Here is a 47,817-nt window from a genome sequence, read left to right on the forward strand (position 1 = left end):
GGCTGGTAGCGGTAGCAGGTCTCACTGATGCTGAACATCCAGCACGCCAGACGAATGCTGATGCGCTTCTCATTGACGGCTTTCTGCGCCATCTCACGGCGACGAGACGGCTTTACCACTTTTTTTCGATAGCTTCCTTGAGGATGTCAGCCTTCAATCGTTCCTCGGCATACATCTTCTTGAGCCGGCGGTTTTCATCCTCCAGCTCTTTCAAACGAGCCATCATGGACGCGTCCATGCCACCGAACTTGGCCCGCCATTTATAAAAACTGGCGCTGCTCATGCCGTGCTCTCGGCACAGCTCCGGAACCGGCACGCCGTTCTCGGCTTGCTTGAGGATCGACAGGATCTGGCTGTCGGAAAAACGTGACTTCTTCATGCAGAATCTCCCTGCGTCTAGCTTACGGAAAATTCTACTTTTGACCACCGCTGTTTTTCGGGAGGATTACCGCTCCAGCAAAACTGGCGGAGTGTTTGGCGCGTTTGAGCACTTCCTCGGCTGGTAGACTCTGTCCAAGCCCTTCTTGAGCCGCTTTAATGGCAATAGTGGCCTGCTGGATGCCTGGAGTAATCCCGCAAATGACGACTTTGGCTGATTCATTGATGAACTCGAAAGGGGCGTAGTAGGTCGCGTACCGTCCGTTTTCGGATAGAAGCAGTTCCTTCGGGAGATCTGCTCCGGTGATTTCAACTTGTACCAGAGAATTAAGGTAGGAGTGTTCCATGATGTTGGGCTCCGTTCTTAGTGTTGTTGTTTGTATTTATGGCCAACCGTAATGACGCGACCGCTCTCGCCCACTACTGCAAACGGCGGGGCATCATTTGTTAGTGCCCGCAGGAGTTGCTTCAGGGATTTGATAAGCGCTTTTCGTTCCCTGCGGTCGAGCTCAATCAATGAAGTCCCGCCTTTTTGCTCCTCCATTTCGCCGCATTCCAACAGCACATCGAGCACGATGTCTGAGATTGCTCGTTGGGCAGCGCGTTTGCGTCCATGTTCCGTAAGTTGGTAACTGACGTTTGCCATGTTGAAGCCGCTCCTTGACCGTAGTGCGGGTAAACCCGGTGTTAGTGAGCCACCAAGAGATTCAGTATCTCGTTGAATGAGTCACTGTCTTTGACTTTGATCTTGTTGATACCAGCCCGACCGAGTTCGGGAAATTTCGCCAGGCCGCTGTGGCGGGTGGTTGGCTCATTAGAGCCTACTGCCGGGTAGTGTTTGACGATCGAGGTGTCTGGCACGGCGATCTCATCCGGCACCCAGAGAAATTGAGTTTTCCCTTCATGCTGGTGTGCGAACGCCATTCCTCCAATGACTCGGTAGCCGTCAATTTTTGCATTCGGTTTGCGCTGCGCAGGGTGCTTCTCAATCGACGGATGGTTTGTCAGAACGTCCCTCAAGGTCTCTTTATCAGCGACTACGCCAGAGGGGGCTTTTGGCGGGGATTTGCGCGCCATTTGCTCCGCGAGCTGACCGACCATATATCGGCGTCTGGCTTCTGATGCCCAGAAGTCCAGGCTTTCGAACAGCCAGCATGGGTCGATCATCAAAGCAGTGCCCAAGGTTTCGGCGTTATCGGCGGTTACCCATTGGAGGTTCTCGGGGTCAAACGCCTTGGATTTCAGGTAGGCTTCGAAGCCTGGCCGATGTTCTGGTGGCAGGATCGAGTACACCTCGCTGGTTTTACCCAACTGTCTCAGAGCTTGGTGATGGATGGTTTCAGCCAATTCCCGAGCAGAAGGTGAGGGGGCATCTGGTTTCAGAACGAAGGGAGGCAGCCATCTGAATTCACGGTATTTACCTTTGTGAAGAAGCCACCGCTGCACATCCGCTTTACGGGCGACTCCTGGACGCTCTTGCGGGAGTTTGTCTTGACCCTCGGCGAAGCCCGCCAGCCGCACCGTCTCCACCGCCAGCCCGCTCAAAAGGGCGATTTGCTCCCTGGTGAGAATGTCGTCTTCCTCCCCGTACTCAAAAGCCATCACCGCTTCATGTAGATCCAGGAGTAAACCGAGGGTTTCTTGGCGTTCTGTGAAGGTCGAATTGATGACAGTGTCACCGGCGTTGAACTCTACCAGTGACCGCAGTGAACCCTGGTCCGCCTGATCATCCCCGCCCTGACGACGTTCGACGGCAAAGTCGAAACAACGGTCAAGTAATAGTTCAATGTCGAACTGTTCCCTGGTACTACAAGAGAGATCTTGGGATTTATGATTCTCAAGGTCCAGCGCGAGCGCTGTCCGATCCTGGCCGAGGAACAGGTTGATGACATCACTGATCTCGTTGTTGATAAAGTCTTGAGCAATTTTCTGAACTTTTTCGCGACTCAGGTTTTCCATGTCGTGCCCTCGGCAAATAGTAAAAATGTGGCTGGCAGCCATCAACACTTTTAACTCTACTGGCGAATTGCTGTTTGTGCAAGAAAAAAGTTAATTGGCTGCCAAATATATTTTGGCTGGACTCATGGGTAGGTTGGCTTGGCCATAAGTTCGGTGCAGTGGTAAAGCGATTCGGAGGGTCTATTTGATGTAAGTCTTGGAGGGGGGGTGCCGTAGGGCTTTCCGGATTGTGCGAATTAGGGCCCATCCCCCTCATGGGTGTTGGAGGGTGGGCCGCTTCACTCAGTGGACGTTTCTGCCCGCACCAAGTTGAAGGTGCTGGCTGGAAGAGTAGTCAACGGTCGCGTAGAACTTATTCGGCTCCTCAGAATTCTGGAACAGATCGAGGGTAATCCAGTCTTCTCCCCGTCGCATCTGGACGGTGAGATTGATCTCTTCGCAATTGAATTCTTTGGTGAGCGTCGCGGCCAGGTTCTGAGTCTTTTTCATGAAATCCATGTTGAATCCCTCCGATCAGAACCAGACGTTCTTTTTGATGGTGCCCAGCTGGTCCGCCGCGCTGGCGGTAGCAGGTGTCAGGTGTGACAAGGAGCTGTCACCGGAGGTGCCATCGCTGTAGTTCTGGAGATTGTCGCCGATCACCAGGCGGGTGCCGTCCGTGCACGACACCCGCACTTCGGCTTTGCTCAGCTGGAAGTTGTCGAGAGTCTCCGCCAGAGCATTGGCCTGTTTGAGCAGGTCGGTAATCTGGTCAATCAAGTGTTTCATCATTTTGGAATATCCTCTGCTTGCCTGTTGAATTGGTCACGCCGTTCGAGACCTATTTCGACGTTACCCCATTTCGTCGTTCTAGCAAGCAAATAGATTTTGGCCGGACCGTGTGCTTGAATATTCGCCAAAACAGAGAGATATCGCCGGCATTGGAAAACGGCGGTCGCAATTCTAAGAAATTATGTGGCTGGGGAACGAAAGGTTATGGCTAAAAATTGATCGTTTTAGGGTTGAGGGGTAGGTTGGTGGGTTAGCTGATTTACTAATGCTAAATATATGATTTTATTGATGGGATGGTACCCCCGGCAGGACTCGAACCTGCTACCTTCCCCTTAGGAGGGGGACGCTCTATCCAGATGAGCTACGGGGGCATTATCGCGAGAAGGGCGGTATGATAGCGGGCTAAGACCTGAGGCTCAAGGTTCGGTCCGGTTTCAGAGAATGTCACGGAGTGTGTTTTGCCAGATCCTTTCTCGCTAAGCGTGATTGTTCCCGTGTGGATGGAAGCGGCAGGTGTAACCGACACCCTGCGCGCCCTGCAACCGATCCGTAACCGGGGGCATGAGGTGGTTGTCGTTGATGGTGGCAGTACCGATCGAACCGTTGAGCTGGCCCGGCCACTTTGCGACAGGGTGGTTGTGTCAGAGAAGGGCCGGGCGCTTCAGATGAACGCCGGCGCGGCAGTTGCAAAGGGCGATCTACTGTTGTTTCTGCACGCAGATACGCGCCTGCCGGAAGAAGCTCTGGAGCATCTCGCAAGTTTCGTCCATTCCCGTCGCGCCTGGGGGCGGTTCGATGTGCGGCTGAGTGGTGAGCGGCTGCTTTTCCGGGTTATTGCCTGGTTCATGAACCAGCGCTCGCGCCTGTCAGGCATCTGCACCGGTGATCAGGCAATTTTCGTACGGCGGGACGTTTTCGACGCCCTGGATGGTTTTCACCCGATGCCGCTCATGGAAGATGTCGAATTCTCACGCCGTCTTTGCCTGGTGTCCCATCCTTTCTGTATAAAAGAGCCAGTCGTTACCGATAGCCGCCGTTGGCAGAAATACGGTGCCTGGCGAACGATTTTTCTGATGTGGCAGCTGCGCTGGCGGTATTGGCGTGGTGAATCGCCGGAGTCCCTGGCCCAAATTTACCGATCGGATGTGCGCAATGCCTCAAAGTAATCCGCCTGCGGCGGTTTTTCTCCAGTTTGCCAAATGGCCGGAAGCCAGACGGGTTAAAACCCGGTTGATGCCCGAGTTGGGTGCGGTCGGGGCTCTCGAAGCCCATGTTCGGCTCACGCTGGCTGTGCTGGATAACCTGTGTGCGACCGGCTATCCGGTGGAATTCTGGTGGGATAGACCGGTGGATGACCGGCCCGGCGAGGCGGCCTCTATCATTGAAGAGCTTGATGCCGCCGGCCTGATGCAAGGCGTTCAGGAGGGGAGCACACTGGGCCAACGGATGTATCGAGCGTTGAGTCTGTCTCTTCAGGATTATGACCGGGCATTGGTGGTGGGCAGTGATTGCCCCTCGGTCGATCCGGATTACGCCCGTAACGCCGTCGCGCTCCTGAAAGACTACGACGTTGTGCTTGGGCCCTCAGACGATGGCGGCTATGTCCTGATTGGAGCCTCCCGAGTGGCTGAGGGAATGTTGGATGACATTGCCTGGGGCACGCCGGAGGTTCTGACCCAGACCTGTGAGCGCCTTAAAGCATCGGGGCTCAGCTATTGTTTGCTGGAGCCCCGCTGGGATGTCGACGAGCCCGAAGACTGGGCGCGCTTTCTGCGCACTCTTTGAGTACTCTAGCTGGCGGGCACCGGCGGCAGCTCGGTGAGCCTGCCAAGCGCCCGGTTTGCCTCCAGGCCATTCCCACCTGTAACCACTTCTAATGCCTGCTTGCGCTCCAGGACGGCCTTTTTGAAGGTTTCCAGCAATTGTGGTTTTCCGACCTGCTTGATCGCGTTGGCCAACTGCTGGCGGGAATCAAACGTGTCCATGCCCCGATCAATCTCACGCCAGTAGCGGCTGGAAATCTCGCCGAGTTGCCGGTCCCGCTCGAGTAGCTTGCTGATAACGGCCTGTTTCTCCCGATCAAGGCGTTCCGCTGTCAAAGCGGAGAGGGTTTCCTCAAAGCTGTTGGAGAATTCCTGAACAGCCTGGTCAATCTCTGCCGGGGAAGCGGAAGGTGACTGCACAACAAACCCCAGGGCCGGTGTTTCAAGCATTTCAAAAGGCGTTGCGTAAACGATGTAGCCCATCTGGCGGGTGGTTCGGATCTCTTCGTAGAACGGGCTGCTGATAATCTGGGCCAGCAGCCGGAATCGGGCCCGTTCCTCAAAGCTGGTGTTGTCTCCCTGCATGTAGAGGGTATAGCCCGTGTCTGGATGGTCCACGTCGATGGAGACGAGGGTTTCATTATCTGGCAGCTGGCGCACCTGGCTTCGTGCTACCCGGACCAGCTCGCTGTTGCCCAGAACAATGGCGTCAATTTGCCGCGCGAGGTTAAGAGTCGAGGCCTCGGTAAGGTTTCCGTGCGCCATCATAACCGGGTCAACCTGTGACAGCAGGGCTTCAGAGAAGGACTGCAGTTCCTCGAAGCTAACTTCCCGGGCGGCTCTCAGCTTGGCGTCGGTGGGCCAGGCGCCTTCGATGAGGGACGTCTGGATAAACTCAGAGGTCTGTTCGACGGGGCGATCCTTGGCCTTGTTCTGCAGGCCGTCAATCAGCTGCTGCCGGGCGATCTCGAAACGTTGTTCGGTCAGTTCCGGTGCAGCCACCTGGAGCAGAATCCGGTTCATCAGGGTATGGAGTTTGTCGTCGTAACCGCCGACCCGGACCGTGATACCCCTGAGATGCGGATAGACGCTGTAATCCAGGCCCGCAAGACTGGCGGAGTAAGCCCAGGCGTTCAGATTGGCATTGATAGCGTCCACCAGCAGCTGAGTGAGCACGTAGCTGCGTGCCGACGCTCGGGTGGCAGGCGTACGAAGGCCCACAAACACGTTGGCTTTCGGGGTATCAAACCGGGTATCCCGGGCAAACCAGACATCCATTCCCTCGATGGTTGCCAGTTGTGTCGGCTGCGCCATGGTTTTTCCGGGCACCATCGCCAGATCTTCCGGCACAAATGGATTCTCCGGCGGCAGGCGCAGCTGGGCAGCGAGTTCTGGCAGGAACTGGGTCCTCAGTGTTGCCGGGTCGAGTGGTTTTCGGGCCCACGCCGCTTCGTACCAGTCGGTTCGGTTCGGATTTTCAAGTTCAGGCTCCGGTGCCAGAACAAAAGTAAGGAGGTTGTCCGGCGTCAGCCTGTCCAGAATGTCGCGGTACTGTTCCGGCGCGAAGCGCTCAACCAGCCAGGGCGCCCGCAAAACGTCTTCGGCGGGATAGTCCTGGAGGTAACGAGAAAGGCGCATGGCTTCGTGCAGGGGGTTACCCTGTTCGCGGAATCGAAAATCGATGCGAGCCAGGTTCTGCATTTCCAGGAAACGCTGCTCGCTGATACCTTTCTGGCGAATCTTCTCGATGTAATCGAATACCAGCGGCAGGATGTCCTCATGGCGAGCCAGTCCTTCCGGTGTCAGGGAAATGCTGATTTCGAGGGTGGCGTTCTCGCCGGTATCCATGCCCAGACCTGCGGAAAGGCTTTCCGCCAGACCGGCCCGTTTCAGAACGTCGAACAGGCTGCCTGGGCCCTCGTGGCCGAGCAGGTTGGCCACGTAGCTGGCGGGTTTGGTGCGGTAGTTCGCTTCCTGGGACGGAATAGGGAACGTGAGCGACAGGCTTCGAACGTCCTTCAGTGCTTCTGCTGTGACCTTGGCTGGCAGCTCATCTGAGCGGTACAGGCTGGCGACGTGACGCTTGGTCTCAAGGTTGCGGTTTTCAATGGCATCGAACCGCCCTCGCACCATGGATTCCAGCTCGTCCAGGGTTTGGGGCCCGTAAACCGCCAGGCTCATGATGTTCGAGGAGTAATGCTGCTTCCAGAACTCGATCAGGTCCGGCCGAAGGGGATTTGCTTCCGTATTCTCAAGGGTGCTCAGGTTTCCGACGGCAAAGTGACTGAAGGCGTGATCCGGATTGCTAACGGCCTTCTTGACGGAATAGAAGCGTCGACCATCGTCTTTCTGTTTGGCGCTGAACTCCGAGTGCACAGCGTTGCGCTCACGATCCACCAGTTCTGCGGTAAATAAGGGCGCGGAAAATTGCTGGGCGAACCGATCCAGTGCCGGTTCCAGAAATTCGGCCTGAACATCGAAGAAGTAGTTCGTGTCCTGGAACGCGGTGAAGGCGTTGTGCTGGCCACCGTGGCTCTTGATGAACTGCTGGTACTCGCCAGGATCGGGGTATTTCTCGGTCCCAAGGAACAGCATGTGCTCGAGGAAGTGGGAGAGGCCTTCGCGCTCCGCCGGATCATCTCCGCTACCAACAGCAACGTTCATTGAGGCCGCTGCTTTGTCTGCATCCTCATCAGACACCAGAATGACCTTCAGGCCGTTGTCCAGTTCGATAAACCGGTATTGGTTGTCGTCATTGGGGCTCTTCTCCGGAATCTGCGCAGAAAGAGCAAGGGTACTGAACAGCAAAAGTATGAGCAGGGAAAACAGGCGTGAGATCGGGTTCTGCATGGAGTTCTTCCTGACGGTACGTGTGTTCATAGGCCCTCTGGGATCCGGAGAAGAGGTTTGCGAATCAGTGCATCAGCGCGTTGCGGGTGCTTTCAGGCTGCTGGTCAAGTGTTTTACGTGCCAGGTCTGCGGCTTTCTCACTGTCCAGCTGGCCCGAGGCAATACGCTCCAGAACCGTGGCCATGATGGCGACGGACTGGCGATAATCGGCGAACTCGGCCTGGAAGGCCTTGTCGATGGCCTCGTAGACCGCCTGAATTTTCTCTTCCCGTGAACCAGCGTTATCGGCTGTGTCGTTGATGGCCTTCAGGCAGGCCCGGGCAATCGAAATGTAGCGTTCCGCGTTGGGATTGTCTTTCTGCATAGTAGGGGTTCCGAAGGTCGGTGTTCCTGTGAAAACAAGAGATGCCAAAAGGCGCGATAAGTTCCCGATTATGTCATTGCTGGCGGGCGCTTTCATTGCATTGTGGTAATCCGGAAATTGAGCATGCACGGGGCAATTCCTGTGCTAGTCTCAAAAACATTGTGTCGACGAACCGGACGGGCATGTCCCGCTTGTCGGGTCAGAAATTTAGAGTAATAGCTCTATACAAAACAAAGGCTTACAGAGTAAAAGCTCTAAAAAAGTTCGATACATGAAGGTTGCAATTAAGTACAATGCCGGCGTTTCCGGAAAACTCTAAGACTTTAGTCGTATGGGTGCCGGCATGGATAGACAACAACAGAGCAACAGGCAGGGTGGAAGATTGATGAATTATTTCCTGACGGGTGGCACCGGATTTATTGGCCGTTTCCTGGTGGAGAAGCTTCTGGCACGTGGTGGCACTGTCCACGTACTGGTGCGTGAACAATCCCAGGACAAGCTGGACAAATTGCGTGAGCGCTGGGGCGCGGATGAAACCCAGGTGAAGGCCGTCATAGGCGACCTGACCAGCAAGAATCTGGGCATCGACGCCAAGACGATGAAAGCCCTGAAAGGGAAAATCGACCACTTCTTTCACCTCGCCGCCGTGTACGATATGGGCGCAGATGAAGAAGCCCAGCAGGCGACCAATATCGAGGGCACCCGCGCTGCGGTGAATGCTGCGGAAGCGATGGGCGCCAAGCACTTCCATCACGTTTCTTCCATTGCGGCTGCCGGTCTGTTCAAAGGAATCTTCCGCGAAGACATGTTCGAGGAAGCCGAGAAGCTGGATCATCCGTATCTGCGGACCAAGCACGAATCTGAAAAGGTCGTTCGTGAGGAATGCAAGGTTCCCTTCCGCATCTACCGCCCGGGCATGGTGATTGGGCATACCGCTACCGGTGAAATGGACAAGGTGGATGGCCCCTACTATTTCTTCAAAATGATTCAGAAAATCCGCCACGCGCTGCCCCAGTGGGTTCCGACCATTGGTGTCGAGGGTGGGCGTCTGAACATTGTGCCGGTGGATTTCGTGGTTAACGCCATGGATCACATTGCTCACCTCGAGGGTGAAGACGGCAAGTGCTTCCACCTGGTGGATACCGATCCGTACAAGGTTGGCGAAATTCTCAACATTTTCAGCGAGGCTGGTCACGCACCCCGGATGGGGATGCGGATCGATTCCCGCATGTTCGGCTTTATTCCGCCATTCATTCGCCAGAGCTTGAAGAACCTGCCACCGGTGAAGCGTCTGACGTCGGCCATTCTTGATGACATGGGCATTCCGCCATCCGTGATGTCGTTCATCAATTACCCGACCCGTTTTGACGCCCGCGAAACCGAGCGCGTTCTGAAAGGCACCGGCATTGAAGTGCCCCGCCTGCCGGACTACGCGCCGGTGATCTGGGATTACTGGGAGCGCAATCTGGATCCGGACCTGTTCAAGGACCGCACGCTCAAGGGCACGGTTGAAGGTCGCGTCTGTGTGGTGACCGGTGCTACGTCCGGTATTGGTCTTGCAACTGCCCAGAAACTGGCAGACGCCGGCGCGATCCTCGTGATCGGTGCCCGCAAACTCGAGCGCCTGAAGGAAGTGGCCGCAGAGCTGGAGTCCCGGGGCGCAAGCGTACACGCCTATCCCTGCGATTTTTCCGACATGGATGCCTGCGACGAGTTCGTGAAGACCGTGTTGGATAACCATGGCCAGGTCGACGTGCTGGTTAACAACGCCGGGCGCTCGATTCGCCGTTCACTGGATCTGTCGTTCGACCGCTTCCACGATTTCGAGCGCACCATGCAACTGAACTACTTTGGTTCCGTTCGTCTGATCATGGGCTTTGCGCCCAAGATGCTTGAGAATCGCCGCGGTCACGTGGTCAACATCTCGTCCATCGGTGTGTTGACCAACGCTCCCAGGTTCTCGGCTTACGTGGCTTCCAAATCCGCGCTGGATGCCTTCAGCCGCTGCGCCGCTTCGGAATGGTCGGATCGCAATGTCACGTTCACCACCATTAACATGCCGCTGGTGAAAACGCCGATGATTGCGCCAACCAAGATCTACGATTCTGTCCCCACGCTAACGCCGGACGAGGCTGCGACCATGGTTGCTGATGCCATCGTCTACCGGCCGAAGCGAATCGCTACCCGTTTGGGTATCTTTGCCCAGGTGCTTCATGCCCTGGCGCCCAAGATGGCCGAGATCGTCATGAACACCGGTTACCGGATGTTCCCGGATTCACCGGCCGCCGCTGGTAGCCGTTCCGGGGAGAAGCCGAAGGTGTCCAGCGAGCAGGTGGCTTTCGCCGCCATCATGCGGGGCATCTACTGGTAACGCAGTTGCCCCGAATCGAGTGGGAGGGGGAGTTATTTCCCCCCCCCCCCCCATATTAATGGGTTAAAAGAGATTCGCCTCTTTTATAAAGTGTTCTGGGCTAAAGAAAACCAGCCGATAGCCGATGGTTAACATAAGAACAATATAAAAGAAGGGCTATTGATGACTCTCAAGAAACGTCTTTTGCTGACTTTGCTGCTGGTTGGCCTGCTTCCCGTCATTGCCATCTCATTTTTTAACGCCGAAATTGCCCGACAGAGCCTGACGGAACAGGCGTTGCAACGACTCTCTATTGCGGCTACCAATAAGCAGCATAGTGTTGAAGATTATCTCAGCACTATTGCCCGGCAGCTGAAAGCCATGGCCAATAATCGCGGGACCCGAACGGCGGCCCAGGGGTTTGGTTTGGCATTCCAGAATTATGAAAAACTGGTACAAGAGGAGCAGTCGACCTTACGAGAAAACGTCGAGGCTTATTATCAGCAGAATTTTTTGCCACCCTTGCAGCAAAATGGTGGTGCTAACGGACGTTCAGCCTCGGACTTCGTTGCATCCCTCAGCAAAAACAGCCTGGCTCTGCAGATGGGTTACATCGTGGACAACCCGAATCCTGTGGGGCAGAAAGACGAATTGGTATCGGCTGACGTCCATATCGCGCAGTTTTATAACACGCTTCACAAACAGTGGCACACCTCGTTCAAGGAGTTTCAGGAGGCGTTCGGCTACTACGATATTTATCTGATTGATGCCGATACAGGCCATGTTATCTATTCCGTAGCCAAAGAGGTGGATTTTGCTACCTCCCTGAAAGACGGTCCTTACGCGGATTCTGGCCTGGCGGCAGCTTATCGTCAGGCGATGTCTGACGGACAGGATACTGCTCCGACTTTTGTTGATTTTACTCGGTATGTACCGTCCTACGGTGCGCCCGCCGGATTTGTGGCAACCCCCATATATTCCGAAAAAGATGAGCGGCTGGCCGTGCTGGCCTTCCAGTTCCCCATCGACAGCCTGAACAACATCATGATGGAACGAGATGGCATGGGCGAAACCGGGGATGCCTATCTGGTGGGGCCGGATAACCTGATGCGGTCAGACTCCTACCTGGATCCGGAAAACCGCAGTGTTGTCGCTTCCTTTGCCGACCCGGAGAATGGACGCATTAGTTCGACATCGGTGGATGAGGCCCTGGCCGGAAATTCCGGTGAAGGCGTGGTTACGTCCTACCGTGGCGAGCCAGTGTTTTCCGCCCACAGGCCAGTTACCGTAGGCGGGCTGAACTGGGCGCTGGTGGCGGAGATTAGCGAAGACGAGGCCTTGGCGCCGGTGCGTGAAATGTGGACGCTGGCGGCGATAGCCATTGCTATTGTGCTCCTGGCTGTGGCGGCCGTGGCGGTCTGGACCGCAGTGCGGATCATGAAACCCCTCGGCAAAGACCCGTCCGAATTGCAGGCACTGGCGGAACAGGTAGCTGCAGGTAACCTGGTCATTGATTCGTCCGACAGTGACAATGCCACGGGCGTATACGGCTCCATGCTCAAGATGGTGTCAGACCTGAAAGAAGTGATCTTCAAGGTTGAAGAAGCGTCCCAGCGCCAGGCCAGTGCATCTGAACAGTTGTCCGGTACCACCTCGCAGACCCTGGACAGTGTGAATCAGCAGGCAGAGCAGACTGAGCAGGTGGCGTCGGCCATTGAAGAAATGTCCTCTGCCATCAGCGAGGTGTCCCAGAATACCTCGGAATCGGCAGCCGCCGCCCGGCGCACTGATGAGGCGGTCAGCCGCAGCGCCACCGAGGTGGAATCCTCCGCTGAGGACACCCGTGCTATGGCCAGGGAACTGGAGGAAGCAGAAGCCGGCATAGAGGACTTGCGAAAGAATATGGAATCCATCACCAGGGTTCTGGATTCGATAAAGTCCATCGCCGACCAGACTAACTTGCTGGCTCTGAATGCCGCTATTGAAGCGGCCCGGGCCGGTGAACAGGGCAGGGGCTTCGCGGTGGTCGCGGATGAGGTGCGCAGCTTGGCCCAGAACAGCCAGAAGGCGACCGAGGAGATCAGTAGTTCCATCGAAACTCTGGTCAATTCGTCGGAGCGTGCTTCAAAGGTCGTTACCCGTTGCAGCACCCAGGCCAGAGGCATTTCTGAGCGGGCAGGAACCGTAGTATTGCAGCTTCGCGAGGCAGTGGAAGAGGTTGCCCGGATGTCCGGTATGGCGGAGCAGATTGCTACGGCTTCCGAAGAGCAATCAGCCACGGCCGAAGAAGTAACGCGCAACGTATCCACAATTGCTGAAAAGTCCTTGGAGACCAAACAGGCCATGGTCCAGATCTCCGAAGCCAGTGGTGACTTGGCGGAGTTGTCTCATCAGCTCAGGGATTCTCTGTCCCGCTTTAAAGTCAGCTGAGTATGAGGCGTGCCTTCAACACTTAGGCCTGGCACACAGAAAAAAACCCGCTGCGGCGGGTTTTTTTATGGCGGTTATTCGGTCTCTTCGGGGATCACCGGAGGCGGAAAGCCGCCCAGTTCTTTCCAGCGATTCACAATGCCACAGAACAGGTCTGCGGTTTTTTCCGCGTCATAGGCGGCGGAATGGGCTTCCTTGTTGCTGAACGGAATGCCCGCGAGTTTGCAGGCCTGGGCCAGAACCGTGTGGCCATAGGCCAGGCCGGCCAGCGTGGCGGTATCGAAGGTTGAGAAAGGATGGAACGGGTTACGACGGATGTCGGCCCGCAGCGCGGCTGCAAAGATGAAGTTATGGTCAAAGGTGGCATTGTGGCCCACCAGGACGGCTCGCTTGCAATCGTGGTTCTTCACCGCCTTGCGAATGGGGCTGAAGATCTCGCTGAGTCCTTCCCGCTCGGGTACCGCTTCTCGCTCCGGATTCCACGGATCAATACCCGTGAAATCAAGCGCGGACTGCTCCAGATTCGCGCCTTCGAAAGGATCGATCTGCTGAACGTGGGTTTCAGCGCGCCGCACCCAGCCATCGTCGTCCATGGTCAGTATCACTGCCGCCACTTCCAGCAGGGCGTCCCGCTCGGGATTGAAGCCAGCGGTTTCCACGTCGACTACAACAGGCAGAAACCCGCGAAAGCGGCGGGACATGGGATGCGGTGGTTTGTTTTCGTCAGTCACTCAAGCTCCGGTCTTGGCCGTGTGTGAGAAGGAATAAGTCAGGTTTACGCCAGTTTCCAGTGAACGGTTTCACCAGCCTTGAGGGGCACGATGGTTCCGTCAGCCAGCGGCAGCTCTGCCGGCATGGTCCAGGGGTCACGAATCAGGGTGATGGTATCGGTATTCCGCGGTAGGCCATAGAAATCCGGCCCGTTGAAACTGGCGAATGCTTCAAGTTTATCCAGGATGCCAAGCTCTTCGAAAATGTCCGCATACAGGCCGATTGCGCCGTAAGCCGAGTAACAGCCAGCGCAACCGCAGGCTGCCTCTTTGCGATCCTTCGAATGAGGGGCGGAATCCGTGCCCAGGAAAAAGCGTTTGTCGCCGCTGGCCACCGCGTCCCTGAGCGCCTGTTGATGGCGGTTACGCTTTAGGATTGGCAGGCAATAGAGATGCGGTCGAATGCCGCCTACCAGCATGTGGTTGCGGTTATACATCAGGTGCTGGGGCGTCAGAGTCGCACCGAGGTTGTCACCGGTGTGCTGCCGGACAAACTCTGCGGAATCGGCCGTGGTGATATGTTCCAGTACAACCTTCAGGTTCGGGAAAGCCTCGAGAGTGGGTGCCAGGACACGCTCCAGAAATACCTTTTCCCGGTCAAAAATGTCGATATCGGCATCGGTTACCTCGCCGTGTACCAGCAGCAGCATGCCACAATTGGCCATGGCTTCCAGAACCGGGTAGATGTTGCGGATATCCTTCACGCCGGAGTCGGAATTGGTCGTTGCTCCGGCCGGGTAAAGCTTGGCAGCCACAACGCCGGCAGCCCTGGCATCCCGGATGGTCTGCGCCGTCATGCTCTCGGTCAGATACAGCGTCATCAAAGGCTCGAACTCGGTGCCATTGGCAGCCGCCAGAATCCGCTCCCGGTAGGCTGTGGCATCGGCTGCGGTGGTGACTGGCGGTACCAGGTTGGGCATGATGATGGCGCGACCGAAGCAGGCGGCCGTAGCCGGTACCACGTCGTTGAGAATGTCGCCGTCCCGTACGTGAAGGTGCCAGTCGTCGGGGCGTGTGAGCGTGAGCTTGTCTGTCATGGCGTTTGTCCGAAATACCTTTGGCGGGGCGAGCTTGTGCCCGGTTCTCTGGGAGCCGAAAAAATTTGGCGAATTATACCAGAAGGCGCGGGTGATTGTTTTCCGGTTGGTGGCTAAAGAACTTCCGGCTCAGGCCGTTAAACAGTCTGACTCTGCTAACTCCGGACACTGATGGCTAGCTCTATGGGATTTCGCCCCGGACAACTCCTGAATACTCTGCTGGTTGCCATGTTGCCCGTGGTGCTTCTGCCGGCAACCGCGCAGGCTGCCAGCTATGGCGCCGGAATCGAGAACAGCCAGTGGTATCTCGCCGAGTCGGTATTTGAATGCCGGCTGGTGCACGAAGTTCCCGGCTACGGTCGGGCTGTGTTCAATCATCGCGCCGGTGAAAGTCTCAGCTTTTTCCTGGAGTCTGATTCCGCATTGATGCGACCAGGGCGCGGCAGCCTTGTGGTCGAGGCACCGGCCTGGCGTCCGGGTGTGGCGCCGAAGCCCCTGGGAACGGTCAATGTCTCGGATGATCGCCGTCAGGTCTCGCTGGATACCCGTCAGGCGTTCGTGGTCGCCCATGGACTTCTGGACGGGATGCGCCCGACGGTAACCAGGGAATCGTGGTTTGATGGCCGCCCGGTGCGGGTTCAGGTCTCCAACATCAACTTCGCCGGCGAGTACCAGCGTTATCAGCGCTGTACGTCCAATCTTCTGCCGGTAAACTTTGATCAGATCCAGCGCTCGAGGGTGCCCTTTGCCAGCGGCAGCACGCAATTGTCCGATGCCGACAGGCAACTACTGGATAACATCGTGGCCTATGTGAATGCAGATTCCACGGTCGAGCGGATTTTCGTGGATGGCCATAGTGACAGTATTGGAAGCCGGATCGACAACCGTGCGCTTTCCGAAGATCGCGCCAATGTAGTAGCCGACTACCTCAAGGCGAGCGGTATTGATGAAAACATGATTACCGTTCGGGCTCACGGCGACCAGTACCCGGTATCCAACCGGCCCGCCGATAACCGCCGCACCAATATCCGCCTGCAACGGGCCGGTGACCGCCCGGAACTGCAACAGGCCAACGGCTATGGCGGCGAACCCAGGGGCTGATTGGCGTCAGTAAACCGAATCCAGAACTTCCAGGTGGGCATTGACGCTTTCCGCCAGGGCCCGCAGGTGGTAACCGCCTTCCAGGGTTGAAATGATCCGGTCATTGCTGTGCTCACTGGCGACACTCACAATCATTTCTGTTAGCCAGCGATAATCTTCCGTATCCAGATTCAGTTCTGCCATCGGATCCAGCCGGTGGGCATCAAAACCCGCCGAAATCAGGATCAACTGCGGTTTGAATTCATTCAGGCGCTTCAGCCATCCCGCCTCCACCTGCTTCCGGTACTCTTCAGACGAACAGTTTGCCTCAATCGGAATATTCACGATGTTGTCGGCCTGCCGGTGCACGTGGGAGTGCGGATAGAAGGGATGCTGGAAGCTTGAGCACATCAGGATACGCTCGTCGCCACTGACAATGTCTACGGTGCCATTGCCCTGGTGCACGTCGAAATCGATGATCGCGACCCGCTCCAAATGATGAAAGGTGAGGGCGCGCATGGCGGCCAGGGCAACGTTGTTGTAAAAACAGAACCCCATGGATTTCGCCCGCTCGGCATGGTGCCCGGGCGGCCGGGCACACACAAACGCGTTAGTAACCTGGCTGCTCATGACCATATCCACGGCCTGGATATTGGCACCAGCTGCCAGACGAGCGGCTCGAAGGGTGTCGGGCATCATGGCCGTGTCCGGGTCGGTAAACACGCGGCCGCGGGTCGGTTGCATCAGGTCCAGTTGATGGAGATATTTTTCCGGATGCACCATCAGAAGCTGATCACGGGTGATTTCTTCCGGCCGCACCCAGTCCAGCTTCTGGTCCAGGCCAGTATCAGCAAGGTAGCTGATGATGGCCGCCAGCCGCTCAGGGCTTTCCGGATGTTCCGGCCCCATGTTGTGTTTCATGAAGTCATCGTGGGAAAAGAATGCCGTGGTCATACGTCTCGGACTGCCTTCGATATGCTTATATTTTCTTCAAGCTTATCAGGGAAAACTGCACGATGCCGTGTTTCTTTGGTCTTATAACGGCGATAGTCATTTCACATCGGGGTATCAAGGCCTAAGATAAGAGTTACACTCATAAGTAACCTGTTTTATTACATTTATTTCCCAACGGTCTGCCGGCCGCATACAAAGGAGAGTCAGCTTGAGCACCCGGTATCTGGAGAGCCTGTTTAATCCCGCGTCCATTGCGGTGATCGGTGCGTCGGAGCGGGCAGACAACCTTGGCGGTATGGTGTTGCGGAACCTGATGGGGGGCGGTTATCCCGGCCGGTTACTGGTGGTTAACCAGAACGATTACGACAACGTGCACGGGGTGCCCTGCGTCAAGAAAGTCTCGAAAATGGAATTTTCCCCGGACCTGGCAATCATCTGTACGCCGCCGGATACCGTGGCCAAGACCATCAAGCGGCTGGGGGAGGCCGGGGTGCGCACCGCGATCGTTATGACCGGTGGCATGTCACGTACTCACAGTAAAACCGGCCAGCCCCTGATGTATTCCGTTCGTGAAGCGGCCCGGGAGACCGGAATCCGGGTTCTGGGCCCCAACACCATTGGCCTGATGGTCCCGGCACGCAGCCTGAACGCTACCTACGCCCATATGGGCGCCATCCCTGGCCGGGTTGCCTTCGTTGGCCAGTCCGGCACCATCGCCAGTTCGGTCATCGACTGGGCATTCGCCCGTGGTGTGGGGTTTTCCTACTTCCTGACCCTGGGCGATGGCATGGATATCGATCACGACGACCTGATCGACTACCTGGCGCAGGATACACAGACCCGTGCGATTCTCCTGCACATCGAAAACATTCCCAATGCCCGCCGCTTCATGTCGGCGGTGCGGGTGGCGTCCCGCACCAAGCCGGTGATTGCGGTGAAGTCCGGTCGGGTGCCGGAGTCGGAGTGGTTTCCCCACGACCTCCCTGATGGCCTGAAACGCAGCGATCCGATTTACGACGCCATGCTTCAGAGGGCAGGTGTGCTCCGGGTGGATGGCCTTGGCCAGATGTTTGATGCGCTCGAGACATTGACGCGGATGCGTCCCTTGCGCCGCGAAACCCTGGCGATCATGGCCAATGGGGTCGGCCCCGGGGTGTTGGCCGTGGACCGGTTGGCGGATCTTGGTGGTGAACTGGCAGAGCTGTCGAATTCCAGCATTGAGAACCTGGCCGAGCTGCTGCCACCTTACTGGACCCGCAAAAACCCCATTGACCTTAACTACGATGCCTCGCCGGAACTTTACGGCCAGGCCATCAAGATCCTGGCAAAGGATCCGGAAGTGGCAAACGTTCTGGTGATGTATGCCCCGAGTCTGACGGAGGACAGCCTCCAGATTGCGGACGCGGTTGTGCAGGCGTCCAAGGGCACACGTCTGAATGTGTTCACCTGCTGGCTCGGCCAGAGTACGGTCATGGATGCTCGGGAAGAGTTTTACCGGGCCGGGCTGCCGTCGTTCTTCAATCCCGAAAAAGCCGTGATGGCATTCATGCAGCATGTTCGTCACCAGCGGGTTCAGCGGCTGCTTACGGAAACGCCGGAATCCTTTACCGACCACTTTGCAGACCGCACCCACACCCGTCATGTGGTCAACAGGGCCCTTCGAGCAGGTCGGTATCACCTGTCGAACCGGGAAGCGCGGGACCTGGTGCGGGACTACGGGATCAGCACCATCGAAACCATGTACTGCGACGATATGGAAGAGGTGCTGGAGGTGTTTGCGGTTGAGCGGCGCCCCATCGACATTACCATCATTCACGAGCAGGCGTGCCATCCTTTTCTGGACCTGAGTCCGACCCAGCGTCGGTACAAGGGTACGGTCCAGAAACTGAACAGCGAGGCGGCCATCATGGATTCGTGCCGCTACCTGATGGAGGAGTACAAGAGCCATTTCCCGGAAAGTGGATTTCTCGGGTTTGCGGTTCAGCGTTCCTACCAGCACGTGGGTGGGATCGAGTTCAGTGTCGGCATTACCCGGGACGCATTGTTTGGGCCCCTGGTGGTTTGTGGTGCAGCTGGCGCCCAGATCAACGTGATGACCGATCGTCAGATCGCACTGCCGCCATTGAACATGGTGTTGGCCCGTGAGCTTCTGCGCCGTACCTACATGTACAAGCTGCTGAAAGAACACAGCCTGAAGCCGGAGGAGGATATCCGCGCGGTGTCCGAGACCCTGGTCACCCTCTCACAGATCGTTATCGACATTCCGGAAATCAAGGGGCTTGAGATCTCGCCCTTGCTGTTCAACGAGCAGGGGGCCGTGGCTGTCAATATTGCCATCAATCTGGCCGACAAGCCGGGGCGGCCGATTATTCAGCCTTACCCGCGGGAACTGGAGGAATGGATTGTTTTGCCCAAATCCGGGCGCCGGGTCATCATTCGACCGGTACTGGCGGAAGATGAGCCTGCCCATCGGGCGTTCCATGAGTTGCAGTCGCCGGAATCCATTCGTTACCGGTTCTTCCAGTATCGCAAGCATTTCTCTCGCGAAGACGTAGCCCAGATGGTGCAAATCGATTACGACCGGGAGATGGTTTTTATTGCCAACGCGCCCAGGGAAGACGGGGAAGGCGAGGAAACCCTCGGAACCGTGCGCACCTGGACCGATGCCGATAACCTGCAATGCGAGTTCGCGGTCATGGTGCACGATAAAATGAAGGGCGAAGGCCTCGGCGTTGCCCTGATGCAGAAGATGATCGATTACTGTCGGGCCAGGGGTACCGTGGAAATGGTGGGCAATGTGCTGCCGGATAATCGTCCCATGTTGCAGCTGGCGGAACATCTGGGCTTTGAAATCAAGTTCAATACCGAAGAGGAAGTGATGGATCTGCGGCTGGTCCTGAACGAACCGGAAAAAGACTGGCAGAGAGAGCGGCTGGGAAAGAGTGCCCACTGAAGAGCGCAAGGGAGGCCGGGTCAGATAAAGCGGGTATCTGACCCGGATTTACGGCACTACTCTTCGACAATCGCAGAGCGATCTTCGCCGCCGAGCGCTTCCAGGAGCCCTGGAATCAGCCGGGACAGCTCAAGGGTCATGAGCGTGAAAGCCGCATCAAACTTGGCAGCGTGGTCGTCCACGTCGACATCATCCAGTTGATCCTGAAGTGTTTCGCCGAACTTGAGGCGACGGATGCCCAGTTCTTCATCCAGCACAAAGGAGACGTTGTCGTCCCAGGTCAGGGACAGCTTGGTCACCTGCATGCCCGCATCCAGATGGTTGCGGATTTCATCGGCTTTCAGGTCCAGGCCTTTGCAGCGCACCACCCCGCCATCTTCAGACGGATCCTTGAGTTCGCATTCAGTGCCCAGAACCACCTTGCCGGGCAGGTCGATGGATTCGTTCAGCCAACCGGTAAAGGTGAAAGCAGGTGCCTGTTCCACCGCGGGTGGACGAACCGGCAGCGATCCGAGGCTCTTGCGCAGAGTCGAGGCCAGATCTTCCGCCTGCTTGGCAGAACCCGCGTCCACCACCAGAACACCGTCCTGGGGGGCGAGGTAGGCAAAGGAGCGGCGGTTCTTGGAGAAGGCCTGGGGCAGCATCTCCAGCATTACCTGTTCCTTGATTTCGTCCTTTTCTTTGCGCCGGACCTTCCGGCCCTGCTCGAACTCGATGGCTTCGGCCTTCTCCTCAACCGCTTCTTTCACCACCGGGCCGGGAAGAATCTTTTCCTCCTTGCGCAGGGCAATCAGGTGATAGCCGTTGGCACTGTGAACCAGTTGTTCGCCATGCTTGCCCAGGGGCGGAACCCAGCCCTGGCGGCTGGTTTCCTGAGGTCCGCAGGGCTTGAAGGCATCGGCCTGGAGCTTGTCTTCCAGCTCTTCGGCAGAGATATCAAAGGGTTTGGTAAATCGGAATACGCGGGCGTTGCGAAACCACATCAGGGCTGGTCCTTGTCTTTCATATTTGCATGATCTCTACGAGTACGGTTTTAACGATAAAGCCCACAACGCCGGCGCCCAGCACCGTAAATAGTGCGATGGTGCCGAACTTGCCGGCCTGGGATTTCTTGGCCAGATCCCAGACGATGAAACCCATCCAGACAATCAGGCCGGTCAGAAACACCAGCATGGCGATCTGGGAAAACATTGCTTCGTTCATTGCTGACTCCGATTTCAACGTGGATTACTGTTCATCCCGCAGGAAAACCCAGTTGTTCTTATCGGATTGGTCTTCGCTGAAGTAATAGCCTTCGAGGTTGAATCCCTTGAGGTCGTCGGCCTGGGTAATGCGGTTCTGAATGGCAAACCGACACATCAGCCCCCGGGCTTTCTTGGCATAAAAGCTGATCATCTTGTACTGACCATTCTTCCAGTCCTTGAATTGGGGGGTAATCAGCCGGCCTTCAAGGTCTTTCTTCTTTACGCTTTTGAAATACTCGTTGGAGGCGAGGTTGACCAGCACGCCGTCGTCATCCGCAAGCAGCCGGTTGATCTCCTCTGTGATCTTGCTGCCCCAGAAGGCATACAGATCCTTGCCACGGTTATTCGCGAACCGGGTACCCATTTCCAGGCGGTAGGGCTGCATCAGGTCCAGGGGTTTCAGGACGCCATACAGACCGGAAAGCATGCGCAGATGCTGTTGGGCAAAGTCGAAGTCCTGTTCACTGAAGCTCTCGGCGTCCAGGCCGGTGTACACGTCACCTTTGAAAGCCAGCACAGCCTGCCGGGCATTCTCGGGGGTAAACGGCGTGTGCCAGTTCTGGAAGCGCTCGGCGTTCAACTGCCCAAGCTTGTCGCTGATGCTCATCAGATTGCTGATCTGGTGCGGCTCCAGCGTTTTAAGCTGGTCGACCAGCTCGCAGGCATCCTCAAGGAATTCCGGCTGAGTATAGGTACTGGTCGCCAGCGGACTCTCGTAATCCAGCGTTTTGGCAGGGGAAATAACCATCAACATGTCAGGCAATCCTCATTGCAGGAATGTAAGTAAGTCATCCCTGGTAAAAGGCCAGTCCAGTTCCACACCGGTATCGTTGCGTCGGAGCACCGGTATTCGGGTACCGTAGCGTTCTACCAGTTCTTCGGACTGGGCAATGTCCACCACGTCTACCGGGATCGGCTCCGGCATGGGCGTGCTTACAAGCAGGGCTTCGGCCAGTTCGCACAGGTGGCACTGAGAGGTTGTGTAAAAAAGCAGTTCCATTATTTCGGTTGTGCGTCCAGTTTCTGGCCGTTGACGCCCTGGCTGTCCTTGCCCATGAGATACAGGTAAATCGGCATCAGGTCCTCTGGTGCCGGATTTTGCTGTGGATTCTCCGCCGGATAGGCGTGGGCTCTCATGTTGGTACGGGTCGCGCCGGGGTTCAGACTGTTTACCCGGACATTGTGACGCTCGTCGTCCAGTTCTTCGGACAGCAACTGGCTCAGGCCCTCTACGGCAAACTTGGAGACGGCATAGGCGCCCCAGTAGGCTTTTGCCTTGCGGCCGACACCAGAGGAGGTGAAGATCACCGAGGCGTCGTCGGATTTTCGAAGCAGGGGAATCATTGCCCGGCTTAGTAGGAACGGCGCCGTTGCGTTCACGTGCATGACCTTGTTCCAGGTTTCAGGGTCATAAAGCTCCACGGGACTGCGGTCGCCCAGAATTGCCGCGTTGTGCAGCAAACCATCCAGCTGCCCGAAGTTATCTTCCAGGGTCATGGCCAATTCTTCGTAGTCTTTCACCGCGGCGCCCTCGAAGTTCATGGGCACGATGGCAGGCTTGGGGTGGCCGGCTGCTTCAATTTCATCGTAAACCGTTTCGAGTTTGCTGACCGTGCGACCTACCAGTACCACGGTGGCGCCATGGGCGGCGTAGGCCTTGGCTGCAGCCCGGCCAATGCCGCTGCCGGCACCCGTCACCATCACGATGCGGTCTTTCAGAAGATCGGCGGGTGCTTGGTAATCATGCATAACCTGTCTCCGTGTCAGGCTGTTACCGGCTGAACACCGGATCCTAAATTTGATGCGCTATTGTAACAGCTTTGCCAGGTCCGTGACGGTGTCGGCGATGAGGTCCGCTTGCCACAGGTCAATGGCTTCCGGCTCCTCGATGTAACCGTAGCGGACGGCGATGGTTTTCATGCCTGCGTTACGCCCGGCTTCGATGTCCCGTTCGTGGTCGCCCACATAAATGCCGGTGGCGGGATCGGCGCCGATCTGCTGGCAGGCCAGAAAGAGGGCTTCCGGATGAGGTTTGCGCTGGGCAACGTGATCGGGGCAAACCAGCGCCGCGCACCGGTCAGCCAGGTTAAGGGCCTCGATCAGTGGAACCGCGAACCTGGCAGGCTTATTGGTCACAATGCCCCAGGGAATACCTTGCTCCTCGAGGGCTTTGAGAAGCTCGTCCATCCCCTCGAACAGGCTGGTCTCCACTGCCACGCCCGCCTCGTAGAGGTCGAGGAACGCGGTGTGTTTTTCCAGGTATTCCGGATGTTCCGGTTCCAGGCCGAAGCCGACCCGGATCATGGCGCGCGCGCCGTTCGAGACCGAGCGTCGGATATGCTCGTGGGGAAGGGCGGGGAGCCCGTGCTGTTCCCGTAACTGATTCAGGCACCGGATAAAGTCCGGTGCGGTGTCAATCAGTGTTCCATCCAGATCAAACAGGACCGTGGAGGCTCGATGCGTGGTTTCAGGCTTCACGAATATCCCTGGCATGCATCAGATAGTTGACGTCCACGTCCCGTCCGAGCTTGTATACCTTGGTGACAGGGTTATAGGTCATCCCCGTAAGCTCACGGACTTCCAGCCCTGCGTGGCGAAGATGGTCGGACATTTCCGATGGCCGGATAAATTTCTTCCATTCGTGGGTGCCTTTGGGTAGCAACCTGAGCACGTACTCCGCCCCCACAATCGCAAAAAGAAACGATTTCGGGTTCCGGTTGATGGTTGATACAAATAGATGGCCGCCCGGTTTCAGCATGGCGGCACAGGACCTCACCACCGATGCGGGATCCGGAACATGCTCGAGCATTTCAAGGCAGGTAACCACGTCGTACTGGCCCGCGTGTTCGCTGTCCTCGGCCAGTTCTTCGATGGTGATCTGGCGATAATCCACATTCACACCGCTCTCCATGCCATGCAGCCGCGCGACGGCCAGCGGAGCTTCGCCCATGTCGATACCGGTAACGTGGGCGCCTCGCTGGGCCATGCCCTCCGACAGCAAGCCACCACCGCAGCCGACATCCAGAGCGCGCTTTCCGGCCAGGGAAACCCGCTCATCGATGTAGTTCAGCCGCAGGGGATTAATATCATGCAGTGGCTTGAATTCGCTCGAGGGATCCCACCAGCGGCTGGCAAGGGCCTCGAATTTGGCGATCTCGTTCCGGTCTACGTTCTGGTTTGTCATGGTTGGTTCTGCCTGGTGAATCAATAGGAAATCGGTTAGTCAGCCTTTGTGCGGATTCGCCCGGCCCAGTCCTCAACTCGAAGCATGAGATCGGCAACGTCAATGCGGGTAAGCCGGCCATCCTGTACTTGTGGTACGCCGTTAATCCAGCTGTGGCTTACTGATCGACCATGGTTGCTGTATACGAGGTGCGAAGCCGGGTCGTAGACTGGCTGCAAAAACGGGTCGCTCAGGTCAATGGCAATGATGTCCGCCAACTTGCCCTCGGCCAGAGAACCCAGTTCATGGTCCCGCCCCAGAGCCCTTGCCCCGTTGATGGTGGCCATCTGCAGGGCCTTGTGCGCCGATAGCGCCGAGGCATCATTGGCCACTACTTTGGCCATCATGGCGGCAGTCCGGAGTTCCCCGAACAGATCGAGGTCGTTGTTGCTGGCGGCGCCGTCGGTGCCTATGGCGACGTTAATCCCGCTATCGAGGAGTTCCTGCACCGGACAAAGGCCGCTGGCCAGCTTCAGATTCGATTCCGGGCAGTGGATAACATGGGCGCCCGTTTGTTTAAGCAAGCTGATATCGCTGGCATCGATCTGGGTCATGTGAACGCACTGGGTCTCTGGGCGGAGCAGGCCGAGATCCGCCAGTCGGGCTGTGGGCCGTTGACCCAGCTTTTCAGTAGCCTCGGCCACTTCGAATGCCGTTTCGTGCAGGTGGATCTGGATGGCTGCGCCGGTCTTTTCGGAGAGCCGGACGGCTTCAATCATCGGGCCGTCGGACACGGTGTAGGGTGCATGGGGGCCAATGGCCGGCATGATGTAGCCATCGTTTTTCCAGCTGTCGATAAAGTCGGCGCCCTTGCTCAGGTATTCCTCGGGTCCGGCACCCCACGGCGTCGGGAAGTCGAGCAGCGGAAAACAGACTTGCGCACGAATGCCCGTATCGTGCGCCATCTGAGCCGCAATTTCCGGGAAGAAATACATGTCAGAAAACGTGGTGGTTCCCGTACGCAGCATCTCAGCCATGGCCAGTTGGGTGCCATCGGCAATGAACTGCTCGCTGATAAAGCGACCTTCGGCCGGCCAGATATGGTCATTCAGCCAGGTCATCAGCGGAAGATCGTCTGCCATGCCCCTGAACAGGCTCATGGCCGCGTGGCCGTGCATGTTGATCAGGCCGGGCATGACGACGTGGTTCGGAAGATCAACGGTTTCCCGGGTTCTGAACGATCTGTCCGCCTGTTCCTGGGGAATGACTGCGGCAAGGCGGTCACCCTGGATAATCACTGCATAATGCTCAAGTACCGTGCCTGCCGGCTCAATCGGGATCAGCCAGCGCGCGTTGATGCGAATATCGGCTGCGGTGATAGTGTCTGCCGTCATTTATCCTGCCTTACAGCGCATGGCGCGGAGCTTCCACACCTTGAAAATGTAGCCCGGAAGTATAACCGTTATACTGGCAGTTTTCAGCGCTGAAAAACCGGAGCAGTCTTCTATGACAACAACCCCGAAACCCTCCCAAGAACGGGCCATTGGCACCGTTGCGATTCGCTGGCACGGCAGCAGTCTTGAGCTGCTGGATCAACGCCTGCTGCCGGGAGAGGAGCACTGGATAACGCTGGAAGGCGCTGCCGGTGTAGCGCAGAGTATCCGGGATATGGTGGTTCGGGGCGCTCCTGCAATCGGCATCAGTGCAGCCTACGGGGTGGCCCTTGCGGCCAGACATGCCGGTGGCGGGGACTGGAAGGCGGAAATCAAACAGGCCATTCGCGAGCTTGCAGCTTCACGTCCGACCGCAGTAAACCTGTTCTGGGCGCTGCAGCGCATGGAAAGGATTTTCCACGCGTGCCATTCGCTGGACGAAGCGGTAAAACGCCTGGCCTCGGAGGCCCGGGCCATACATGAGGAAGACCTGGCCGCCAACTTTGCCATGGCGGACCATGCCCTTGAGTTTATCGGAGCAGAGGTACCGTTTTCGGTGCTGACCCATTGCAATACCGGTGCATTGGCCACCGGGGGCTACGGTACGGCACTGGGCGTTGTTCGTCGTCTCCATGAGGAAAAGCTGCTGGCAGACGTCTATGCCGACGAGACTCGCCCCTGGCTTCAGGGTGGCCGGTTGACGGCCTGGGAACTTTCACGCGACGGCATTCCCGTCACGTTGAATGCCGATGGTGCCGCTGCCGCCATCATGGCCCGGAAAGACGTACGCTGGGTGATCGTCGGCGCGGATCGAATAACTGCCAATGGTGATGTGGTCAACAAGATCGGCACCTACAGCCTGGCGGTTCTGGCCCGCCATCACAAAGTGGGCTTCATGGTGGTCGCGCCTTCAAGCACGGTGGACATGGCCACGGCGTCAGGGGCAGATGTGGCCATTGAGGAGCGCGACGGCATTGAGATCCGGGAGATACGCGGTATCGGGTTGGCGCCGGAAGGCATCAACGTATTCAATCCGGTCTTTGACGTGACACCGGCAAGCCTGATCGACGCGATCGTTACTGAAAAGGGCGTGGTGCATAACCCGAATATAACCGGTATGCAGGCGTTATTTGGTTGACGGTGGGGTGCGCTCCGGCTGCTTCTTTTTGGCGGCAGGCTTGTCAGGTGACCTTTTCACGTCGGGGTGCTTTTCCTCGTAGGTGGCCCTGAGTTCGGCCACCTGCCGTTCCTGCTCCTCAATAAAGTGCAGGGACATTTCAAAGCTTTGACGGGTGAACTCCAGCACTTTCTGGAAACCTTCATCCGAGAGCGTGCGAGCGTCATCATGCCGGCGGAAGATGTTGATAAACTCCCGCTCCCGCTCAAATTGCAGGGGCAGTCTCGCCACGCCCCAGTCATTCAGAATCTGCCAGACTTCGGGATTGTAGTTGCGCGTGGTGCGCATGATGAACGGGATGGGATCGTTTCTGGCAATGAGGGCTGCCAGACGTAGTATCAGTTCGAAGGACAGGGTGGTGGTGCCGTTCTCTATAGCCTCCAGGACGGACTTGTCCCGCAGGTTAAGGGCCTCGCTCATTTCAGATACGGTGAGGCCGGCCACTTCGCGGATGTCTTTGAGAGACTGGCCTGCTGTGAGCATTGCCCGCAGCTGATCCTGGGAATTGATCAGTGCCCGGCCCACCCTAAGAGACGTATCCGTCGCCTTGACCCCGAAGCGGAGCGCAGACCCGGTAAGGCTTGCCAGGCGGTCGATCAGGCCTTCCGGCGTTCGTTCCTGAGCCGCCGGTTTCTCCAACCCTTCCACTTCCTCCAGGGAGCGCATGGCATGTAGCGCGTCCAGTAGCATGTCTTGCAACATCCGTGCTTTCTGGTGGCTATCCTGTCCGCCTGCGTCCTGCTCAGTCATGAGACTTGGAGCTGCCTGTTCAACGTGTCACTGCGGCGGCCGGAGACTGTGCCGCAAATTGCTGGGGATCCAGGATCGATGCCATGCGGTTATCAAGGTCCAGCATGTCGGCCATGATATGTCCACCTTCCCGTATCACGAAATCCAGCTCCTCATCGGTGGAATTCAGGTCCGCCGCCTGCTGGTCTTGCCAGTCTTCAAGGTCTTCCAGCGACTCGAACGGTGTCTGGCCTTTCAGTTCACGACGGGCATTTGCGATCGTGAGCCGTGTGCGTTCAATCTGTTCGTGCTCAGCGCGGCGTTCTTCCAGGTTGAGGCTGACGCTGTCGGTGGCGCGCTGTTTGGTCAGGAAGTCGATCTCCTGCTGCAGCAGGCTGAACTCAGGGTTGGTTGAGAACCGCTCTTCGTGCCGCTTGCGAAGCTCATCGATAATGCCGCTGAAATCGAAGTAGCGTGTATGCGGCACTGCCTCGATCTGGTCCCAGGGCAGGGCATGATCCAGGGCGTCCTCACCGATGCGGGTCTTGTCGATACGAGAAGGAATCTCGATGTCCGGGATAACCCCTTTGTGTTGCGTGGAGCCGCCGGATACCCGGTAGAACTTGGACTGTGTGATCTTGAGTTGTCCGTGGTTCAGGGGACGCACAGCCTGAACGGTGCCCTTACCAAAGGTCTGGGAACCGACAACCAGTCCGCGGCCATAGTCCTGGATGGCGCCGGCGAAAATTTCGGACGCTGACGCACTCATGCGGTTGGTGAGTACCACCAGAGGCCCGTTGTAGGCCACGGAAGGATCCTCGTCATTGAGTACCTGCACATCGTTATTGGCGTTGCGAATCTGAACGGTGGGGCCCTTGTCAATAAACAGGCCGACCAGATCATTGGCTTCGTGCAGCGCACCACCGCCGTTGTTTCGCAAATCCATCACCAGGCCGTCAACGCCGTCGGCTTCGAGCTCCGCAATCAGGTTGCGGACATCGCGGGTCGTGCTCTTGTAATTCGGGTCACCAGCCTGCATGGCCTGGAAATCCGCATAGAACGTGGGGATGGTAATGACGCCAATCGTATATTCCTTGCCACCACGTTCAAGACGTATGGTGTCCTTGCTGGCGCTCTGCTCTTCCAGCTTTACTTCATCGCGTTTGATGGCGATGGTCTCGGTAATGGTCTCGTCGGAGGCATTGGCCGGAATCACTTCCAGTGTGACGGTCGAATTGCGCGGCCCACGAATCAGATCCACCACTTCGTCCAGACGCCAACCGATCACATTCACCGGCTTTTCGTCTTCCTGTGCGACAGAAACAATGCGATCTGCGGGCTCAAGCTGACCCTGCTTGGAGGCGGGCCCGCCGGGTACCAGTCTCACCACCTTGGTGTATTCGTTGTCCGACTGAAGCACAGCACCGATGCCTTCCAGTGAAAGGCTCATGTTGATATTGAAGTTTTCTGAGGTGCGCGGCGAAAAGTAGGACGTGTGCGGGTCCCACATGCCGGTAAACGCATTCATATAGGCCTGGAAGGCATCTTCACTGCGGGCCTGGTACGCGCGCTTCAACTGGCCTTCGTAGCGGCGGCGCAGGGTTTCAACGATGGCTTCGTCTTCTGCCCCGTTCAGGCGCTGAGCCAGCACCGCATTTTTAATGCGCTTGACCCAGAGATCGTCCAGGGCCTCGGCGTTCGATTCCCAGTCCGCTTTCGAGCGGTCGACCAGAATACTTTCGTTGGCCGAGAAATCCAGCGTGTCGATGCCCTTGTCGATTGTTTCCAGAGCAAACTGGAGGCGCTCGATAATCCGTTGCTGAACCAGATTGTAAATATCGAATCCGGGCTGAAGCTGACCTGTTTTCAGGGCAGAGCCGAGTTGAGTGCGGATTTTGTCGAACTTCGCAATGTCGTCCTGCGAAAGATAGATTCTCTGCCCGTCGAGGTAATCCAGGTAGGCATCAAACACATCTCCGGAGAGTTCATCGCTGATTCCGAGGTCCCGGAAGTGGGTAAACTGCAGTTGACGGGCGATCAGGATATTGGCTCGCGCCTGATCAATCGTCGGTGCAACTGGCTCGTACACGTCTGGAGTTTCAACGTTCGCATGAAGCCCCAGTGGCGCAGACAGCAGCAATGCTACAGTCATTGCCTTGCACACCCCGAACCGAACAGATCCGGCCGAAGAGCGACGAGCCATAATTCTTTCCGCGATGGTCATAAATGCTTACCCGACGGTGTTGGTAGCCCCTCGGTTTGCGAGGGAGTGTCTACCCGTGACTTATTAAATTTATTGTAGGCAAGCACTACACCCGATGCCATAGGCAGGGCGTATCGGATCGTGACAATCTGTCCATGAAGACGCCACGTTCGTAACTGAGGGATCATCGGGGTTGAGGCGTGTTGCACACGGGGAAACTGCCGGGAGAATCGGTAAATCCTCCCGGCAGCAGACGTGCAGAGGCTGAATCAGGCGAACGGTGTGTTCGTTTCCGCCTTTTCCTGCAACAGTCTGGGTGGTGCAAAGCGTTCACCATAGGTCTCGGCGAGCGCCGATGCCCGCTCCGTGAATGCTCTCACGCCATACTGATTGATGAACTGAATCGCGCCACCGGTCCACGGCGCATAGCCAATGCCAAAGATACTGCCGATATTCGCATCCTCTACCGTTCGCAATACGCCTTCCTCCAGACAACGAACGGTTTCGATGGCCTGAATGAAGAGGATCCGGTCTTTCAGCTCCTGCAGTTTGACCGTTCTTGCCTTCTCCGCGTTCACGAACAGAGTTTCCAGCTCCGGCCAGAGGTGTTTCTTGCCGTTGGCAGGGTACTCGTAGAAGCCCGCGCCCGCAGCCTTGCCCTTGCGGCCATGTTCGTTGACCATCGCATCAGTGACGGCCTCCGCTGGGTGGGGATTCCAGGTTCCGCCGGCGGCTTCGGTATCCTTCCTGCTCTGATCCCGGATGTGTTGCATCAGGGTCATGCTGACTTCGTCGGAAATCGCCAGTGGCCCGACGGGCATACCGGCCAGCACCCCCGCGTTTTCAATGCTCGCTGGATGAATACCTTCGCCAAGCATGCAGATGCCCTCGTTGACGAAGGTCCCAAAGACCCGCGAGGTAAAGAACCCTCGACTGTCGTTGACCACCACGGGAATCTTTCCGATCTGCTGAACGTAGTCAAACGAGCGCGCCAGGGTTTCATCCGAGGTTTTTTCGCCGACGATGATTTCTACCAGCTGCATCTTGTCGACCGGTGAGAAGAAATGCAGGCCAATGAAGTTCTCGGCGTTCGCAGAGGCTCCGGCGAGCTGGGTAATGGGGATGGTTGAGGTGTTGGACGCAAAAATCCCGTTTGCCACCAGTTTGGGTTCCGCTTCCTGGGTCACTTTTGCCTTCAGTCCACTGTCCTCGAAGACCGCCTCGATCACCAGGTCACAGCCTTCCAGATCGTCTGACGAATCGGTGGCCTTGATGCGGCTCAGGATGTCTGCCTTCTGTTCTTCCGTCATTCGGCCACGACTGACTTTCTTGGCGAGCAGGTTCTCCGAGTAGCTTTTGCCTTTTTCGGCATTTTCAACGGAGACGTCTTTCAGCACCACATCGATACCCCGTGTCGCCGTTGAATAGGCGATACCTGCGCCCATCATGCCTGCGCCCAGAACACCCACCTTGCGGAAGGTTTCTTTCTCAACGCCCTCGGGGCGGCTGCCGCCCGCCTTGATGGCGTTCAACTGGAACCAGAAGGTGCCGGTCATGTTCTTGGCAACCTGGCCGATCACCAGTTCCGCAAAATACCGGGTCTCGATCAGGCTGCCGTTATCGAAATCGACCTGAGCGCCTTCAACGGCAGCAGAAAGTATGCGCTCCGGGGCCGGATAGCAGCCTTTGGTCTTCTGCTTCAGCATGGCCGGAGCGATCGCCAGCTTCTGCGCCATGGCAGGATGGTGGGGCGCGCCACCCGGGAACCTGAAGCCTTTCTGGTCCCACGGCTGCTGACATTTCGGGTTGGCCTCAATGAACGCTCGGGCTTTCGTGATCATATCGTCGGCAGAATCTGCCAGTTCGTTGATAATGCCGGCCTTGAGCGCAGCTTTCGGATTTACCTTTTTGCCTTCCATCAGGAACGGGAAGGCTGCCTCCAGGCCAATCATTCGAGGCAGTCGCTGGGTGCCGCCGCCACCTGGCAGCAGGCCCAGAGTCACTTCCGGCAGTCCAAGTTGAATGCTGTCGTCATTGATGGCGACACGGTAATGACAGGCGAGGGCAATCTCGAGGCCGCCACCCAGGGCGGAGCCGTTGATGGCTGCCACCACGGGTTTTCCGGTGGTTTCCAGAAACCGCATGTGCGATTTCAGGCCGTTGACCATATCCTCGAAAGTCCCGGCGTCTTCGCGCGTGACCTTATGCAGTTCTTTCAGGTCGCCGCCGGCAAAAAACGTCTTTTTGGCGGAGGCAATGATGATGCCGCGAATGTTATCCAGGTCTTCCTTCACTTTTGCGGCGGTTTCCGACAGGGCGTCCCGAAAAGCAGCGTTCATGGTGTTGGCGGACTGGCCGGGCATATCGATGGTGAGGGTCAGGATCTGGTCTGAACCCAGTTCGTAACGAATAGCACTCATAATTGGTTCTCCTGGAAAAGTGGACGGGTTCAGACGCGCTCAATGATGGTGGCAATGCCCATGCCGCCACCGACGCACAGTGTGGCCAGGCCGTAGCGCAGCTCGCGCCGCTCCAGCTCATCCAGCAGGGTGCCAAGGATCATGGCGCCGGTGGCACCCAGCGGGTGGCCCATGGCGATAGCCCCGCCGTTCACGTTCACTTTTTCGCCGGGAACCGAGAGTTCCCGCTGGAAGCGCATAACCACAGAGGCGAAGGCCTCGTTCACTTCAAACAGATCGATCTGATCGGCAGTCATGCCCGCCTTTTCCAGTGCCTTGCGCGCTGCCGGGGCGGGGCCGGTGAGCATGATGGTGGGGTCTGTGCTGGTCACGGCCGTGGCGATGATGCGAGCGCGCGGCGTCAGCCCCATGGCTTTGCCCTTGGCTTCACTGCCGATGAGCATGGCGGTGGCACCGTCGACGATACCTGAGGAGTTGCCGGCATGATGAACGTGGTTAATCTTCTCCACGTAGTGGTATTTCTCCCGGGCGACACCGTCGAAGCCCATCTCGCCCATCATCTGGAAGGAGGGTTTCAGGCCGGAAAGGCTTTCCAGGGAAGTGTTGCCACGCACATGCTCATCGCGATCAAGGATCACCACGCCATTCTGGTCAGTGATCGGAATGATGGACTTCGCAAAGTAGCCGTTCTGCCAGGCATTGGCCGCTTTCTGCTGGGATTTCACGGCAAAGCCATCAACGTCTTCACGGCTGAAGCCCTCGAGGGTGGCAATCAGGTCTGCGCCGATGCCCTGGGGCATGAAACCGGTATGCAGATTGGTTTCCGGATCTGTGGCCCAGGCTCCGCCGTCGGAGCCCATGGGCACACGGGACATGGCCTCCACGCCGCCGGCAACCACCATGTCTTCCCAGCCAGAGCGAACTTTCATGGCCGCCAGATTCACGGCTTCCAATCCGGAGGCGCAGAAACGGTTCAGGGTGACGCCCGCCACTTTTTCATCCCAGTCAGCGGCCAGCGCTGCCGTCTTGGCGATATCTGCACCCTGGTCACCCACGGCGGTTACGCAGCCCATCACAATGTCGTCCACCTGGGCGGTATCCAGGCTGTTCCTCTCCTGCAGCGCATGGAGCACCGTGGTCAACAGCGAGATGGGTTTGACGCTGTGAAGTGATCCGTCTTTTTTTCCGCGCCCCCGGGGGGTGCGGACTGCATCGAAGATATAAGCCTCGGTGGTCATTGCTTGTCCTCTGGTCATATTGTTTTCGGGTTTGATTTACCGATGACACAACCATAGCCGGTTGCGGTTGCAGGGGGTAATGACGCGGGCTGCCAATCGCATTGGCGAAATTGCTCATGAACCATGACAAGGAGGGGGCTGGCTTCTATGGTGTTAGAAACCGCAGACGAATTTGGGAGGCGGAAGCCATGTCTCTGCGAGATGCAATCGACAATTTCTACGAGCGGCTGGTGGTGGATGCCATCGAGGCAACGCGGGAGGAGTCTGACACAGCGGACTATCTGACCGATGTTATGTGCGTGGCTCTCAACCGACTGCCCACACGGTATTACCGGCATTCAATCGATATGATGTTTTACTTGGCGGACGAGGAACTCAAGGGGATGAAACAGAAATCCCTGGCCGCCGTAAAGGAAGCCAGGGAATTCGTCAGGGAACATCAGCGGGAGTAGACCGCTGGGCGCCTCAGGCCTCGTTCAGATTGGCGATAGCCCTGTTCAGTCGCTCAGCGAGCTCCGTGTCCGCGTTTTTGCCAGTGCCACCCAGGCACCAGGCTGCCAGCAGTTTCTCTACATCCTGCATTTGATCCGTGCTGTTGTCGGCGGAACCCATGCCATTGGCAAGGCGCTGAACCTGGATTTCCATGCGGCGCTGCTGATCGGCTTCGGGGGAGGGCACGCCGCAAAGGATTTCTGCGCGAATCACCAGCTCGACCGGATCGCTGGCGTCTGACGTTTCGGCCAGCGCAGCCCAGTGCTGAGGCGCTGATTCACTGCTGGACTGGCCCGCTGTGGCCGCCATCACCAGAGACTGCCAGGAAGCCATTTTTGCCTGCAGTCTCAGAGCCGAGAGAATCTTGCTCAGCCGCTGCTTTTCTTGCTGGACCTGTTCCCTGACGCCTTTTGAGAGCGTAGCGGCATCAATATCCTTGAGCGTCGCCAGGGCCGCAGTGACTGCCTGTTCGTCACTTTCCGGGGATATTCCTGAAACCTTATTCAGGCCTGCTTGTGCCGTCTCGTCGGCGGCACGTGATGCCTGCTGCTGTTCCGAGCGCTCGGCATCACGGCGGGCGAAGATCTGGTCACAGGCCTTTCGGAACGCTTGCCATAGTTTGCGGTCTTCCCGATGGCGGGTGATTCCGATGGCTTGCCAGTCTCCCTGGAGGGCCTTGGCCTGGTTCATGGCCTCCTGAAGCGGCTCGTGTTCGACCAGGGCCTGGGCCTTGTCCACGATCGTCTGTTTCAGGCCTTCGTTCTTGCGCCGTTCCTCGTCCAGGGGTGCTTCCAGCCTCTTGAGCAGTTCATCGAAGCGCTTTTGAACGGCCCGATTGTCGCGGAATTCCACTGGCCAGGCCTCTTTCCACTCCTGGCGGGCGGTCTGGTGGATTCGTTCCGCGGCTTTCCAGTCGATGGAAGACCAGTCGGCATTGTCCAGGAAGCTTTCGAGCTGCTCGCAAATGGCGGACCGTTTTTCCAGATTGGCCTGTTTGAGGCCGGACTTGGCAGAGAAGTAGGCCTTGCAGGGCTCGTAAGCCTTGTCCGAGGCAGCTTTGAACCGGGACCACAGCGAGCGATCTGAAGAGCCGCCGAGATCGCGCCACTCATTCTGCAACTCCTTGATTCGCTCGGCCTTTGCTTCCGGATCCATTGGCTGCTCTGCCAGGTATTCCATTTGCTCGCACAGGGCAATCTGCTTGGGTTCCGTGGCGAAGCCCTGCCAGTCCGAGAGTTCACGCAATTGCCCGGTAAGCAGCTGCATACGCGCCTGATAGGGTTTTGCGTGGCGCTGGTCCAGATCCCGGAAGTGCTGTTGTGCCGTTTTGAAGAGCTGTTTGGATTCTTTCAGCTGTTTGGCCTCCAGAGCCTCCTCCAGTTGCCTGATTTCGGCCTCAAGGCGATTCGTCAGAGCTTTCTGTTGCTCCTGGTCAACTCGGGGCTCTGCCGGTTTCTTGCGTTTGCCGGCCAGCTTCCGCAATGGCTCCAGTAGTGCCGGGATGGGATAGCCTTCCGGCCAGTTGATCTCGGCAACCAGTGTCTTTGCCTGGGCACGCTGCTCGTCGGTGGCATCGTCTGCGCGCTCGAGCAGTGCGCCAAGTTCGACGATGGTTTCCCGTTCCTGGGTAATCCGACGGACAGAACTCAGGTAATTGCGCAGTGCCAGCATGGCGTTTTCGTAGGCTTTCTGTTCCTGCTTCTCCACTGCCGTATCCCGGGTTGCTTCCAGCCAGCGGTTTTCCTGAGTTTTCTGGAGTGCATCCAGGGACGCCAGTGAGGGCAGTGTTTCAGGCGGTTGAGACTTGAGCTCGTCCAGTGTGCGGGTCAGCAGATCCAGGGTTTCCTGACGTTGCAGCTTCTGCTCGCGCTGGCGCTTTTCATCTTCCGCCGCAGATTGCAGGGCCGCAATGCGCTCTTTGCACAGGTGAACCGCTTCGAGAAAGGCCTGGGCCTGTTCCGGTGAGGCGTGTGTTTCCACCTCTGTCCATTGTTTCAGCAGGGCATCGAGCCGGGCCCCATAAAGCTTGGTATCGTCACTCTTCGCCTGATCCTGCGCGTGGCGGGTAAGGGTAGCGATGGTCTGGCTGATGCTGTCCAGCCGGGCCTGTTCTTCGCGCCGCTGCTGCAGTGCCAGTTTAACGATCTGGTAGACACCTTTGTCACGGCCTTTGGCCTGTTTCTGCACGTCCTGCAGGCTGGCTTCGTCGGTCAGTCTGCCTGCAGCGGACTGCCGGATATCCGCGGTAACGCCCTCAATGGCAAGCTTGGCCAGGACATCCTGGGATGGTGCGCTCTCCAGTGTTTTGAGCTGTTCTTCCCTCCGGTCAGTCCGGGTATCTTCCTGTTCGACAGGCTCTGGCTGGGTGGCTTTCCGCTGTTTTGGCGTTGCCTCGGTTGTCTTGCGGGATTTGAACAGTTTCTGGATGAACGCGGCCATAAGAGTATCCTTGGGTGTTGAAACCAGTTCACGGTGTCGGGCAAAGTTGTGCCGCCACCGGCCGTCGGCATCCGGTCAGGGATACCGGGTAGTTTGACTGGTCAGCCTGAGGTGCTGGCCAGCAGGAAAAATTCGCGGCTAGTCTAGCGTTTTGTATGCGTGTGCGGAAAGGGTCTGTATGGCAAAACAGGAAAATGACAACGATCAGGATTACAAGGCCCGGGCAACGGCACTCAGGTTGCTTGCCAGGCGCGAGCACAGTCGCCTCGAGTTAAGCCTTAAACTCCGCCAAAGAAAGCTGCCGGGCGACATTATTAACGCTGTTCTGGATGATTACGAGAAAGAGGGTTGGCTAGACGATGATCGGTTTGCTGACGTCTACGCCCGCCAAAGAATGGACCTTGGTTACGGACCGCTACGGATTCTTGGCGAACTTCAGCAGCGCGGGGTCCACAAGACTCCGGAGTGTGTTGCCGAGATGGCGGAGGAGGATTGGTGTCAGCGAGCTATCGGTATCCGCGATAAGCGTTTCGGCCTGGCGGATCTGAGTGACGACTGGGACGAAAAAGTGCGGCAGGCGCGTTTTCTGAATCGTAGGGGCTTTTCCGCCAGTCAGGTGGAGCGCGCGCTCGAGGCTCGTAGCGAATAGCCGGCGGAAGTCAGATTCTTCAAAGGGTTGGCGGTATCATGCCCAGTTCTGCGGGCAGGCCGGCCCTGAGCTTTCCGTCCGTTTGCAGCTCGCCTGATCGGCCTTCCGGCGCCCGGCTTTCCTCCATCTGTACGATCTGTTCCTCTGCTTCGGTCGCCGGGATACCCGGCTGGTTGAGCCGGGCGAGTACATCGTAATAGCGCCGTATATTCTGGACGTAGATCACCGGTTCGTGGCCCCGGGCATAGCCAAAGCGGGTCTTGGTATACCATTCCTTCTCGGCCAGTAACGGCAGGAATTCCTTTACGTCCATCCACCGGTCAGGGTCTCGTCCCGCGCCTTCTGTAAGTCGTCGGGCGTCCTCCAGATGCCCGAAACCCACGTTGTAGGAGGCGAGGGCGAACCAGGTGCGGTCTGGCTCCGGGATTCGTTCCGGGATTTTTTCGTGCACGATCCGGAAATACTTGGCGCCGCCCTGAATGCTTTCTTCGGCGTCCAGGCGGTTATTGATGCCGATATGGCTGGCGGTGTTCCTGGTCAGCATCATCAGTCCACGGACCCCGGTGGGCGATACCGCATTGGGGCGCCAGTGGGACTCCTGGTAACCAATGGCTGCGAGCAGTCGCCAGTCCATGTTGAACTCGCGGGCATAGTCGCGAAACAGCGACTCGTATTTGGGCAACCGGTTCTCCACATGATGCATGAAGGTTCGGGCACCCACGTAATTCAGTCGATCAAGGTGGCCATAGAAGCGCTCGGAAATCTGGGCCAATGTTCCGTTGGTCTCGAGACTTTCCAGGAACTGGCGGGCCGCTTTTGCCAGGGAATCATCCTGCGCTGACGGGAAAAACCAGGCCAGTTCACCGGGTTCTCCAAGGGTAAAGGCCTCCTTCACCATCGGGTAGAATACGTGGTTAAGGTCGAGCTCGTTGGAGGAAACCATTGCGTAGGGGAATTCGCCGCTTTCAACGCGGGACAGAACGCCCGCGGCGTCCAGTCCGGGATGCACCTCCCATTCAAGCTCTGCGTTTTCCCGGCGGGCTTCATTCAGGCGGTGCTCGTGGTTGCTGTCGGATACCACGTGCACCGTTTTCCCGATCAGGTCTTGCAATGATTCGGGCCGCTCGACATCACGGTTATAAACCAGGATCGACTGGGCGGTGATGCCGGTCGCTACGGTGCGATACTGATTGGCAGTATGGGGTTGTCTGGAAAGCCCGAGCATCCCGAAGTGGGCGTAGTTCTTTTTCAGAACGGACAGGATTTCTGTGTTGTTATCGGCAACGCGGACCCGGAGCTTTACGCCCAGTTCCTCGGCGAACAGTTTTGCCAGTTCGTAATCATAGCCGGTGGGGCCGTCTTCACTTTCCACATAGATAGACGGCGCCGTCCGGGTAATCACATGCAGCACCCCCTCATCACGGATTTCCTGGAGAGTGCTGGGCTGTGAGCATCCGATCAGTATCAGGGCAGTGCCGAGGAAGAAAACAATCCCGGCGGATGCGCTTTTGAAAGCAGCAAATATCTTTGGCAAGTCCATGGACTCCGTCACGGCTGGATCATCTGGTTGTAGCGTCGCTCAAAGCCACGCAACCTTGTCTATCCTGAGCGTGGAATTCCTTTCCACAGATTCAATGATCCTTGGTGTCGGAGGCCTGGTCAATAAAGCTGGTTAATTAATGTGCAAAACAATGTTAATTGTACGGCCCGGGATTAACGCCTCAAGCGCTGTATCCTGACCCCGCTTTCGAGTATCATGTCGGCCTTTCAAATTGCACCCAGACTTCCCCGTTTCGCGCGATACAGGTTGATATCATGCTTGAACTTCGCGGCGCTCCCGCGCTCTCGCCATTCCGCTCCCGCAAATTGCATTCCCGAATTCAGGATATCGTGCCTGAAATCGAGCATGTTTATGCTGAGTTCATGCACTTTGTTGACCTGGAGGCAGACCTCTCGGACGCGGAGCAAGCTATTCTGGATCGGCTCCTCACCTATGGCCCGAGTGTGCCGGTGGAAGAGCCTGACGGCGTGCTTTTTCTGGTTGTGCCTCGCCCCGGCACGCTCTCGCCCTGGTCCAGCAAGGCAACGGACATCGCCCGAAACTGTGGCCTGCGGCAGATACATCGGATTGAGCGGGGCACGGCCTATTACATTCGTTCGGGGCGCAAGCTTGGCCTGGAACAACGCGAGAAAATCGCAGCGCTTCTGCATGACCGCATGACCCAGAAAGTATTTCATGAGATGGGCGGCGCAGAGCTGTTGTTCAGCCATGAAGAGCCTCGGCTCCTGGGAAGGGTGCCAGTTCTCGCCGGTGGTCGCGATGCCCTGGTGGAAGCCAACTCGCGCCTGGGGCTGGCGCTTGCCGAAGATGAAATTGACTACCTGGTTAAGTCCTTCACGGATCTTGAGCGGGATCCGACCGACGTGGAACTCATGATGTTCGCCCAGGCGAACTCCGAGCATTGTCGCCACAAGATATTCAACGCGTCCTGGGATATTGACGGCGAGGGTCAGGAAAAATCCCTGTTCGCCATGATCCGGAATACCTTCGAAATGAACAGCGAGGGCGTGCTATCCGCCTACAAGGACAATGCCTCGGTTATTCGGGGTAGTCGTGGTGGCCGCTTCTTCCCGGACCCCGAGACGGGTGTCTACGGATATAACGAAGAAGACATCCATATTCTGATGAAGGTGGAAACGCACAACCACCCGACGGCGATTGCTCCTGCCGCCGGCGCCGCCACGGGCTCCGGCGGCGAAATTCGCGACGAAGGTGCTACCGGCCGGGGTTCCAAGCCCAAAGCGGGTCTGACTGGTTTCACAGTCTCAAACCTGAATCTGCCGGACGATCCCCAGCCATGGGAAATCAACTACGGCAAACCTGAACGCATCGCTTCACCGCTCGACATCATGATTGAAGGGCCTATTGGTGGCGCGGCATTCAATAACGAATTCGGACGTCCCAACCTGGCGGGCTACTTCCGGACCTTTGAGGAAAAAGTGCCCGGAGCCGCCGGCGAAGAAGTCCGCGGTTACCACAAGCCGATCATGATTGCCGGTGGTCTTGGCAACATTCGTGAGGAGCATGTTGAAAAGGGCAATATCCCGGTGGGCGCGAAACTCATCGTGTTGGGTGGGCCCTCCATGCTGATCGGTCTGGGCGGTGGTGCGGCTTCGTCCATGGACTCGGGCTCCAGTAACGAAAATCTGGACTTTGCGTCAGTACAGCGGGACAACCCCGAGATGGAGCGTCGGTGTCAGGAAGTTATCGACCGCTGCTGGCAGATGGGCGACAGGAACCCTATTGCGTTCATCCATGATGTGGGCGCCGGTGGTCTGTCCAACGCTATGCCTGAGCTTGTCAAAGATGGCGGTCGCGGCGGTAAATTCGAGCTTCGCGACATTCCCAGTGACGAGCCGGGAATGTCTCCGCTGGAAATCTGGTGTAACGAATCCCAGGAACGATATGTGATGGCAGTGGCTCCGGAAAACCTGGAGCAATTTGACGCCCTGTGCCGCCGCGAGCGCTGCCCCTATGCCGTGATAGGCGAGGCGACAGAAGCTCATCATCTGGAATTGGGCGATTCCTACTTCGACGACAAGCCGGTTGATCTGCCGATGGAAGTGCTGTTCGGCAAACCGCCGCGCATGCATCGGAGTGTCAGCCGCGCTTCCTTTACGAAGCCCATTTTCGACTCCACCAAAATCGATCTGGATGATGCCATTCGCCGCGTTCTGCGTCTGCCGTCTGTTGGCTCCAAGAGCTTTTTGATCACCATTGGTGACCGGACCATTACCGGCCTGGTTGCCCGGGATCAGATGGTTGGGCCCTGGCAGGTTCCGGTGGCTGATGTGGCTGTGACGGCCACCTCCTTCGATGTTCGCACCGGTGAAGCAATGGCCATTGGCGAGCGCACGCCGGTCGCCACGATCGATGCGCCCGCGTCCGGTCGCATGGCCGTCGGTGAAGTGATTACCAATATGGCGGCAGCGCCGATCGGCAAGTTGGCCGATATCCGGCTCTCTGCAAACTGGATGGCCGCTGCTGGCCACCCGGGTGAAGATGAGAATCTCTACGAGACCGTTCGCGCCGTAGGCATGGAATTGTGCCCGGAGCTTGGAATCACGATCCCCGTGGGCAAGGACTCCATGTCCATGAAGACCATGTGGGAAGAAGACAGCGGCGAACAGAAAAGCGTGACTGCACCGCTTTCATTGATTGTCAGTGGTTTTGCACCGGTTATTGATGTTGCAAGGACGCTGACTCCCCAGCTGGTCAAGGATGCTGGCGAGACAGATCTGATCCTCGTGGATCTTGCTGCTGGCCAGAACCGCCTCGGGGGCTCCGCTCTGGCTCAGGTTTACCGTCAGGTCGGTGCAGTTGCACCGGATCTGGATGACCCGGAGGACATCAAGGCTTTCTTTGCGGTTATTCAGGGTCTGAACAGCGACGGTAAGCTCCTGGCCTATCACGATCGTTCAGACGGCGGCCTGTTCGTCACCCTTGCTGAAATGTGTTTCGCCGGCCACTGTGGGGTTGATATCAAGCTGGATGGCCTCGCCGAGGATCGCAGTCAGTTTGCCCGGGAACTTTTTAATGAAGAGCTGGGTGCCGTCATCCAGGTACGCAGGGAAGACACCGGTTTTGTCCTGCAGCAGTTCTCTGCCGCGGGTCTTGGGGATTACATCAGTGTTATCGGTAGCCCGAATGATACTGACAACCTTCGCCTGACCTTCGAAGGTAGCACTGTGGTGGATGAATCCCGGGTGGAGCTCCAGCGCCTGTGGTCCGAGACCAGTTACCGTGTTCAGTCGCTCCGGGATAACGCCGATTGCGCTCGTGAAGAATTCGATAACCTGCTTGACGCAGAGGATCCCGGTCTCCACGCCGAACTCTCTTACGACATCAACGACGACGTGGCTGCCCCTTATATCAACAAGGGAGCCCGTCCAAAAGTTGCGGTTCTGCGGGAGCAGGGTGTCAATGGTCAGGTTGAGATGGCAGCCGCATTCGACCGTGCCGGCTTCGATTCTGTCGACGTGCATATGAGCGATCTGCTCTCCGGCCGGGTTACGCTGGAAGGCTTTAACAGCCTGGTTGCCTGTGGCGGTTTCTCCTACGGTGACGTTCTGGGCGCTGGCGAGGGCTGGGCCAAGTCGATTCTGTTCAGCGATCGCGTCAGGGACCAGTTTGCGGCGTTCTTTAATCGCCAGGACACGCTGGCGCTGGGTGTGTGCAATGGCTGCCAGATGCTCTCCAATCTTCACGAACTGATTCCGGGAAGTGAGGGCTGGCCACGTTTCGTACGCAACCAGTCCGAGCAGTTTGAGGCGCGCCTGGTTATGGCTGAGGTGATGCCGTCACCGTCGGCGTTCATGGATGGCATGGCCGGTTCCCGTATGCCGATTGCCGTTGCTCACGGCGAGGGCAGGGTTGAGTTTGCCAGCGGCACCTCGGCAGAAGCTCTCTCCGAGAACGAGTTGGTGGCGCTGCGCTATGTGGATAATCGGGGGCAGGCGACCGTACGCTATCCCTACAACCCGAATGGATCCGAAGCCGGTATTACTGGTGTGACGACGCGCGATGGCAGGGTCACCATCATGATGCCGCATCCCGAGCGAGTGTTCAGGGCTGTCCAGCATTCCTGGCGCCCCTCAGAATGGCAGGAAGATGGTTCCTGGATTCGCATGTTCCGAAATGCGAGACGCTGGTTCGGCTGATTTTCCGTTCCAGTGACAAGCCGGTTTTGGGTGCGCTCAACATGAGTGTTTATTCCAAAGCCGGCTTTTTTGTTTTGCGCCCTTTTTTTGGGCGTTTTTCAAGGGAAAAAATCGGCAAAAATGGCAAAAATCCCCTTGACTCAGTATTTTTATGCACATTGCTGGTGCCTCCCTGTTTGTTCTGTGCACAAAGAGCGGGAATTTGGTTCAACTTTTGCTCAAAAGTCATAACCAATTGAAAAATATAGAATAAATGAATCAGGTGATTTTGTCGCCAATTTAACGGAAGTGCAGTGATTACGGGGTTTGAGGGCGTGTTCCCAAAAACTTTCCCCAGAGTTATCCACAGATTCTGTGGGTAAGTATCTAAGCTATTAATCTGTACAAAAAATATCCGACCTGAAGGAGGTTTTTCGATGTACAAGATGTGTTATTTCGTTCCGGAGACTCACGTCGAAAAAACCAAACAGGCATTGTTCGATGCCGGCGCCGGTCGAATCGGTGATTACGATTCCTGTGCCTGGCAATGTCTTGGAAGAGGGCAGTTTCGTCCGCTTGAAGGAAGCGATCCGTTTCTCGGTCATGCCGGGGAGATTGAAGCGGTGGATGAATACAAGGTTGAGCTGGTTTGCGCCGACGAGCTGATAAAGGATGCTCTCGCGGCACTCAAGCAGGCCCACCCATACGAGGAGCCCGCTTACGAAATCTATCGAATGGAGGAATTGTAGTCGCCCGCGCTACTTGCGGTCTTTCGCCATGGGGTGGCGGATATCACTCACGTGAACCCCGAAGGATTCGCGGCTGTAGTCAGACAGGAAAAGTTCCAGGGTTCGCTTGACGGTCGGGAACGAGATTTCTTCCCAGGGAATCTCGTCCAGGCCGAACAGTCTGGATTCGAGGGACTCCTCACCTGCACCAAACTGACCGTCTTTCAGTGTGGCCCGGTAGAACATGTGAACCTGATTGATGTGCGGGACGTCGATGATGGAATAGAGGCCTTCAATGTTAACCTCTGCAAGCGCCTCTTCCATCGTTTCCCGCTCCGCGGCCTCGATGGTGGTTTCGGCGTTCTCCATGAAACCCGCAGGCAGCGTCCAGTAACCATAGCGAGGTTCGATAGCGCGGCGACACAGCAGTATCTGGCCCTCCCACACGGGCACCGTGCCGGCGACAATGCGTGGGTTCTGGTAATGTATGGTATCGCAGCTGACACAGACATAGCGGTGACGGTTATCGCCTTCGGGGATGCGTTGTTCAACCGGATGGCCGCATGTGCTGCAGTACTTCATGATTTTCCCCGTATACTTAAATTGGTTTGGTAGTCAGTTTAACGATCCCGGCTGCCTCTGTCTCATCCAACCTCCGGATGTACCGTGGAGATGAACATTGCGTGATTTACTTGCCGAGCGCCTGGCCGGCTATGCACCGCGCCAGTTGGCCCTGGATTATCCTGAGGCAGGCATACTGGTTCCGGTAACCGACGATCTGAAAAACCCGGAGATGATCTTTACGCTCAGGTCCGAGAATCTGAGCACCCATCGCGGGCAGGTCGCCTATCCCGGCGGCAAAAGGGATTCGGAAGATCCGTCTCTGGCAGCAACGGCGTTACGTGAAACCCATGAAGAGATCGGATTGCCGCCGGATCAAGTACAACTAATTGCGCCGCTCAGTCAGGTGATGTCCCGCTACGGAATTCTAGTTACACCTTACGTTGGTGTGATTCCCGGAGATCATCCTTTGGAGCCAAACCCCCATGAAATCGAAAGTGTATTCCGCGTGCCTCTATCGTTTTTTCTGGAAGACAGGCGGGAGCGCACAGATGCTCTGGATTTCCTGAACCATACGTTTTACGTACCCTGCTACCGTTGGGAACGCTACGAGATCTGGGGCCTGTCGGCAGTGGTTCTGGTTGACTTCCTGAACGCTGTGTACGATGCCGGAATCGATCTGCTTGAACCGCCTGAAGGAGGCTGAGAATGTTTTACCAGTTGAATGACCGAACGCCGGAACTGGAAGGTGAGGGTCACTTTGTGGCCGAGAACGCGTCGGTGATAGGCCGTGTCCGGCTGATGGATAAGGCCAGCGTCTGGTTCAATGCCGTTCTACGTGGTGACAACGAGTGGATCACCATTGGGCCTGAAACAAATGTTCAGGACGGTTCGGTACTGCATACAGACCCGGGTATGCCTCTTACTCTGGGTAAGGGTGTAACGGTTGGTCACAAGGTAATGCTCCATGGGTGCGAGATTGGTGATTACTCTTTAATTGGCATAAATGCTGTGGTTCTGAACGGAGCAAAGATTGGCAAGCACTGCCTGATTGGCGCCAATGCTCTCATTCCCGAAGGAATGGAGGTGCCTGACGGCTCCATGGTTGTCGGTTCGCCGGGCAAGATCAAGCGGGAGCTCAACGATAGCCAGAAGAAGATGCTGGAAATGAGTGCGCAGCACTATGTTCAGAATGCTGCCCGCTACGCCGATGAGCTCAAGCCCTGCGAGCCGAAAAAATGAGTGTTGCTGACAAGGTTCGATCGCCCTGCGTAAGCATCTGCGCGCTTGATGAAAATGACATCTGTGTGGGCTGCCATCGAAGTGGGGATGAGATCACCCTCTGGACCAGGATGGATGACGACGAACGGCGCGAGGTGCTCCGGAAAGTGGCGGAGCGCGAAAAAGGTTCCCTGATTCACGGCTAACATAGGTGTTGGTAAATCATGACTGACTCAGTTCGAATTGGTACTCCCCTTAAAGGTAATGCCTTCAGGGTTTTGTTTTGTGGATCCGGTGAGCTTGGCAAGGAAGTTGTCATTGAACTTCAGCGCTATGGCGTCGAAGTGATCGCTGTCGACAGATATGCGGATGCGCCTGCCATGCAGGTGGCGCATCGGAGCCATGTCATCGACATGCTGGACGGCGCCAGCCTGCGCAGTGTTATCGAACAGGAAAAGCCGGATCTGATTGTTCCGGAGATTGAAGCGATTGCCACGCCGGAGTTGGTAAAGCTCGAAGAGGAAGGCTATCGCGTCATCCCCACCGCCAGAGCGGTGAACCTCACCATGAACCGTGAAGGAATCCGGAGGCTCGCGGCTGAAGAGCTCGGGCTGCCTACCTCACCCTACCGCTTTGCGGGTACCCGGGAAGAATACCTTGCCGCCGTGAACGAAATAGGCCTGCCACTTGTGGTAAAGCCGGTCATGAGCTCGTCGGGCAAGGGGCAGAGTACCGTCAAGACCGAGGATGATATTGAAGCGGCCTGGGAATATGCCCAGTCTGGCGGGCGTGCCGGTAAGGGAAGGGTGATTGTCGAAGGCTTTGTGGACTTTGACTATGAGATTACCCTGCTCACCGTCAAGCACCGTGATGGCGTATCTTTTTGTGAGCCCATCGGGCACAGGCAGGAAGATGGAGACTATCGGGAATCCTGGCAACCACAGCCAATGGCCCCGCTGGCCTACGAGCGTTCGGCCGAAGTTGCCCGCGCTGTGGTCGAAAACCTCGGTGGCTATGGCATCTACGGTGTGGAGCTGTTTGTTAAGGAAGACAATGTCTGGTTCTCCGAGGTTTCGCCGCGTCCGCACGATACTGGCCTGGTTACGTTGGTCTCACAGGACCTGTCCGAATTTGCTCTGCATGCCCGAGCCATTCTGGGTTTGCCCATTCCCGCGATACGGCAGACTGGTCCCTCGGCATCAGCCGTGATTCTTCCTGAGGGCGATTCGGCGTCCGTATCGTATTCCGGTCTTGAGACAGCGCTTTCCGAGCCGGATACTCAATTGCGTTTGTTCGGCAAGCCCGAGTTGAAGGGGCGCCGTCGAATGGGCGTTGCCCTGGCGAAGGGCGCAACGGTGGATGAAGCGCGCAAGAAAGCTCGCGACTCGGCAAATTCGATTACCGTTGAACTGTGAGGTTCACCCAGGCCTGGCTCTGATCAGCCAGGCTTATGAAGGTTTGATGACGATTTCCGAAAAAATTCGGAACGAACCGTTGACACCTTCAGGCAGGTCTGTAGAATGCGCATCTCTTTCGAGGGGAGCACCGCTGAGGCGGCTGAGGAATCGAAAGATAACTGTTTGAAAGCACTGAAGAAAACGAGTTTCAAAATTCTTCAGAAAGCAGTTGACAGGCAAGCGATTCACTGTAGAATGCGCGCCTCGAAACAAGCAGTAAGCCGGGTCATTTTTCGGCGCTTTCCGGAGACGGAAAACATCGAAAATAAACGGTTGACAAGGCGGCGCTACGATGTAGAATACGCGGCCTTGATTGAGCAACAGCTCAAGCGCTCTTTAAAAAGTTGACCAAGTAATTCGTGTGGGCGCTGGCCGAGGTATTTCGGATATGAAATATCAGGACAGTGACTCGTCGAAATTGAGTTTTGTCTTGAGCAAGAATAGAGAATCTTCGGATTCTTGTATGATTTAAACTGAAGAGTTTGATCATGGCTCAGATTGAACGCTGGCGGCAGGCTTAACACATGCAAGTCGAGCGGAAACGATGGGAGCTTGCTCCCAGGCGTCGAGCGGCGGACGGGTGAGTAATGCATAGGAATTTGCCCAGTAGTGGGGGATAGCCCGGGGAAACCCGGATTAATACCGCGTACGCCCTTCGGGGGAAAGCAGGGGATCTTCGGACCTTGCGCTATTGGATGTGCCTATGTCGGATTAGCTAGTTGGTGGGGTAAAGGCCTACCAAGGCGACGATCCGTAGCTGGTCTGAGAGGATGATCAGCCACATCGGGACTGAGACACGGCCCGAACTCCTACGGGAGGCAGCAGTGGGGAATATTGGACAATGGGGGCAACCCTGATCCAGCCATGCCGCGTGTGTGAAGAAGGCTTTCGGGTTGTAAAGCACTTTCAGTGAGGAGGAAAACCCTACGACTAATACTCGTAAGGCTTGACGTTACTCACAGAAGAAGCACCGGCTAACTCCGTGCCAGCAGCCGCGGTAATACGGAGGGTGCAAGCGTTAATCGGAATTACTGGGCGTAAAGCGCGCGTAGGTGGTTTGATAAGCGAGATGTGAAAGCCCCGGGCTTAACCTGGGAACGGCATTTCGAACTGTCAGGCTAGAGTATGGTAGAGGGTAGTGGAATTTCCTGTGTAGCGGTGAAATGCGTAGATATAGGAAGGAACACCAGTGGCGAAGGCGGCTACCTGGACCAATACTGACACTGAGGTGCGAAAGCGTGGGGAGCAAACAGGATTAGATACCCTGGTAGTCCACGCCGTAAACGATGTCTACTAGCCGTTGG

41 protein-coding genes, 1 tRNA gene, 1 rRNA gene and 1 pseudogene are annotated in these 47,817 nt (G+C 57.0%); 17 read left to right on the forward strand and 27 right to left on the reverse strand.

Annotated elements, in window-relative coordinates:
• From BM035_RS19795 to BM035_RS19825, 7 genes and pseudogenes are all read right to left on the reverse strand, one after another.
• A pseudogene (locus BM035_RS19795) lies at positions 1-379 on the reverse strand (transposase); the annotation flags it as partial.
• Between the two features lie 34 nt (positions 380-413).
• Positions 414-725, reverse strand: coding sequence for a hypothetical protein (locus tag BM035_RS19800; protein ID WP_092034032.1), 312 nt, complete (start codon positions 723-725; stop codon positions 414-416).
• 17 nt (positions 726-742) lie between these two features.
• On the reverse strand, positions 743-1,024 hold the full coding sequence (locus tag BM035_RS19805; RefSeq protein WP_092034035.1) for a hypothetical protein: 282 nt from the start codon (positions 1,022-1,024) through the stop codon (positions 743-745).
• Positions 1,025-1,065: 41 nt separating this feature from the next.
• Positions 1,066-2,337, reverse strand: coding sequence for a hypothetical protein (locus tag BM035_RS19810; protein ID WP_092034038.1), 1,272 nt, complete (start codon positions 2,335-2,337; stop codon positions 1,066-1,068).
• 282 nt (positions 2,338-2,619) lie between these two features.
• Positions 2,620-2,835, reverse strand: a complete 216-nt coding sequence (locus BM035_RS19815) for a hypothetical protein (RefSeq protein ID WP_092034040.1) — start codon at positions 2,833-2,835, stop codon at positions 2,620-2,622.
• Between the two features lie 15 nt (positions 2,836-2,850).
• Complete coding sequence (locus BM035_RS19820) at positions 2,851-3,108, reverse strand: hypothetical protein (protein ID WP_092034041.1); 258 nt, start codon at positions 3,106-3,108, stop codon at positions 2,851-2,853.
• A 294-nt stretch (positions 3,109-3,402) separates the two neighbouring features.
• Positions 3,403-3,479: transfer RNA gene (locus BM035_RS19825), tRNA-Arg, on the reverse strand.
• A gap of 87 nt (positions 3,480-3,566) precedes the next feature.
• On the opposite strand from BM035_RS19825, the gene BM035_RS19830 reads away from it, so the two are divergent.
• Both BM035_RS19830 and BM035_RS19835 read left to right on the forward strand, forming a co-directional pair.
• Positions 3,567-4,274: a TIGR04283 family arsenosugar biosynthesis glycosyltransferase gene (locus BM035_RS19830; RefSeq protein WP_075267689.1), complete on the forward strand. Its 708-nt coding sequence runs from the start codon at positions 3,567-3,569 to the stop codon at positions 4,272-4,274.
• Entirely contained in the window at positions 4,261-4,893 is a 633-nt protein-coding gene (locus BM035_RS19835; protein ID WP_053114880.1) for a TIGR04282 family arsenosugar biosynthesis glycosyltransferase, read from the forward strand. The genes BM035_RS19830 and BM035_RS19835 overlap by 14 nt, the downstream gene beginning before the upstream one ends.
• A 5-nt stretch (positions 4,894-4,898) precedes the next feature.
• On the opposite strand, the gene BM035_RS19840 is transcribed toward BM035_RS19835, so the two are convergent.
• Both BM035_RS19840 and BM035_RS19845 read right to left on the reverse strand, forming a co-directional pair.
• The gene (locus tag BM035_RS19840) at positions 4,899-7,721 is read right to left on the reverse strand and encodes an insulinase family protein (protein WP_092034043.1); all 2,823 of its coding nucleotides are present in this window, start codon (positions 7,719-7,721) and stop codon (positions 4,899-4,901) included.
• Between the two features lie 64 nt (positions 7,722-7,785).
• Positions 7,786-8,085 (reverse strand): hypothetical protein, encoded by a 300-nt coding sequence (locus tag BM035_RS19845; RefSeq protein WP_008171428.1) that lies wholly within the window; start codon positions 8,083-8,085, stop codon positions 7,786-7,788.
• A gap of 385 nt (positions 8,086-8,470) precedes the next feature.
• Here BM035_RS19845 and BM035_RS19850 point away from each other — a divergent pair, with 385 nt between their 5' ends.
• Together BM035_RS19850 and BM035_RS19855 are read left to right on the forward strand one after the other, a co-directional pair.
• Positions 8,471-10,456 (forward strand): SDR family oxidoreductase, encoded by a 1,986-nt coding sequence (locus BM035_RS19850; protein WP_008171430.1) that lies wholly within the window; start codon positions 8,471-8,473, stop codon positions 10,454-10,456.
• 162 nt (positions 10,457-10,618) lie between these two features.
• A complete protein-coding gene (locus BM035_RS19855) occupies positions 10,619-12,865 on the forward strand; it encodes a methyl-accepting chemotaxis protein (protein ID WP_008171433.1) in 2,247 nt (748 codons plus the stop codon).
• A gap of 74 nt (positions 12,866-12,939) precedes the next feature.
• On the opposite strand, the gene rnt is transcribed toward BM035_RS19855, so the two are convergent.
• The gene (gene rnt, locus BM035_RS19860; protein WP_075267700.1) at positions 12,940-13,596 is read right to left on the reverse strand and encodes a ribonuclease T; all 657 of its coding nucleotides are present in this window, start codon (positions 13,594-13,596) and stop codon (positions 12,940-12,942) included.
• A gap of 44 nt (positions 13,597-13,640) precedes the next feature.
• The gene (pyrC, locus tag BM035_RS19865; RefSeq protein ID WP_092034045.1) at positions 13,641-14,672 is read right to left on the reverse strand and encodes a dihydroorotase; all 1,032 of its coding nucleotides are present in this window, start codon (positions 14,670-14,672) and stop codon (positions 13,641-13,643) included.
• 183 nt (positions 14,673-14,855) lie between these two features.
• Between pyrC and BM035_RS19870 the strand changes: the two genes are divergently transcribed.
• A complete protein-coding gene (locus BM035_RS19870; protein ID WP_092034048.1) occupies positions 14,856-15,773 on the forward strand; it encodes a flagellar protein MotY in 918 nt (305 codons plus the stop codon).
• A 6-nt stretch (positions 15,774-15,779) separates the two neighbouring features.
• On the opposite strand, the gene BM035_RS19875 is transcribed toward BM035_RS19870, so the two are convergent.
• A complete protein-coding gene (locus BM035_RS19875; RefSeq protein ID WP_053114886.1) occupies positions 15,780-16,706 on the reverse strand; it encodes a histone deacetylase family protein in 927 nt (308 codons plus the stop codon).
• A gap of 208 nt (positions 16,707-16,914) precedes the next feature.
• Here BM035_RS19875 and BM035_RS19880 point away from each other — a divergent pair, with 208 nt between their 5' ends.
• Positions 16,915-19,659, forward strand: coding sequence for a bifunctional acetate--CoA ligase family protein/GNAT family N-acetyltransferase (locus tag BM035_RS19880; RefSeq protein ID WP_092034051.1), 2,745 nt, complete (start codon positions 16,915-16,917; stop codon positions 19,657-19,659).
• Positions 19,660-19,715: 56 nt separating this feature from the next.
• Here BM035_RS19880 and rdgC read toward each other — a convergent pair whose 3' ends face one another.
• From rdgC to BM035_RS19920, 8 genes are read right to left on the reverse strand one after another with little or no spacing between them, the layout of a single operon-like run.
• The gene (rdgC, locus tag BM035_RS19885; protein ID WP_008171444.1) at positions 19,716-20,642 is read right to left on the reverse strand and encodes a recombination-associated protein RdgC; all 927 of its coding nucleotides are present in this window, start codon (positions 20,640-20,642) and stop codon (positions 19,716-19,718) included.
• Positions 20,643-20,661: 19 nt separating this feature from the next.
• Positions 20,662-20,862 (reverse strand): DUF2788 domain-containing protein, encoded by a 201-nt coding sequence (locus tag BM035_RS19890; protein ID WP_064227465.1) that lies wholly within the window; start codon positions 20,860-20,862, stop codon positions 20,662-20,664.
• A 24-nt stretch (positions 20,863-20,886) separates the two neighbouring features.
• Positions 20,887-21,657, reverse strand: coding sequence for a peroxide stress protein YaaA (gene yaaA, locus BM035_RS19895; protein WP_092034054.1), 771 nt, complete (start codon positions 21,655-21,657; stop codon positions 20,887-20,889).
• Between the two features lie 12 nt (positions 21,658-21,669).
• Entirely contained in the window at positions 21,670-21,903 is a 234-nt protein-coding gene (locus BM035_RS19900; RefSeq protein ID WP_008171448.1) for a glutaredoxin family protein, read from the reverse strand.
• Positions 21,903-22,652, reverse strand: a complete 750-nt coding sequence (locus BM035_RS19905; RefSeq protein WP_008171450.1) for a YciK family oxidoreductase — start codon at positions 22,650-22,652, stop codon at positions 21,903-21,905. The genes BM035_RS19900 and BM035_RS19905 overlap by 1 nt, the downstream gene beginning before the upstream one ends.
• A gap of 57 nt (positions 22,653-22,709) precedes the next feature.
• Complete coding sequence (gph, locus tag BM035_RS19910; protein WP_092034057.1) at positions 22,710-23,381, reverse strand: phosphoglycolate phosphatase; 672 nt, start codon at positions 23,379-23,381, stop codon at positions 22,710-22,712.
• Positions 23,371-24,087, reverse strand: coding sequence for a bifunctional 2-polyprenyl-6-hydroxyphenol methylase/3-demethylubiquinol 3-O-methyltransferase UbiG (ubiG, locus tag BM035_RS19915; RefSeq protein WP_008171454.1), 717 nt, complete (start codon positions 24,085-24,087; stop codon positions 23,371-23,373). Before ubiG ends, gph begins: the two co-directional genes overlap by 11 nt.
• A 35-nt stretch (positions 24,088-24,122) precedes the next feature.
• Positions 24,123-25,460 (reverse strand): TRZ/ATZ family hydrolase, encoded by a 1,338-nt coding sequence (locus tag BM035_RS19920; protein WP_092034060.1) that lies wholly within the window; start codon positions 25,458-25,460, stop codon positions 24,123-24,125.
• A gap of 112 nt (positions 25,461-25,572) precedes the next feature.
• Between BM035_RS19920 and mtnA the strand changes: the two genes are divergently transcribed.
• Positions 25,573-26,637 (forward strand): S-methyl-5-thioribose-1-phosphate isomerase, encoded by a 1,065-nt coding sequence (gene mtnA, locus BM035_RS19925; RefSeq protein ID WP_092034062.1) that lies wholly within the window; start codon positions 25,573-25,575, stop codon positions 26,635-26,637.
• Here the strand turns inward: mtnA and BM035_RS19930 are convergent.
• From BM035_RS19930 to BM035_RS19945, 4 genes are all read right to left on the reverse strand, one after another.
• Positions 26,626-27,426 (reverse strand): helix-turn-helix domain-containing protein, encoded by an 801-nt coding sequence (locus BM035_RS19930; RefSeq protein WP_039881881.1) that lies wholly within the window; start codon positions 27,424-27,426, stop codon positions 26,626-26,628. The genes mtnA and BM035_RS19930 overlap by 12 nt on opposite strands.
• A gap of 19 nt (positions 27,427-27,445) precedes the next feature.
• A complete protein-coding gene (locus BM035_RS19935; RefSeq protein WP_092034065.1) occupies positions 27,446-29,629 on the reverse strand; it encodes a carboxy terminal-processing peptidase in 2,184 nt (727 codons plus the stop codon).
• A gap of 248 nt (positions 29,630-29,877) precedes the next feature.
• A complete protein-coding gene (locus BM035_RS19940) occupies positions 29,878-32,028 on the reverse strand; it encodes a 3-hydroxyacyl-CoA dehydrogenase NAD-binding domain-containing protein (protein ID WP_008171463.1) in 2,151 nt (716 codons plus the stop codon).
• A 29-nt stretch (positions 32,029-32,057) separates the two neighbouring features.
• Positions 32,058-33,266 (reverse strand): acetyl-CoA C-acetyltransferase, encoded by a 1,209-nt coding sequence (locus BM035_RS19945; protein ID WP_092034067.1) that lies wholly within the window; start codon positions 33,264-33,266, stop codon positions 32,058-32,060.
• A gap of 188 nt (positions 33,267-33,454) precedes the next feature.
• On the opposite strand from BM035_RS19945, the gene BM035_RS19950 reads away from it, so the two are divergent.
• Entirely contained in the window at positions 33,455-33,718 is a 264-nt protein-coding gene (locus tag BM035_RS19950; RefSeq protein ID WP_014576682.1) for a late competence development ComFB family protein, read from the forward strand.
• A gap of 13 nt (positions 33,719-33,731) precedes the next feature.
• Here BM035_RS19950 and BM035_RS19955 read toward each other — a convergent pair whose 3' ends face one another.
• Positions 33,732-36,197 (reverse strand): DUF349 domain-containing protein, encoded by a 2,466-nt coding sequence (locus BM035_RS19955; protein ID WP_092034070.1) that lies wholly within the window; start codon positions 36,195-36,197, stop codon positions 33,732-33,734.
• A 178-nt stretch (positions 36,198-36,375) separates the two neighbouring features.
• Here BM035_RS19955 and BM035_RS19960 point away from each other — a divergent pair, with 178 nt between their 5' ends.
• On the forward strand, positions 36,376-36,846 hold the full coding sequence (locus BM035_RS19960) for a regulatory protein RecX (protein WP_053114891.1): 471 nt from the start codon (positions 36,376-36,378) through the stop codon (positions 36,844-36,846).
• 19 nt (positions 36,847-36,865) lie between these two features.
• Here the strand turns inward: BM035_RS19960 and mltF are convergent, their stop codons facing one another.
• A complete protein-coding gene (gene mltF, locus BM035_RS19965; protein WP_053114892.1) occupies positions 36,866-38,386 on the reverse strand; it encodes a membrane-bound lytic murein transglycosylase MltF in 1,521 nt (506 codons plus the stop codon).
• 275 nt (positions 38,387-38,661) lie between these two features.
• Between mltF and purL the strand changes: the two genes are divergently transcribed.
• Complete coding sequence (gene purL / locus BM035_RS19970; protein WP_053114893.1) at positions 38,662-42,567, forward strand: phosphoribosylformylglycinamidine synthase; 3,906 nt, start codon at positions 38,662-38,664, stop codon at positions 42,565-42,567.
• Between the two features lie 416 nt (positions 42,568-42,983).
• On the forward strand, positions 42,984-43,295 hold the full coding sequence (locus BM035_RS19975) for a Nif3-like dinuclear metal center hexameric protein (protein WP_053114894.1): 312 nt from the start codon (positions 42,984-42,986) through the stop codon (positions 43,293-43,295).
• 9 nt (positions 43,296-43,304) lie between these two features.
• Here BM035_RS19975 and BM035_RS19980 read toward each other — a convergent pair whose 3' ends face one another.
• The gene (locus BM035_RS19980) at positions 43,305-43,856 is read right to left on the reverse strand and encodes an NUDIX hydrolase (RefSeq protein ID WP_008171471.1); all 552 of its coding nucleotides are present in this window, start codon (positions 43,854-43,856) and stop codon (positions 43,305-43,307) included.
• A 97-nt stretch (positions 43,857-43,953) separates the two neighbouring features.
• Here BM035_RS19980 and BM035_RS19985 point away from each other — a divergent pair, with 97 nt between their 5' ends.
• From BM035_RS19985 to BM035_RS20010, 6 genes are all read left to right on the forward strand, one after another.
• Positions 43,954-44,541, forward strand: a complete 588-nt coding sequence (locus tag BM035_RS19985) for an NUDIX hydrolase (RefSeq protein WP_008171474.1) — start codon at positions 43,954-43,956, stop codon at positions 44,539-44,541.
• A gap of 2 nt (positions 44,542-44,543) precedes the next feature.
• A complete protein-coding gene (locus tag BM035_RS19990; RefSeq protein WP_008171478.1) occupies positions 44,544-45,077 on the forward strand; it encodes a gamma carbonic anhydrase family protein in 534 nt (177 codons plus the stop codon).
• On the forward strand, positions 45,074-45,262 hold the full coding sequence (locus BM035_RS19995) for a DUF1289 domain-containing protein (protein ID WP_008171481.1): 189 nt from the start codon (positions 45,074-45,076) through the stop codon (positions 45,260-45,262). Before BM035_RS19990 ends, BM035_RS19995 begins: the two co-directional genes overlap by 4 nt.
• Before the next feature lie 18 nt (positions 45,263-45,280).
• Complete coding sequence (gene purT, locus BM035_RS20000; protein WP_008171482.1) at positions 45,281-46,471, forward strand: formate-dependent phosphoribosylglycinamide formyltransferase; 1,191 nt, start codon at positions 45,281-45,283, stop codon at positions 46,469-46,471.
• A gap of 105 nt (positions 46,472-46,576) precedes the next feature.
• Complete coding sequence (locus tag BM035_RS20005; RefSeq protein ID WP_053114896.1) at positions 46,577-46,861, forward strand: hypothetical protein; 285 nt, start codon at positions 46,577-46,579, stop codon at positions 46,859-46,861.
• Between the two features lie 122 nt (positions 46,862-46,983).
• Positions 46,984-47,817 (forward strand): 16S ribosomal RNA (locus tag BM035_RS20010); the annotation flags it as partial.

The organism is Marinobacter sp. DSM 26671, from assembly GCF_900112835.1.
GTDB classification, from domain to species: domain Bacteria; phylum Pseudomonadota; class Gammaproteobacteria; order Pseudomonadales; family Oleiphilaceae; genus Marinobacter; species Marinobacter flavimaris.

What these genes read in the sequence shown, in the direction of transcription:
- BM035_RS19800 (WP_092034032.1), bottom strand. Translation starts at nt 725, where the DNA reads ATGGAACACTCCTACCTTAATTCTCTGGTACAAGTTGAAATCACCGGA.
- BM035_RS19805 (WP_092034035.1), bottom strand. Translation starts at nt 1,024, where the DNA reads ATGGCAAACGTCAGTTACCAACTTACGGAACATGGACGCAAACGCGCT.
- BM035_RS19810 (WP_092034038.1), bottom strand. Translation starts at nt 2,337, where the DNA reads ATGGAAAACCTGAGTCGCGAAAAAGTTCAGAAAATTGCTCAAGACTTT.
- BM035_RS19815 (WP_092034040.1), bottom strand. Translation starts at nt 2,835, where the DNA reads ATGGATTTCATGAAAAAGACTCAGAACCTGGCCGCGACGCTCACCAAA.
- BM035_RS19820 (WP_092034041.1), bottom strand. Translation starts at nt 3,108, where the DNA reads ATGATGAAACACTTGATTGACCAGATTACCGACCTGCTCAAACAGGCC.
- BM035_RS19835 (WP_053114880.1), top strand. Translation starts at nt 4,261, where the DNA reads ATGCCTCAAAGTAATCCGCCTGCGGCGGTTTTTCTCCAGTTTGCCAAA.
- BM035_RS19840 (WP_092034043.1), bottom strand. Translation starts at nt 7,721, where the DNA reads ATGCAGAACCCGATCTCACGCCTGTTTTCCCTGCTCATACTTTTGCTG.
- BM035_RS19845 (WP_008171428.1), bottom strand. Translation starts at nt 8,085, where the DNA reads ATGCAGAAAGACAATCCCAACGCGGAACGCTACATTTCGATTGCCCGG.
- BM035_RS19850 (WP_008171430.1), top strand. Translation starts at nt 8,471, where the DNA reads ATGAATTATTTCCTGACGGGTGGCACCGGATTTATTGGCCGTTTCCTG.
- BM035_RS19855 (WP_008171433.1), top strand. Translation starts at nt 10,619, where the DNA reads ATGACTCTCAAGAAACGTCTTTTGCTGACTTTGCTGCTGGTTGGCCTG.
- pyrC (WP_092034045.1), bottom strand. Translation starts at nt 14,672, where the DNA reads ATGACAGACAAGCTCACGCTCACACGCCCCGACGACTGGCACCTTCAC.
- BM035_RS19870 (WP_092034048.1), top strand. Translation starts at nt 14,856, where the DNA reads ATGGGATTTCGCCCCGGACAACTCCTGAATACTCTGCTGGTTGCCATG.
- BM035_RS19875 (WP_053114886.1), bottom strand. Translation starts at nt 16,706, where the DNA reads ATGACCACGGCATTCTTTTCCCACGATGACTTCATGAAACACAACATG.
- rdgC (WP_008171444.1), bottom strand. Translation starts at nt 20,642, where the DNA reads ATGTGGTTTCGCAACGCCCGCGTATTCCGATTTACCAAACCCTTTGAT.
- BM035_RS19890 (WP_064227465.1), bottom strand. Translation starts at nt 20,862, where the DNA reads ATGAACGAAGCAATGTTTTCCCAGATCGCCATGCTGGTGTTTCTGACC.
- yaaA (WP_092034054.1), bottom strand. Translation starts at nt 21,657, where the DNA reads ATGTTGATGGTTATTTCCCCTGCCAAAACGCTGGATTACGAGAGTCCG.
- BM035_RS19900 (WP_008171448.1), bottom strand. Translation starts at nt 21,903, where the DNA reads ATGGAACTGCTTTTTTACACAACCTCTCAGTGCCACCTGTGCGAACTG.
- BM035_RS19905 (WP_008171450.1), bottom strand. Translation starts at nt 22,652, where the DNA reads ATGCATGATTACCAAGCACCCGCCGATCTTCTGAAAGACCGCATCGTG.
- ubiG (WP_008171454.1), bottom strand. Translation starts at nt 24,087, where the DNA reads ATGACAAACCAGAACGTAGACCGGAACGAGATCGCCAAATTCGAGGCC.
- BM035_RS19920 (WP_092034060.1), bottom strand. Translation starts at nt 25,460, where the DNA reads ATGACGGCAGACACTATCACCGCAGCCGATATTCGCATCAACGCGCGC.
- mtnA (WP_092034062.1), top strand. Translation starts at nt 25,573, where the DNA reads ATGACAACAACCCCGAAACCCTCCCAAGAACGGGCCATTGGCACCGTT.
- BM035_RS19930 (WP_039881881.1), bottom strand. Translation starts at nt 27,426, where the DNA reads ATGACTGAGCAGGACGCAGGCGGACAGGATAGCCACCAGAAAGCACGG.
- BM035_RS19935 (WP_092034065.1), bottom strand. Translation starts at nt 29,629, where the DNA reads ATGACCATCGCGGAAAGAATTATGGCTCGTCGCTCTTCGGCCGGATCT.
- BM035_RS19940 (WP_008171463.1), bottom strand. Translation starts at nt 32,028, where the DNA reads ATGAGTGCTATTCGTTACGAACTGGGTTCAGACCAGATCCTGACCCTC.
- BM035_RS19945 (WP_092034067.1), bottom strand. Translation starts at nt 33,266, where the DNA reads ATGACCACCGAGGCTTATATCTTCGATGCAGTCCGCACCCCCCGGGGG.
- BM035_RS19950 (WP_014576682.1), top strand. Translation starts at nt 33,455, where the DNA reads ATGTCTCTGCGAGATGCAATCGACAATTTCTACGAGCGGCTGGTGGTG.
- BM035_RS19955 (WP_092034070.1), bottom strand. Translation starts at nt 36,197, where the DNA reads ATGGCCGCGTTCATCCAGAAACTGTTCAAATCCCGCAAGACAACCGAG.
- BM035_RS19960 (WP_053114891.1), top strand. Translation starts at nt 36,376, where the DNA reads ATGGCAAAACAGGAAAATGACAACGATCAGGATTACAAGGCCCGGGCA.
- mltF (WP_053114892.1), bottom strand. Translation starts at nt 38,386, where the DNA reads ATGGACTTGCCAAAGATATTTGCTGCTTTCAAAAGCGCATCCGCCGGG.
- purL (WP_053114893.1), top strand. Translation starts at nt 38,662, where the DNA reads ATGCTTGAACTTCGCGGCGCTCCCGCGCTCTCGCCATTCCGCTCCCGC.
- BM035_RS19975 (WP_053114894.1), top strand. Translation starts at nt 42,984, where the DNA reads ATGTACAAGATGTGTTATTTCGTTCCGGAGACTCACGTCGAAAAAACC.
- BM035_RS19980 (WP_008171471.1), bottom strand. Translation starts at nt 43,856, where the DNA reads ATGAAGTACTGCAGCACATGCGGCCATCCGGTTGAACAACGCATCCCC.
- BM035_RS19990 (WP_008171478.1), top strand. Translation starts at nt 44,544, where the DNA reads ATGTTTTACCAGTTGAATGACCGAACGCCGGAACTGGAAGGTGAGGGT.
- BM035_RS19995 (WP_008171481.1), top strand. Translation starts at nt 45,074, where the DNA reads ATGAGTGTTGCTGACAAGGTTCGATCGCCCTGCGTAAGCATCTGCGCG.
- purT (WP_008171482.1), top strand. Translation starts at nt 45,281, where the DNA reads ATGACTGACTCAGTTCGAATTGGTACTCCCCTTAAAGGTAATGCCTTC.
- BM035_RS20005 (WP_053114896.1), top strand. Translation starts at nt 46,577, where the DNA reads ATGCGCATCTCTTTCGAGGGGAGCACCGCTGAGGCGGCTGAGGAATCG.